This is a genomic window from Acrocarpospora catenulata, from assembly GCF_018476525.1.
Taxonomy (GTDB): domain Bacteria; phylum Actinomycetota; class Actinomycetes; order Streptosporangiales; family Streptosporangiaceae; genus Acrocarpospora; species Acrocarpospora catenulata.
In genome coordinates this window covers 1-55,481 of the sequence record NZ_JAHCST010000014.1, presented here as the reverse complement: position 1 = coordinate 55,481, position 55,481 = coordinate 1, and the positions used below count along the sequence as shown (strand labels likewise).

General features: G+C 70.2%; 59 protein-coding genes (1 of these 59 running past the window's edge). 30 read left to right on the top strand and 29 right to left on the bottom strand.

From position 1 onward, the window contains the following. From KIP79_RS16920 to KIP79_RS16900, 5 genes are all read left to right on the top strand, one after another. Window positions 1-703, top strand: partial view of an SDR family oxidoreductase gene (locus tag KIP79_RS16920; protein ID WP_214105780.1) — the 3' portion only. It extends 20 nt beyond the left edge of the window; the window shows 703 of its 723 coding nt (coding positions 21-723); its start codon lies off the left edge, out of view; it ends in the stop codon at window positions 701-703. Beyond that, complete coding sequence (locus KIP79_RS16915) at window positions 700-1,758, top strand: DUF7405 family protein (protein ID WP_214105779.1); 1,059 nt, start codon at window positions 700-702, stop codon at window positions 1,756-1,758. Before KIP79_RS16920 ends, KIP79_RS16915 begins: the two co-directional genes overlap by 4 nt. Before the next feature lie 4 nt (window positions 1,759-1,762). Next, window positions 1,763-2,446, top strand: coding sequence for a hypothetical protein (locus KIP79_RS16910; protein WP_214105778.1), 684 nt, complete (start codon window positions 1,763-1,765; stop codon window positions 2,444-2,446). Window positions 2,447-2,627: 181 nt separating this feature from the next. Then, entirely contained in the window at window positions 2,628-3,566 is a 939-nt protein-coding gene (locus KIP79_RS16905; RefSeq protein WP_214105777.1) for an aldo/keto reductase, read from the top strand. A gap of 90 nt (window positions 3,567-3,656) precedes the next feature. Further along, window positions 3,657-4,901: an acyl-CoA dehydrogenase family protein gene (locus KIP79_RS16900; RefSeq protein ID WP_214105776.1), complete on the top strand. Its 1,245-nt coding sequence runs from the start codon at window positions 3,657-3,659 to the stop codon at window positions 4,899-4,901. Between the two features lie 165 nt (window positions 4,902-5,066). Here KIP79_RS16900 and KIP79_RS16895 read toward each other — a convergent pair whose 3' ends face one another. After that, window positions 5,067-6,497, bottom strand: a complete 1,431-nt coding sequence (locus KIP79_RS16895; RefSeq protein WP_214105775.1) for a hypothetical protein — start codon at window positions 6,495-6,497, stop codon at window positions 5,067-5,069. Between the two features lie 503 nt (window positions 6,498-7,000). On the opposite strand from KIP79_RS16895, the gene KIP79_RS16890 reads away from it, so the two are divergent. From KIP79_RS16890 to KIP79_RS16880, 3 genes are all read left to right on the top strand, one after another. Next, entirely contained in the window at window positions 7,001-10,003 is a 3,003-nt protein-coding gene (locus KIP79_RS16890; protein WP_214105774.1) for an AfsR/SARP family transcriptional regulator, read from the top strand. Window positions 10,004-10,120: 117 nt separating this feature from the next. After that, the gene (locus KIP79_RS16885; protein WP_214105773.1) at window positions 10,121-11,833 is read left to right on the top strand and encodes an FG-GAP repeat domain-containing protein; all 1,713 of its coding nucleotides are present in this window, start codon (window positions 10,121-10,123) and stop codon (window positions 11,831-11,833) included. A gap of 124 nt (window positions 11,834-11,957) precedes the next feature. Continuing rightward, window positions 11,958-12,599 carry a M15 family metallopeptidase gene (locus KIP79_RS16880; protein WP_214105772.1) on the top strand — a complete coding sequence of 214 codons (642 nt, stop codon included), beginning with the start codon at window positions 11,958-11,960 and terminating at the stop codon, window positions 12,597-12,599. Between the two features lie 59 nt (window positions 12,600-12,658). Here KIP79_RS16880 and KIP79_RS16875 read toward each other — a convergent pair whose 3' ends face one another. Further along, window positions 12,659-13,696: an NADP-dependent oxidoreductase gene (locus tag KIP79_RS16875; protein WP_214105771.1), complete on the bottom strand. Its 1,038-nt coding sequence runs from the start codon at window positions 13,694-13,696 to the stop codon at window positions 12,659-12,661. A 76-nt stretch (window positions 13,697-13,772) separates the two neighbouring features. On the opposite strand from KIP79_RS16875, the gene KIP79_RS16870 reads away from it, so the two are divergent. Next, window positions 13,773-14,450, top strand: coding sequence for a GntR family transcriptional regulator (locus KIP79_RS16870; RefSeq protein WP_214105770.1), 678 nt, complete (start codon window positions 13,773-13,775; stop codon window positions 14,448-14,450). A 3-nt stretch (window positions 14,451-14,453) separates the two neighbouring features. On the opposite strand, the gene KIP79_RS16865 is transcribed toward KIP79_RS16870, so the two are convergent. The 19 genes from KIP79_RS16865 to KIP79_RS16775 form a co-directional block, all read right to left on the bottom strand. After that, complete coding sequence (locus KIP79_RS16865; RefSeq protein ID WP_214105769.1) at window positions 14,454-15,584, bottom strand: MFS transporter; 1,131 nt, start codon at window positions 15,582-15,584, stop codon at window positions 14,454-14,456. 3 nt (window positions 15,585-15,587) lie between these two features. Continuing rightward, entirely contained in the window at window positions 15,588-16,772 is a 1,185-nt protein-coding gene (locus tag KIP79_RS16860) for a flavin reductase (protein ID WP_214105768.1), read from the bottom strand. 103 nt (window positions 16,773-16,875) lie between these two features. After that, a complete protein-coding gene (locus tag KIP79_RS16855; protein WP_214105767.1) occupies window positions 16,876-17,253 on the bottom strand; it encodes a nuclear transport factor 2 family protein in 378 nt (125 codons plus the stop codon). A gap of 33 nt (window positions 17,254-17,286) precedes the next feature. Beyond that, the gene (locus tag KIP79_RS16850) at window positions 17,287-18,369 is read right to left on the bottom strand and encodes an LLM class flavin-dependent oxidoreductase (RefSeq protein ID WP_214105766.1); all 1,083 of its coding nucleotides are present in this window, start codon (window positions 18,367-18,369) and stop codon (window positions 17,287-17,289) included. 26 nt (window positions 18,370-18,395) lie between these two features. Next, window positions 18,396-19,208 carry an SDR family NAD(P)-dependent oxidoreductase gene (locus KIP79_RS16845; protein WP_214105765.1) on the bottom strand — a complete coding sequence of 271 codons (813 nt, stop codon included), beginning with the start codon at window positions 19,206-19,208 and terminating at the stop codon, window positions 18,396-18,398. Window positions 19,209-19,224: 16 nt separating this feature from the next. After that, window positions 19,225-20,430 (bottom strand): ABC transporter substrate-binding protein, encoded by a 1,206-nt coding sequence (locus KIP79_RS16840; protein WP_214105764.1) that lies wholly within the window; start codon window positions 20,428-20,430, stop codon window positions 19,225-19,227. Between the two features lie 76 nt (window positions 20,431-20,506). Continuing rightward, on the bottom strand, window positions 20,507-21,229 hold the full coding sequence (locus KIP79_RS16835) for an ABC transporter ATP-binding protein (protein WP_214105763.1): 723 nt from the start codon (window positions 21,227-21,229) through the stop codon (window positions 20,507-20,509). Then, entirely contained in the window at window positions 21,226-21,972 is a 747-nt protein-coding gene (locus KIP79_RS16830; protein ID WP_214105924.1) for an ABC transporter ATP-binding protein, read from the bottom strand. Before KIP79_RS16830 ends, KIP79_RS16835 begins: the two co-directional genes overlap by 4 nt. Beyond that, on the bottom strand, window positions 21,969-23,918 hold the full coding sequence (locus KIP79_RS16825; RefSeq protein WP_214105762.1) for a branched-chain amino acid ABC transporter permease: 1,950 nt from the start codon (window positions 23,916-23,918) through the stop codon (window positions 21,969-21,971). The genes KIP79_RS16830 and KIP79_RS16825 overlap by 4 nt, the downstream gene beginning before the upstream one ends. 172 nt (window positions 23,919-24,090) lie before the next feature. Next, entirely contained in the window at window positions 24,091-24,963 is an 873-nt protein-coding gene (locus KIP79_RS16820) for a succinate--CoA ligase subunit alpha (protein ID WP_214105761.1), read from the bottom strand. Beyond that, the gene (locus tag KIP79_RS16815) at window positions 24,960-26,159 is read right to left on the bottom strand and encodes an ATP-grasp domain-containing protein (protein WP_214105760.1); all 1,200 of its coding nucleotides are present in this window, start codon (window positions 26,157-26,159) and stop codon (window positions 24,960-24,962) included. The genes KIP79_RS16820 and KIP79_RS16815 overlap by 4 nt, the downstream gene beginning before the upstream one ends. A gap of 2 nt (window positions 26,160-26,161) precedes the next feature. Further along, window positions 26,162-26,932: a citrate/2-methylcitrate synthase gene (locus tag KIP79_RS16810; protein ID WP_214105759.1), complete on the bottom strand. Its 771-nt coding sequence runs from the start codon at window positions 26,930-26,932 to the stop codon at window positions 26,162-26,164. Further along, entirely contained in the window at window positions 26,916-28,391 is a 1,476-nt protein-coding gene (locus KIP79_RS16805; protein ID WP_214105758.1) for a hypothetical protein, read from the bottom strand. The genes KIP79_RS16810 and KIP79_RS16805 overlap by 17 nt, the downstream gene beginning before the upstream one ends. Then, on the bottom strand, window positions 28,384-28,848 hold the full coding sequence (gene glmS, locus KIP79_RS16800; protein WP_214105757.1) for a methylaspartate mutase subunit S: 465 nt from the start codon (window positions 28,846-28,848) through the stop codon (window positions 28,384-28,386). The genes KIP79_RS16805 and glmS overlap by 8 nt, the downstream gene beginning before the upstream one ends. A gap of 62 nt (window positions 28,849-28,910) precedes the next feature. Further along, a complete protein-coding gene (locus KIP79_RS16795; RefSeq protein ID WP_214105756.1) occupies window positions 28,911-30,056 on the bottom strand; it encodes an acyl-CoA dehydrogenase family protein in 1,146 nt (381 codons plus the stop codon). Between the two features lie 2 nt (window positions 30,057-30,058). Then, the gene (locus tag KIP79_RS16790) at window positions 30,059-30,280 is read right to left on the bottom strand and encodes a ferredoxin (protein ID WP_214105755.1); all 222 of its coding nucleotides are present in this window, start codon (window positions 30,278-30,280) and stop codon (window positions 30,059-30,061) included. After that, a complete protein-coding gene (locus tag KIP79_RS16785; protein ID WP_214105754.1) occupies window positions 30,277-31,518 on the bottom strand; it encodes a cytochrome P450 in 1,242 nt (413 codons plus the stop codon). Before KIP79_RS16785 ends, KIP79_RS16790 begins: the two co-directional genes overlap by 4 nt. Window positions 31,519-31,733: 215 nt before the next feature. Beyond that, window positions 31,734-32,150 carry a hypothetical protein gene (locus tag KIP79_RS47020; protein ID WP_250213354.1) on the bottom strand — a complete coding sequence of 139 codons (417 nt, stop codon included), beginning with the start codon at window positions 32,148-32,150 and terminating at the stop codon, window positions 31,734-31,736. Between the two features lie 46 nt (window positions 32,151-32,196). Beyond that, window positions 32,197-32,403: a hypothetical protein gene (locus tag KIP79_RS16775; protein ID WP_214105753.1), complete on the bottom strand. Its 207-nt coding sequence runs from the start codon at window positions 32,401-32,403 to the stop codon at window positions 32,197-32,199. Between the two features lie 172 nt (window positions 32,404-32,575). Here KIP79_RS16775 and KIP79_RS16770 point away from each other — a divergent pair, with 172 nt between their 5' ends. From KIP79_RS16770 to KIP79_RS16760, 3 genes are all read left to right on the top strand, one after another. Further along, a complete protein-coding gene (locus KIP79_RS16770) occupies window positions 32,576-33,127 on the top strand; it encodes an RNA polymerase sigma factor (RefSeq protein WP_308169756.1) in 552 nt (183 codons plus the stop codon). Continuing rightward, on the top strand, window positions 33,124-33,858 hold the full coding sequence (locus KIP79_RS16765) for a hypothetical protein (protein ID WP_214105752.1): 735 nt from the start codon (window positions 33,124-33,126) through the stop codon (window positions 33,856-33,858). Before KIP79_RS16770 ends, KIP79_RS16765 begins: the two co-directional genes overlap by 4 nt. 198 nt (window positions 33,859-34,056) lie before the next feature. Beyond that, window positions 34,057-35,454 (top strand): sensor histidine kinase, encoded by a 1,398-nt coding sequence (locus KIP79_RS16760; protein ID WP_214105751.1) that lies wholly within the window; start codon window positions 34,057-34,059, stop codon window positions 35,452-35,454. Here KIP79_RS16760 and KIP79_RS16755 read toward each other — a convergent pair whose 3' ends face one another. Continuing rightward, entirely contained in the window at window positions 35,455-36,204 is a 750-nt protein-coding gene (locus tag KIP79_RS16755; protein ID WP_214105750.1) for a DUF4118 domain-containing protein, read from the bottom strand. Between the two features lie 588 nt (window positions 36,205-36,792). Here KIP79_RS16755 and KIP79_RS16750 point away from each other — a divergent pair. The 15 genes from KIP79_RS16750 to KIP79_RS16680 all read left to right on the top strand — a co-directional run bounded on the left by KIP79_RS16750 (window position 36,793) and on the right by KIP79_RS16680 (window position 47,673). Further along, window positions 36,793-37,455, top strand: a complete 663-nt coding sequence (locus KIP79_RS16750) for a helix-turn-helix transcriptional regulator (protein ID WP_308169755.1) — start codon at window positions 36,793-36,795, stop codon at window positions 37,453-37,455. Continuing rightward, window positions 37,452-37,877, top strand: a complete 426-nt coding sequence (locus KIP79_RS16745) for a hypothetical protein (RefSeq protein WP_214105749.1) — start codon at window positions 37,452-37,454, stop codon at window positions 37,875-37,877. The genes KIP79_RS16750 and KIP79_RS16745 overlap by 4 nt, the downstream gene beginning before the upstream one ends. 13 nt (window positions 37,878-37,890) lie before the next feature. Then, window positions 37,891-38,238: a cupin domain-containing protein gene (locus KIP79_RS16740; protein ID WP_214105748.1), complete on the top strand. Its 348-nt coding sequence runs from the start codon at window positions 37,891-37,893 to the stop codon at window positions 38,236-38,238. Beyond that, window positions 38,231-38,413, top strand: coding sequence for a hypothetical protein (locus KIP79_RS16735; RefSeq protein ID WP_214105747.1), 183 nt, complete (start codon window positions 38,231-38,233; stop codon window positions 38,411-38,413). The genes KIP79_RS16740 and KIP79_RS16735 overlap by 8 nt, the downstream gene beginning before the upstream one ends. A gap of 211 nt (window positions 38,414-38,624) precedes the next feature. Further along, the gene (locus tag KIP79_RS16730; RefSeq protein ID WP_214105746.1) at window positions 38,625-38,855 is read left to right on the top strand and encodes a hypothetical protein; all 231 of its coding nucleotides are present in this window, start codon (window positions 38,625-38,627) and stop codon (window positions 38,853-38,855) included. Between the two features lie 42 nt (window positions 38,856-38,897). Beyond that, a complete protein-coding gene (locus KIP79_RS16725; protein WP_214105745.1) occupies window positions 38,898-39,131 on the top strand; it encodes a hypothetical protein in 234 nt (77 codons plus the stop codon). Window positions 39,132-39,277: 146 nt separating this feature from the next. Next, window positions 39,278-40,078: an ABC transporter permease subunit gene (locus KIP79_RS16720; RefSeq protein WP_214105744.1), complete on the top strand. Its 801-nt coding sequence runs from the start codon at window positions 39,278-39,280 to the stop codon at window positions 40,076-40,078. A 52-nt stretch (window positions 40,079-40,130) separates the two neighbouring features. Next, window positions 40,131-41,165 (top strand): ABC transporter substrate-binding protein, encoded by a 1,035-nt coding sequence (locus KIP79_RS16715; RefSeq protein WP_214105743.1) that lies wholly within the window; start codon window positions 40,131-40,133, stop codon window positions 41,163-41,165. Window position 41,166: 1 nt separating this feature from the next. Further along, window positions 41,167-41,922 (top strand): ABC transporter ATP-binding protein, encoded by a 756-nt coding sequence (locus KIP79_RS16710; protein WP_308169754.1) that lies wholly within the window; start codon window positions 41,167-41,169, stop codon window positions 41,920-41,922. Window positions 41,923-41,948: 26 nt separating this feature from the next. Beyond that, window positions 41,949-43,322: an NtaA/DmoA family FMN-dependent monooxygenase gene (locus tag KIP79_RS16705; RefSeq protein ID WP_214105741.1), complete on the top strand. Its 1,374-nt coding sequence runs from the start codon at window positions 41,949-41,951 to the stop codon at window positions 43,320-43,322. Beyond that, window positions 43,319-43,756, top strand: a complete 438-nt coding sequence (locus KIP79_RS16700; RefSeq protein WP_214105740.1) for an OsmC family protein — start codon at window positions 43,319-43,321, stop codon at window positions 43,754-43,756. The genes KIP79_RS16705 and KIP79_RS16700 overlap by 4 nt, the downstream gene beginning before the upstream one ends. Before the next feature lie 120 nt (window positions 43,757-43,876). Continuing rightward, a complete protein-coding gene (locus KIP79_RS16695) occupies window positions 43,877-44,656 on the top strand; it encodes an ABC transporter permease (RefSeq protein ID WP_308169753.1) in 780 nt (259 codons plus the stop codon). A gap of 14 nt (window positions 44,657-44,670) precedes the next feature. After that, the gene (locus KIP79_RS16690; protein ID WP_308169752.1) at window positions 44,671-45,693 is read left to right on the top strand and encodes a taurine ABC transporter substrate-binding protein; all 1,023 of its coding nucleotides are present in this window, start codon (window positions 44,671-44,673) and stop codon (window positions 45,691-45,693) included. After that, the gene (locus KIP79_RS16685) at window positions 45,677-46,543 is read left to right on the top strand and encodes an ABC transporter ATP-binding protein (RefSeq protein WP_214105739.1); all 867 of its coding nucleotides are present in this window, start codon (window positions 45,677-45,679) and stop codon (window positions 46,541-46,543) included. The genes KIP79_RS16690 and KIP79_RS16685 overlap by 17 nt, the downstream gene beginning before the upstream one ends. Before the next feature lie 17 nt (window positions 46,544-46,560). Continuing rightward, a complete protein-coding gene (locus KIP79_RS16680; protein ID WP_214105738.1) occupies window positions 46,561-47,673 on the top strand; it encodes an LLM class flavin-dependent oxidoreductase in 1,113 nt (370 codons plus the stop codon). Here KIP79_RS16680 and KIP79_RS16675 read toward each other — a convergent pair. Continuing rightward, complete coding sequence (locus tag KIP79_RS16675) at window positions 47,641-47,844, bottom strand: helix-hairpin-helix domain-containing protein (RefSeq protein WP_214105737.1); 204 nt, start codon at window positions 47,842-47,844, stop codon at window positions 47,641-47,643. The genes KIP79_RS16680 and KIP79_RS16675 overlap by 33 nt on opposite strands. 87 nt (window positions 47,845-47,931) lie before the next feature. Continuing rightward, complete coding sequence (locus tag KIP79_RS16670) at window positions 47,932-48,414, bottom strand: hypothetical protein (protein WP_214105736.1); 483 nt, start codon at window positions 48,412-48,414, stop codon at window positions 47,932-47,934. A gap of 297 nt (window positions 48,415-48,711) precedes the next feature. On the opposite strand from KIP79_RS16670, the gene KIP79_RS16665 reads away from it, so the two are divergent. The 3 genes from KIP79_RS16665 (at window position 48,712) to KIP79_RS16655 (ending at window position 52,040) form a co-directional block, all read left to right on the top strand. Beyond that, window positions 48,712-50,292 (top strand): acyl--CoA ligase family protein, encoded by a 1,581-nt coding sequence (locus KIP79_RS16665; RefSeq protein ID WP_308169751.1) that lies wholly within the window; start codon window positions 48,712-48,714, stop codon window positions 50,290-50,292. A gap of 117 nt (window positions 50,293-50,409) precedes the next feature. After that, window positions 50,410-51,264 carry an IclR family transcriptional regulator gene (locus KIP79_RS16660; protein ID WP_214105735.1) on the top strand — a complete coding sequence of 285 codons (855 nt, stop codon included), beginning with the start codon at window positions 50,410-50,412 and terminating at the stop codon, window positions 51,262-51,264. Continuing rightward, window positions 51,189-52,040 (top strand): fumarylacetoacetate hydrolase family protein, encoded by an 852-nt coding sequence (locus tag KIP79_RS16655; RefSeq protein ID WP_214105734.1) that lies wholly within the window; start codon window positions 51,189-51,191, stop codon window positions 52,038-52,040. The genes KIP79_RS16660 and KIP79_RS16655 overlap by 76 nt, the downstream gene beginning before the upstream one ends. On the opposite strand, the gene KIP79_RS16650 is transcribed toward KIP79_RS16655, so the two are convergent. The 5 genes from KIP79_RS16650 to KIP79_RS16630 all read right to left on the bottom strand — a co-directional run. Then, window positions 52,028-52,195: a hypothetical protein gene (locus tag KIP79_RS16650; RefSeq protein WP_214105733.1), complete on the bottom strand. Its 168-nt coding sequence runs from the start codon at window positions 52,193-52,195 to the stop codon at window positions 52,028-52,030. The genes KIP79_RS16655 and KIP79_RS16650 overlap by 13 nt on opposite strands. Beyond that, window positions 52,192-52,968 carry an MBL fold metallo-hydrolase gene (locus KIP79_RS16645; RefSeq protein ID WP_214105732.1) on the bottom strand — a complete coding sequence of 259 codons (777 nt, stop codon included), beginning with the start codon at window positions 52,966-52,968 and terminating at the stop codon, window positions 52,192-52,194. The genes KIP79_RS16650 and KIP79_RS16645 overlap by 4 nt, the downstream gene beginning before the upstream one ends. Window position 52,969: 1 nt before the next feature. Then, the gene (locus KIP79_RS16640; RefSeq protein ID WP_214105731.1) at window positions 52,970-53,914 is read right to left on the bottom strand and encodes a zinc-dependent alcohol dehydrogenase; all 945 of its coding nucleotides are present in this window, start codon (window positions 53,912-53,914) and stop codon (window positions 52,970-52,972) included. Window positions 53,915-53,918: 4 nt separating this feature from the next. After that, window positions 53,919-54,845, bottom strand: a complete 927-nt coding sequence (locus tag KIP79_RS16635) for an NAD(P)-dependent oxidoreductase (RefSeq protein ID WP_214105730.1) — start codon at window positions 54,843-54,845, stop codon at window positions 53,919-53,921. Continuing rightward, a partial coding sequence (locus KIP79_RS16630) for an SDR family oxidoreductase (RefSeq protein WP_214105729.1) occupies window positions 54,842-55,481 on the bottom strand: 640 nt, incomplete at its 5' end. The genes KIP79_RS16630 and KIP79_RS16635, both read right to left, overlap by 4 nt.

Here is a 55,481-nt window from a genome sequence, read left to right as displayed (position 1 = left end):
GGGCCCGGTGTACGCCGAGGCCACCACCACCGAGTTCCATCTGATCAACCGTGCCGGCGGCTGGGGCGCGCGCGAGATCGCCGAACGGCTGGCGCGCGATCGCGGGCACCGCTACACCCGTCCCGCCGACGGCGGTGTGACCGAGGCCGAACTGGACCGCCTCCTTGCCGGAGCGAACGCGCTGATCCTCTCTCCTTCGCTGAACGGTGGCTCGGGAGTGATGGCGCAGCCCGAGGACGGGCCCACCGCTGGACGCACGATCGGCCACCGGGTGCTGGACCGGCTCAGCACCGACCGGCCCGACGTTCATGTCGTGTTGCTGTCGCACTTCCTCACCGGCCACGGTGTCAACCACCGCAACTACCGGGTCCACGCACTCGCGCTGCGCGCACTGGAGGCGCATCTTCGCGCCGGGCGCAATCCCTGGACCATCCTTCGCGCCACGTGGCTCTCCGCGATCCATGATCCGTCGTACCAGATCCGGCTGACCCAGGATCAGTATGCCGACGGGCTGGTCAGCACCGAGTCGCTGGCCCGTGCCGCGCTGGCCGCCATCGAGAGTCCCGAGGTGTCGATCGGGCGCACCGCGGCGGTCTACAACCTCAGCATCCCCGGCGCCGAGAGCAGCGACATCGCCGGCCAGTTCGCGAAGCTCGTGCCCGACTTCGAGGCGCAGTTCGCCCGGGAGTTGGTGGCGGGATGAGCAACCTGCCCGCAGGCCAGCACGAGTGGGAGGCGACGTTCGGACGCGACGAGCTGGGACGCCCGGTGCCGCCTCGTCATCACCGCCTGATCCTCCTCGACCTGGTCGAGAGCCCCGACGAGGACGCCGCGCGACTGCTGGAGTCGCGGCTGGGTTCGCTTGAGGAGCGCTACGCCTATGGTCCGGACGGTCTGCTGACCACCCTCGGCTGGGGCCCGGCCTGGTGGGACGAGCGCACGGACCACGTCGGCCTGATCGCCGTCCCGTCCAAGATGTCACGTTGGGAGGACCCCGTCCTGGAGACACCCCACGCGATCTTCCACCTCGCCAGTGACCACCAGGACGTGATCGAGTCGGCCACCGAGATCCTCTTCGGGAATGACGGCGTGGGCGAGCACCTGAAGGTCCGCGAGTTCCGCACCGGCTTCGTCGGCGCGGGGCTCGCGAGCGAGGCATTGCCCCATCTCAACGTGCCGAAGACAGCGCCACTCCTGCTCGGTTTCCATTCCGTGCTCCGCGGTAATCAGGCCACCGAAGAGTCGATCACGATCTTGTCTGGTCCGCTGGCCGGAGGCACCACGCAACACGTCAGCCGGATCGAACTCGATGTGGACCGATGGCACGCCAAGGACCGTGACGAGCAGGCGGCGCTCCTCTACGCACCGACAGTGACGGCGGCCGAAGCGGATGGATTCTCCGACGACGCTCCGAGCGACTACGAGTCGTACGAGCGGACGGTCCGCGAGCACGGGATCGTGGGGCACGCGCAAGCGGCCGCCCGGGCGAGGGTCGACAACGTGCCGGTGATCAATCGCCGTGACTTCGCCACGGTCGAGGACGGCAAGCCGGGCACGCACTTCGTCTCGTTGCAGCGCGAACTCCGCGACTTCAACAACACACGCGCGACCATGAACGCCGCGGACGGCACGGGCTATCACCACTCGGTCGGGGCCCGCCGGCGCAACGGCATCAACGCGTTCTTCGATGTCACGCACCGCGCGACGGCCGGGATTCCGCCCCGCGAATCGCGCGCCTACCCGCATCACCGGAATTGAGACCATGACTGGAATCCCGGATGTCGCGTCCACCGCCGCCCTCGACGAGAAGTCGGTCGCGGCACTACGCGAGATTCTCGACGACCCCTCTCTCCCTGTCGGTACTACGGCTGAGGGGCCCGACGGAATACGGATAGCACGGCTTCGTGAGGCACTCGACCACCTGGTGACGCTTCGTGCTGGAGCCGTGGCAGGCGGGTCGCCCGGGGCCGGTAGCCGATTGCTGACGTCCCTGGAGGCCCTTGACTCCGAACTCGCGGCCGTGCTCCGCGAGCACGTCACGGCAGTGGAGTTCCTGCCGACCCTTGAGCCGGGCCGTGCCAGAAACGCTGTGCTCGGGGACATCGGCCGTGGCGATCTGGTGACCTTCGCTTCCGGCGTCCGAGCGTGGAGCTGGGGTGACGGCGCGGCTCCCGGTCCGGAGCAGCCGCTGCGACGTGCCCACGGCGAGATCGAGGTCGGCCACTTTCCCGGCTTCTATACCACTGTCCTCGCCTGGGACCCAGATATTGGCGGGCTGATCGCGATCCCGACCCACCGCCAGGGCGTCAGCTGGCAGCCGGCCGCTGACGATGCGGAGACCAGCCACGCATGGGTGGTCACGCTGGCCGCAGTGACCTTCCACGCCGATGACCTGATCCCGCTCGACCGTGATCCGCGCGGTGGCCGGTCCCAGACCCTTGTTTGAGCGGACAACTCCTCGGCCACGTCCAGGAGCCGCTCACGAACCTTCACATCAGTACGAGAGCCAGGCCCGCGGGCACCGGATTATTCAAACGGCGATCCAACCCCAGTGATCGCCGCCACTCCAACTGGGCGATGGTGGCCCTGACGGCCACGTCGTCGTTGTCGGTGAGACGGAGAAGTTTGTGAACGCATCGAGTGACACGCTGCCGCTGCGCCCTCTTTGGGCGGCAGGACCGTTGGTCACCTTTCTCGGCTATGGCGCGATGGAGTTGCGTGGTGGCGCCGATGTGCACCGGCGCCCCCGCCCGCTTTCCCGGGAGGTCGCGCATGAAGTACTCAACACGGTGCTCGATGAAGGGATCACCTTCATCGACACCTCCATCGACTACGGGCTCTCCGAGGAGATCATCGGCGAGGCGATCTCCGGTCGGCGGGATGAATTTCTGCTGGCCACGAAAGCGGGATGCCCGCTGGAGCACCAGCCCACCGCCCCGCCGGGGCTCCTCCCTCACGACTTCAGCCCGGAGCACATCCGCCGGGGAGTGGAGCAGAGTCTTACCCGGCTGAGGACCGATCATCTGGACCTCCTGCAGCTTCATGCCAGCCCCTCGCCGGAGATCCTGGAGTCGCAGGGGACGTTGGACGCACTGATTCGGTTGCGAGACGAAGGGAAGGTCCGGGCCATTGGCATCTCGTCGGTCCTTCCGCACTTTCCCGCGCATCTCAAGATCAAGGAGTTCCAGGCCTACCAGCTTCCGTATTCTCCGTTCGAGCGGGCGCTCGAGCCGTACCTCGGCATTGCCGGGGAGCGTTCCGCGGGAGTGATTGTTCGTGGGGGAGTAGCTCAGGGGTTGAGCCGGCCCAAGCCGACGGCCGCTGGAGCCGAAGTCGCCCCCTCCTCGGTCCCGCTGGAGGATCTGTCCGACGGGGACACCGTTCCGGGCTTCCTGCTCCGTCTCCTGCTGGGGAACACGCACATCAGCTCGGTGATCGCGGGATCCGCGAATCCCGACCACATCCGTTCGAACGCGCGAGCCGTGCGGCGCGGGCCGCTGCCGCAGGACATCCAGGCGGAGGCTTGGCGGCGGATTGGCGCGGCGGGATTCACGGCCGGGACGTAGCCCGGGAGGCGCGCCGAGGTCAGTGACTGTCGGCGCGCCGCCCCGGCACGGTCGATCGAGAAAATGTTCCAAATCCGCAGAAGGAAGCCGATGACCACCGAGTCCGTAGATCCCCCTGCCGTCAATGGTTCGCGCCCGGCCGAATCGAGACTGACCGGAGTGCCGACCGTCAGCGGCCTCCGCGCCGCCGCCGCTCCCGTGCTGGCCCGGCTCGGTGCGACTGCCCGCGAGCGCGAGGAGAGCCACGACTTCGCGTTCGACGAGGTGCGGCGGCTCATCGACACCGGCATCCTCCTCCTGGCGGTTCCCGCCGCCGACGGCGGAGCCGGCGGGTCGCAACGCGACCTCTTCGACTTCGTCATCGACCTCGCGCGCGCCGACTCCGCCCTGGCGCAGGCGCTCAGGGGCAGCTTCCTGGCCGGCAGCCGGCTGTCGGCCAGGACCGACTTCCCGGGTCGAGCCGAACTGCTGGAGCAGGTTCGCGCCGGCCACCTGTTCTCCGGAACCAACAACGAACGCACCGGAGGACCGACCGGCACGATCAACACCACGCTGCGACGAGACGGGGACAGCTACCTGCTCAACGGTGAGAAGTACTACTCCACCGGTGCGCTGTACGCGACCTGGTTCGGTGGAACCGCCAGGGACGAGCACGGCAATGTCGTGTACTTCCGCGTTCCCGTCGACCGGGAGGGCGTGGAACGGATCGACGACTTCGACGGCATCGGGCAACGGCTCACGGCAAGCGGCACCACCCGGCTCACCAACGTCCGCGTCTTCGAGGAAGAGCTCACCAGTACCGACACGACAGCTCAGGACAACCCCTGGCGGGACGGTTCCGGCGCACAGCTCTACCTGACCGCCGTGGAGGCCGGTATCGCCGCACGTGTGTTCGACGACGCGGTCTGGTACGTTCGCGAGAAGGCTCGTCCGATCAGGCACAGCACCGCGGACAAGAGCATCGACGATCACTACGTCCGCCGCACGGTCGGCGAGATCGGCGCGCGCGCGTTCGCGGCCCGCTCGGTCGTCCTGCTGGCTGCGGAGAACTGGGAGGCGTCGTGGCGCCTTGCCGGAGCAGAGGCCCACACCGCGGGTGCGGAGTCCGCGATTCTCATCGCCCAGGCCGGCGTCATAGCGATCGAGTCCGCGCTCCGAGCCAGTGAGCTGATCTTCGACGTCGCCGGCGGCTCCATCACCAGCCGGACGCTGGGCTTCGACCGGCACTGGCGCAATGCGCGCACTGTCGCGAACCACAACTCCCGCGACTGGAAGGCAGGAGTCGCGGGAGGTTACTTCCTGGCCGACGAGGTGCCACCAACCATCCTCTTCTGAGGCACGCCGCGCCGGCGGCGCCAGGCACGGCAACTGGCGAAGGGAAGCGACGGATCCTCCGTCGCGATTGGAAGCGCGTGTAGGACACGATGGCCACGCCTTCGCCATGCGAGCATTGCCATGATTACTGTCCCCTTGGCGCAGTGGGGAATGCGGTCGGATTGCTCAATCCCTGAGCCGCAACCCGTAGGCGGACGCGATCGGGTTCCATAGCTCCTCGCCGAGCGCCGTCTCGCGACCGGCCATGTTCGCCTGGTCGGCGCCCAGTACTTGGCCGACGGCTTCTGCCTGGGCACGGATCTCCCGCGAATCCGGCGCGTCCGGGGCTCCGCGGAGGCCCAGCCCCGTCACCGCCACCAGGAGGGTACCGGTAACGAGCGCCACCGTCCTGCGGGAGACGGTGATTCTGGGGATGAAGCGCGGACGACGCCGCACGACAGGCTGTTCGCGGGCGACGAGGACCACGGCCGCGCACTCCAACTGGACGTCGTCCTGGACGACCCGGACGCTCTGGACCTGCCTGTTGGCTTCGGTCTCCGCGTGCCTGGCGTGCTGGGGCTCGAAGTCCCTGGCCACCTCCCGGACCTTGTCCTCGATCACTCGCTGGAATCGCGGCCGGCATCTCTCGATCGCCTCCATCAGCGTGGTCTCCGGGCAGGTCCCGGGGGTGTCGCCGTGGTTCTCGTCCTCCGCCTGCGCGTACGTGAGCCAGCCTGCCAGGGATTCGTCGAAGGCCGACCACGTTGATTCCGGGGTGGTCGAATCATCGCGGACGGCGTCGACCTCTTCGACGAGTTTCAGGGCCGCCGAGGTGACGGTGACCATCGGCTTTCCGTCCAGGACCGCGAGGGCCAGCAGGAAACTCCGGCGGTGCAGCGACTCCCTGGCTGCCTTGTCCTCGATCCACGGTTCCTTCCCCTGCCGGTGCGTCCTGTCCCTCCCGTCCGGCTCGTCGCGGCGGGCCAGCAGTTCACGAGCGCGTTCACGCAGCCGTTCCGGCCGCTCGTCGCAGACCTCGGTGACGACCTCGTCCAGCGCCCCGCCCTGCCGGTGACGCCAGAGAATCGACGCGGCCAGCGCGTGTGCTTCCGCGGGGCGGGTGCCATTGGCCAGTTCCTCACGGATCCGCTCATGCTGGGCGAGCCGACCGGCATCCTTGTCGGCTGTCTCGCTTCCTTGATCGCGGAGACCGAATGCCAGGCATCGCTCGGATACCTGGATCGCGGGCGGCGGAACATGGGTGAAGACGTTCGACGTCCGCTGGACCTCGGTGAGGTGGGCCCGTTCGTTCATGAGCACGATGAAGGCGCATCTGGACCGTGCGGCCAGATGACGCAGATACCGGAACACGGGTTCGTTCACCGTGCGCGTCCAGTCGGCGTCCCCGGCGTCGATGAGGTATCCCGAACGGTCGGTGAGGTCCGTCCGCCGCAACCGGCGCGGATCGATTCCTCTGGGGAACACGGCTATCCGCGCTCGCCGCTCATGGTGGAAACGGGCCAGCGCGGCACCAGCCAGCGTGGTCCGGCCGGTGCCGGACGAACCGACCAGGGTCAGGACCCGGCCGGGTGCGAGGGCCTGGACGAGGGCCGGCAAGGTCTCGGTTTCGACGATGTAGCCGGGATCGAGGCGGGCGAGTTCCTCCTCGGTGAACGGGATCGGCTGGGGAGGCTCTTCGTAGCTCGCGGCGTGGATGTTGATATCGCGTGCGGCCTGGTGGATCGTGCCTGCCGAATCCAGTTTGAACTGGGTGGATGGCGGTCCCGTGGTCGCCGTACGCGGCCGCGCCGATCGATTCCGGGTAGAGCCGGGACAGACCTTCCCGGCGGCGCACGCTCCTGATCCAACGCGGCCGGCATGTCAGGCGTGTCCGTTATATCCGTTTCTTCGTCGTCGGCGGGCGCCGAATCGGGGCGGAGCAGCTCTATTGACCAGCTGTGAGCGACAGCGGACACCGCAGCCGCAAAGGGGCTTCTTCCAGGGCATATACCGCGCCTATAGCGGGGTGCGGGATGATCAGCTGTACCAACTGCACCACTGACCCGACGGCGGCCGGATCTGGCTGGGCCGTCGTCCAGCTGATGTGACAGGGAGTGGCGGTGGAGTTTCGGCTGCTCGGGCCGGTTGAGGTGATGGCCGGAGGGGTGGCGGTCCCGTTGGGCGGGACCAAGCCTCAGACGTTGCTGGCGGCGCTGCTGCTGGAGCACGGGCACATCGTGCCGATCGCCCGGCTGATCGACATCATCTGGCCGGACGATCCTCCGGAAACCGCCAAGGCGGCGATCCAGACGTACGTCAAGACGTTGCGGCAGACGCTGGCCCGGCACGGCGTCGCGGATGTGATCCAGACCCGCGCGCCCGGATATCTGGCGCAGCTCCCTGCCGGGTCGCTGGATGTGGACCTCTTCGACCAACTGCTGACCATGGCCCGCCGGGCGGCCACGCCCCAGGAGACCTCCGAGTTACTCAGCGGCGCGCTGGCGCTGTGGCGGGGGCCGGCCCTGGGAGGACTGCACGGCTCCCTGCTGGCCGGGGAGGCCGCCAGGCTGGAGCAGCTGCGGCTGACCGCCACCGAGGAGCGCGTGGCCGCCGACCTGGCGCTGGGCAGGCACGGCCAGCTGGTGGCCGAACTGGCCGCGCTGGTCGGCCACCATCCCGCCAACGAGCGGCTGCGCGGCCAGTACATGACCGCGCTCTACCGGCTCGGCCGCCAGTCCGACGCCCTGGCCAGCTTCCGGGAAGGACGCCAGGTGCTGGTCGAGGAGCTCGGGGTGGACCCGGGACCCGAGCTGACCTCGCTCTATCAGGCGATCCTCCGGGGTGACCAGACCCTGCTGGCGCAGTCGTCGGACCGGACGCCCCAGGTCGCCGTACCGGCCCAGCTTCCGCTGGTGCCCGCGGACTTCACCGGCCGCGCTCTCCAGACCTCCGCCCTGGTCACGGCGCTGACGGCGGGACCCGCCTCGACCATCCAGGTCATCGCGGGGCGCGGCGGCAGCGGCAAGTCCGCGCTGGCCGCGCACGTCGCCCACCAGGCCGCGGCGGCCTTTCCCGACGGGCAGCTGTACGCGGAGCTGCGTGGGATGAGCGAGACCCCCGCCGACGCCGGTGAGGTGCTGGGACGGTTCCTCCAGGCGCTCGGCGTTGAGGCGTCCGCCATCCCGGCCGCCACCGCGGAGCGGGCCGAGCTCTACCGCCGTCTGCTGGCCGGGCGCCGGGTGCTGGTGTTGCTGGACGACGCCGCCGACGAGCGACAGGTGCGCCCGCTGCTGCTGGGCGGTGGCGGCTGCGCCGTGCTGATCACCTCGCGCAACCGGCTCGGCGGGCTGGCCGGCGTCCGCCGTACCGACCTGGACGTGCTGGAGCCCGACGAGGCGGTCGAGCTGCTGGTACGGATCGTCGGGGCCGACCGGGTGGCCGCGGAGGAACCCGTGGCCCGGGAGATCGTCGAACTGTGCGGCCGGCTGCCGCTGGCGATCCGGATCGCCGGGGCCCGGCTGGCCACCCGCCAGCGCTGGCCGCTGCGGCTGCTGGCCGACCGGCTGACCGACGAACGCCGCCGGCTGGACGAGCTGGCCATCGCCGACCTGGAGGTGCGGGCCGGTTTCGAGCTCAGCTACCGAGGGCTGGACGCCGACGCGAGCCAGGCGCTGCGGCGGCTGGGCCATCTGGGGGTTCCGGAATTCGCCCCGTGGATCGTCGCCTGGCTGACCGGCATGCCCGAGTCGCAGGCGGAAGACACGGTGGAGCGGCTGGTCGACGCACAGGTGGTGGACTTCAGCCGGGTCGACGAACTGGGCACTCCCCGCTACCGCGTCCACGACCTGGTACGCATCTACGGGCGGGAGCGGGCCGAGGCGGAGGAACCGGCCGAGGCGCTGGCGGCGGGCGTGGGCCGGGTGCTCGGCGGCTGGCTGACCCTGGCGGACCAGATGACCGCCGACGCTCCGTCCGACGAGATCGGCTGGCCGCGCCCCGCCACGGCGGCGTCCCCGGTCTCGGGCGAGCTGATCGCGCGGGTGCTGGCGGCCCCGCACGACTGGTTCGACATCGAGCAGCCCGCGCTGGTGGTCGGCCTGGAGCGGGCCGCCGCGCTGGGCCTGCACGAGCTGGTCTGCCAGTTCGCCTCGGCCCGGCTGGGGCCGTCGTTCCTGGGCGTCAACAGGTTCGAGTCCCGGGAGCGGATCACCCAGGCCGCGCTGGCCGCGGCCCGCCGCGCCGGTGACCGGCACGGCGAGGCGACCATGCTGGCCGAACTGGGGCAGCTCCGCTACGACCAGGACCGCTTCCCCGAGGCGCGCCGGGTCCTGGACGAGGCGCTCGGCGCCTTCCGCGGACTCGGCGACCCGCATGGCCAGGCGGTGGTGCTGTCCGGACTGGGCGTGATCTGCCGCGAGGCGGGCCGCCTGGTCGAGGCGCTGCACTTCCTGGACCAGGCCAGTGCGCTGCTCAGGGAGCTCGGCGCGGACGTCGGATACCCGCAGCGGCTGGCCGCCTCGGTACGGCTGGAGCGCGGCGACTACCCGGCCGCCTGGTCCGCCCTGGAGGAGTGCCTGGCCGGCTACCGCCGCACCGGCAGCCGCCGCGGCGAGGCGGTGACCCTGCGCACCATGAGCCTGTTCCACCGCGCCAACGGCCAGTACGGCCCCGCCATCGAAACCGCGGAAGCCGCAAGGGCCGTCTTCGCCCAGCTCGGCGACAAGCTGCTGGAGGCCTATTCGGTCCGTGCCTGGGCCAAGGCCCACCTGCGCCAGGGCCGGACCGACGTGGCCCTCGGCCCGCTGGAGGGGGTGGTGGCGATCTGCCAGGCCATGGGTGACCGCTGGGGGCTGGGGGTCACCCTGCGCACCCTCGGCGAACTTCATCTGGCCGACGGCCACCTGAGGGACGCGGCCGCCTGCCTGACCGCGGCGATGGAGGTGTGGGAGGGCATGGACGCCCCGCTCTGGCGGGCCCGCACCGAACGCGACCTGGCGCTGCTGCACGAGGCGCGGGGCGACGCCGAGACGGCGGCGGTGCTCAGGGAGCGGGCGGTCAAGGTCTTCCACCTGTACGGCGCCCGCGAATACGGCGAGCTCACCAGGGGTGCGGCCACGCTCTGAAAGCCCTTGGCCATCCGCTGAAAGCCGCCCTCCACGGATTTTCAACGAAGTTTCAGCACCCCGTTCGAACCTTCCGGTGTCAGCACGAAGCAACACTCTCCACACCGGAAGGTACGGATGAAACTGAACCGCCTGATCTCCGGCGCCCTCGGCTCCATGCTCGCCGCCACCCTCGGCTTCGCGGGCGTCACGGTGACCACGGTCGCGCTCGCCATACCGGCGCACGCCGCCTCCTCGCCCGACGGCACGATCACCCGCTCCGAGGTGCTCGCCCGGGCCCAGAACTGGGTCGACCGCGGGGTACGATACAACCTCACGCGGGCCTCGAACACGCTTTACACCGACGTCGAAGGCGACAACAAATACGGTCCCGACTGTTCCGGGCTGGTCTCCATGGCCTGGCACATCACCGCCAACGCCGGCAAGGGCGGCAACAGCACCACCGACTTCGAGGGCTGGTCCGGGAAGACGTACCTGGCCAGTCTGCACGATCTGCTGCCCGGGGACGCGATCCTCAAGTCCGGCCACATCGAGCTGTTCGCCGGGTGGAAGAACTCCAGCGACCACACCCAGGGCGCGTGGACCTACTCCCTCAACGGCGGGCCCGACCCCGACGGCGACGGCTGGCAGGACGACTGGGCCAAGGGTCCCAACGCGAACTCTCATGGCCAAAAGGGCGACGAGTCATGGTCGAGCATGCAGAACTACCGGCCGATCCGCTACAAGAACATCGTCGACGACACGGTCGCACCGTCGTCTCCGCCTACGGACGGCACGGGGATACCAGCCGACTACAACGGCGACGGCTTTGACGATGTGGCCGCGTTCTACGACTACGGCGGGGGCCGTACCGCCCTGTTCGTCTGGTCGGCCAAGGCCGGTGGCGGGTTCAACTGGCCGAGCATGCTCTGGGACTCCGGACCCGGCACCTGGGAGCATTCACGCACCAAGCCGGTCAGTGGCGATTTCAACGGTGACGGCCTGACCGACATCGGCGCCTTCTACGACTATCCCGGCGCCCGCACCGCACTGTTCACCTGGACCGCCAAGACGGGCGGCGGGTTCAACGCCCCGACCATGGTCTGGGACTCCGGCCCCGGCGCCTGGGAACAGGCCCGCCTCAAGGCCGTCAGCGGCGACTTCAACGGCGACGGCTACGGCGACGTCGGCGCCTTCTACGACTACTCCAACGGCCGCACCGGCCTGTTCATCTGGTCCGGCAAGTCGGGTGGCGGCTTCAACGCCCCCGGCATGGTCTGGGACTCCGGCACCGGCACCTGGGAACAGCCCCGCACCAAGATGGCCACCGGCGACTTCAACCGCGACGGCCTGACCGACATCGCCGCCTTCTACGACTACCCGGGCGCCCGCACCGGACTGTTCACCTGGACCGCCAAGACCAGCGGCGGGTTCAATGCCCCGACCATGGTCTGGGACTCCGGACCGGGTGCCTGGGAACAGGCCCGTCTCAAGGCCGTCAGCGGCGACTTCAACGGCGACGGCTACGGCGACGTCGGCGCCTTCTACGACTACTCCAACGGCCGCACCGGCCTGTTCATCTGGTCCGGCAAGTCGGGTGGCGGCTTCAACGCCCCCGGCATGGTCTGGGACTCCGGCACCGGCACCTGGGAACAGCCCCGCACCAAACTCGCCACCGGCGACTTCAACCGCGACGGCCTGACCGACATCGCCGCCTTCTACGACTACCCCGGCGCCCGCACCGGACTGTTCACCTGGACCGCCAAAACCAGCGGCGGCTTCAACACCCCCGGCATGGTCTGGGACTCCGGACCCGGCACCTGGGAGCACATCCGCACCAAGACCATCTAGCCGGCGCATCTCCTCCCACTCGTGGAGTGAATGATCTTCACCCCCCAACCAGCTCGGTAGGCCGTCCGATCTTTGACCGGGCGGCCTACCGGGCTATCCAGGCGCGACCACCGAAAGGACAAGCATGATCCTGCTCTCCGATCCCGCGATCAGTCGGATGCCGATCGAGGAGTCCGGCGAAGTACTGATTGATCTCCGCACCGTTCAGGCGCTACGCGTGGATTCGCGAATGGCCGACACCGGAACCGCCTACGCCCACCTCCGCGTCAGCGTCGTGGATCGTCTGGTCACCGCGCAGTCCCTGCTGCCGCCGGGACTGCATTTCCTGATCGTCGAAGGCTTCCGGCCGATCGAACTGCAGGCGCGGTACTTCGACGCCCACGTCGACCGGCTCCGCGTCACTCACCCGGGCCAGGACCACGACTGGTACCACCGACGCGCCAGCCGCTACATCTCGCCGCCCGAGGTCGCCCCGCACGTCGCCGGAGCCGCCGTCGACCTGACCCTGTGCGATGCGGACGGGACCGAGCTGTGGCTGGGCACCGAGGTCAACGACACCGACACCGAGGCCTGCCACACCGCCAGCACCGAGATCTCCGCCGAGGCCGCCGCGCGACGCCGCATCCTCAGCGCGGCCCTGATCGCGGTGGACCTGGTCAACTACCCCACCGAGTGGTGGCACTGGTCGTACGGCGACCGCTACTGGGCCTGCGTCACCGGCGCATCGGCCGCCCGTTACGGCCCGGCGACGCTGCCCGGCTCCTGAGGTGAACGGGCTGTCGCGAGCAACCGGTCGCGACAGCCCGCACCGGGGTAAGGACTGGTTCAGACTTGGATCAACAGCTTCCCGATGTGTTCCCCCCGGAACAGGCTCACGAAGGCGCGAGGCACACTGTCGATGCCCATCAGGATGGTGACCCGATCCCGCAGGCGTCCGTCGCGGACCAGTTTGGCCATCTCCGCCTGGACGGTGGGCAGGAGTTCGGCGTAGGACCTGGTCAGGTAACCCTGCACGGACAGTTCCTTGGCGACGATGTCGAACAGGTTGCGCGGGGCCGAAGCCGACTGGGTGTCGTAGTTCGACACCGTTCCGCACATGACGATGCGGGCGCGGGGCCGGGCGTTGTCGATCGCCGCTTCGAGTTCCGGTCCTCCCACGCAGTCGAAGTATCCGTGGATGCCGTCGGGAGCCGCGGCCTTGAGCGCCGCGGACAGGTCGGGAGCGCGTCTGTCGAGTGCCACGTCCGCCCCCAGCCCCAGGACGAAGTCCCGCTTCTCGGCGCTGCCCGCGCTGGCCACCACCCGCGCGCCCGCGAACTTCGCGAGTTGCACCGCGAGGCTGCCGATACCGCCTCCGGCGGCGGAGACGTAGACGACCTCGCCGGGGCGCGGATCCAGGAGTTTGACCATCCCGACGTACGCCGTCAGCCCGGCGGGACCCAGAGCGGTGAGGTAGGCGGCCTCGGGCAGGCCCGGCTCCTCGGCGATCCGGTGCGGGCCCCGCCAGCCGGTCTCGTCGGCCCGGATCACCGCGTGCGTGCGCCATCCGGAGCTGTGCAGCACCAGATCGCCCTCGGCGAAGCCCGGGCGGCGCGACGACAGGACGCGCCCCAGGGCGAAACCACTGATCGGCGCGCCCAGTGTGATCCTCGGCATGTACGGCGAGTCCGACTCGCGCATGCGAAGGCGAGCCGACGCGTCGAGGGACAGCCATGAGTTGGCCAGCAGGAGTTCCCCGGCTTCCAGGGAGCGAGGCACCGGCGCACGATGGAACTCGAAGTCTTCCTCATGGAGAGTGTCCCTCGGGTAGGCACGCAGCCGTAGCTCGGTCGCTTCGCTCTGGCCATCGGGAATTCGATCCATCGTCCCGCCACTATCTTGAACTCAGTATACAATAATCAAAGCATATACGCGTCGATGTTCGACAGGAGAGCGACCCATGGGAGCGAACGCGCTCAACGTTCCGCTGCTGCACGCCGCCGTGATGGACCGGCTGGTCGAAATGATCGTGCGAGGCGAGCTGCGGCCCGGGCAACGCCTGTACGAGATCGAACTCTGCGAACGGCTGGGCGTCAGCCGGTCCCCGCTCCGTGAGGCGATCCGGAAACTCGCGGCCGACGGGCTGCTGCACATCGAGCCCCGCCGAGGGGCCGCGGTCGCCCCGCCCAGCAAAACGGACGCGGCCGCCCTGTACGCCTGCCGGGAACTCGTCCAGATCGAGTGCGTCAGGCTGGCCATGCCGCAGATCACCGAGGCCGACACCCTCCGGCTGGCGGAGGTCCTCCGGCAGATGCGGGCCGCGGCCGCCGAGGCGGACACCTACGCCTACCTGCAACTGGTGGGCGAGTTCCGCGGCGTCATCGACCGGGCCTGCCCCAACAAGGTGCTGGTCGAACTCGTGGAAGGCCTCTGGCGGCGCACCCTTCGCTTCAGGTACATCGCCGTACAGAACGCCGCGCATCTCACCAACTCCCTCGCCAACCACGAACAGTTGCTCGCCGCCATCCGGGACCGCGACACCGAGCATGTCCTGAAACTGACCCGAAAAATGATCAACGCGTCCCTCGACTCCATCCTCAGGGGAATCGACCTGCTTGAGGACACCAAGGCGTCCTGACCGTCACCGGGCACGCAGGCTCCAGCAGAGCACGCCTCCGGCGGCGACGGCCAGGCCGCCGACCAGCAGCCACCCGAGCCGCGGCTCGTCGACACTGCCGGCGGCGGCCATCACCAGCGGCCCGGCGGCGGAGCCGAGCATCCCGCCGGACTGGACGACCGCGCCCGCCCGGGCCGGACGCCCGAGTCCTCTGCGGATCGCGCCGGCGAACATCAGCCCCGACCATCCCCAGCCGAAGGTGAAGGCGACCAGGATCCCCAGCGCCGAGGTGGCCGCCTGCCCCACGGCCAGGAGCAAGGCGCCCCCTCCCCCGGTCAGGATCATGCCGGCCATCACCAGGTCCGTACGCTCCGGGCGCGTCTGCGCCAAGAGCCCGGAGACGATCCGCGAGGCGATGCCGAGAAGGTTGGCCGCGATGAGCAGGTGTGCCGCGTGCTGGGCCGCGAAGCCGGCGGCCACGAGCGCGGCGAAGGCGTACCCGGTCAGCGCTCCGGGCAGGAACGACGCCAGCAGCGTCAGCCAGCCGAGCGTGGCCAGGCCGGGTCGCAAGGGCCCGGCCGGCGGCCCGGCCCCGGCCGTGTGGGAATGTGGCACCGGTCGCCGGAGCGCGGCGCGGAAGCCTGCGACGGCGGCCAGTGCCCCCGCCGCGGCGACGGCGAAAGGGACCCGCCAGCTGATTCCGCTCGCGGCGGTGCCCAGATAGGCCGAGGTCATGAGCCCGATCGGGATGGCGGCCTGCTTGACGCAGAGCACCACCACCAGCCGCCGGGGGGCGACCACCCCGTCCAGGACCGCGTTGGTCGAGGGGAGCGTGAGCCCGAAGGCGGCTCCCGAAAAGCCGCTGGCCAGCAGCAGGACGGGCGGCCACTGGCCGGCCAGCGCGACGGCGAGCAGTGCCACCGCGCTGCCGGTGGCGGCCGCCGACGCGACCCGGCGCGGCCCGAGGGCCTCCAGCCGCCTGCCCAGCACGGCCGCGGCGAGACTCCCGCCCAGGAAGTACACGGCCACGGCCACGCCGACCAGCCAGCCCAGCTCATGCCCGACGACCCCCAGCAGCGCGACCAGCAGGACCGTCGCGATGTCGACGGCGATCGCGGCGACGACGAGGACGGCGACCCCGCAGGCGCGCCGCATCGGTCAGGCCGAGACGGCGTCGCGCGCACGGCAGGCATCCGGATCGACGCCCAGCAGCCGCGTGACACGATCGGCGCCCGCCACCAGCTGCGCGGCCAGGTCCCGCATGTGCGCCCAGGACATCTCGGGCGGCAGACCCAGGAGCCGGAGGGCGAGCTGGACCCTGCCGTCGGTCCCGAAGACCGGGGCGCCGAGGAAGCGCACCGCGCACCGTTCCCCGGGGTCGAGGTCGGCCGGTTCGACGGACGCCGCGAGCTTGTCGATCGCCTGGGACACCCGCTCCACCAGATCGGTCGTGATCTCGCCGCCGGAGGCCGCGTCGAACAGCCGGTCGAGCTCGGCCGAGTCGTCGGCCAGCCAGATCGACCAGCCGCGCTCCCTGATGCGGTGGAGCATGCGGGACCAGCCTGCCGGTGTCTCGCCCACGTGCCGGAACCTGCGACTCCACCGCACGTGCTCCGGAGGTTGCCAGGCGGCGAACAGACCTCCTCGCGGCGGGATCAGCGGGATGCGCAACCCCACCCGGGTGGGCGCGTGGCCGTGCGGGCTGACGCCCGCGCTGGCGATGAAGACAAGCTCGTCGCCCAGCAGCGCCTGCGCGACACACTCCAGGCCCGTGCGCTGCGCGATCTGTTCCATCTCCGCCCTGGCCAGGTCGGCGAGCCGAATCTGGGGCAGCAGGTCGATCTCGGGGGCGAGCACGAGGGAGGCCGGGGTGAACTGCCCGTAGCCGCCGCGGAAGAACACCAGGGGCGGAGCGTCGATGCCCTCGCCCAGCGCCGTGACCCGGCCGATCACGATGTAGTGGTCCCCCGCCTCGTGGATCGCGTGCGGCTCGCACTCGACCCAGAGCAGCGCGTCGGGAAGCGACGGGGCGCCGCCCGGCGTGGGCCGCCAGGCGATGCGATCCCAGCGGTCCGGGTGCCGGGCCGCGAAGGAGCGGCACACCTCGGCCTGCTCGGAGCTCAGCACGTTGACCGCGAAACGCGCCGCCTCCCTGATCTTCGGGAAGCTGGTGGACGAGCGGTCGGGCATGAAGCTCACCAGCGGCGGATCCAGGGAGACCGACGAGAACGTCCCGACGATCATGCCGACCGGGTCTCCGGCGGCGTCCAGGGCCGTCACCAGGGCCACTCCGGTCGGGTGCCGCCCCAGCGCCCGCCGGTATGCGGGACCATCGATGGTCATCGTTGCACCTCTCCTCACTGACCACGCTTTCGCGCACGTGACGTCACCGCAACGGAGAGTGACGTCACGTGCTCATCGGGAGTCACCGGGGACCTCGTGGTGCTCACCCGTAGTCGTCGTACTTGACGATCTTGCCGTCCCGGATGGTCATGACGGTGCAGAGTTCGAGCTCGATCGACTCGCCCGCCTTGGCGAAGCCGGGCATGTCAGCCTTGGCGGTGGCCGCCCAGGTGTGTTCGATGAGGACCACGTCGTCGAAGGCGACGATGCGCCGGCGATCGCGGAAGTGCTTGTCGGGGATGACGGCCGCGGCGCCCGCCTTGCCGGCGAAGACGATGTCCCTGCCGATCCGGTGCACCCCCCGGTTGTGGTGGGTGACCTCGACGTCCTCGCTCATCAGCGTCTTCATCGTGACGAGGTCGTCGGAGTTGTAGCACTCCACGTACGCGTCGGCCACGGCCAACAGTTCCTCTTGGGTCATATGAACTCCTCTGACGGTGGTGGGAACGGACGATCAGTCGGCGGCCGGGGCGAGCTTCTTCAGCCTCGGGGCCACCTCCGCGGCCATCAGCCGGAGCGACTCGTTCCAGGGCTCCGGGTTGGCGGCGTAGTTGTGCCCGGGGACGAGGGTGGTGCCCCACCCGCCGCTCTCCTCCAGGCAGGCGGCCAGCTTCTCGGCCACGGTGTCGGGGGATCCGACGATCCAGACGTGGTCGGCGAGGTAGTCCAGGTCCACGCTGAGGGGGTCGGCCACGCCCGGCACCAGGCCCTCCAGCAGCCCCAGCCGCTTGAAGTGCGGAAGGAGGATCTGGCTCCACGCGTAGCCCAGGCCGCCCTCGATGGCCCACTTGCGCGCCTCCTTGTCCGTCTCGGCCACGAAGACGTCGCGCTGCACCCGCAGCATGGACCGGTCGACCGGGTGACCGGCCGCCTCGGCGGCCTCGGAGAAGGTGGCCCAGTGCTGCGCGACCCGCTCGTTGCCGGAGAAGACCGACAGCGGGATGTAGCCGCGCGAGCCCGCGAACGCCAGGGACTTGGACGGCGAGCTCGTGCCGGCCATCGCGATCTCGACCTTGCCGCCGTACGGCCGGACGTCGCGGAGCGGGAGCTGTCCCTCCTTGGTCTCCGGATAGCCCGCCTTCCAGAACCTGCCCTCGTGGTGGAACGGCTCGGACGCCCACACCTTTTCCATGATCTCCAGAGCCTCCACCACCATCTCGTGGTTGCCCCGCATGTCGGTGATGCCGCGCAGCGCGGCGTCCGACGGGTAGGCGCCGGCGCCGACCCCGAGGATGTAGCGGCCCTCGGCCAGGTGCGTCAGCCACGCCACCTGCACGGCCAGGGACGCGGGGTGGTGGTAGGGCAGCAGGTGGGCTCCCGGGCAGAGCTTGATGCGCTCGGTCTGCGCCGCGGCGGCGGCCAGGACGATCTCCGGGTTCGGCACCGGCTCCCAGGCCACCGTCGCGTGTTCACCCACCCAGTACTCGGTGAGGCCGGCCTGGTCGGCCACGATGGCCTGGCCGACGACCCAGTCGTACACCTCGCGGGGCGTGCGCTCGGGCGGCGTGTGCGGCGATTGGAACAATGCGAACTTCATCTCGAAGCCTTTCTTCGTCAAGGGGCTCAATTCGTGTCGACCGCGCCGGTGAACATCGCCGGTGAGGTCGTCAGGAATCCGCCGTCCACCGGGATGACCGCGCCCGAGACCCAGCGGGCCCACGGGCTGGCGAGGAAGACCACGGCCCTGGCCACGTCCCAGGCGTCGCCGCCCGGCCCCAGCGGGGCGGTGCGCTGGCGATCGGCGATCTGCTCCGGGGTGAGGGTCAGCTGCAGCAGCGGAGTGTTGAGCGTACCCGGCACCACGGTGTTGACCCGGATGCCCTGGGGCCCGAGCTCGGCGGCCAGGACGGTGGCCACCGCCTCGATGGCGCCCTTGGAGGCGGTGTAGGCGACGGTGCCCGAACTCGAGACCCCGCGATGGGCGGCGATCGAGCTGATGTTCACCACCGAGCCGCCGCCCGCGGCGGCCATGGCCGGCACCGCGGCCCGGGTCAGGAAGAGCATCCCCTTGAGGTTGACGCCCAGCTGAAGCTCCAGGTCCTCGTCGGTCATGGCCGCGAGCGTGCCGGAACGGAAGACGCCGACGTTGTTGACCAGGGTCGTGAGCTTCCCGAACGTGTCCACCGCGGCGTCGACGGCACGCTGGGCGAGGGCCGGGTCGCGGACATCGCCCACACAGCCGACCGCGCGACCGCCCTCAGACTCGATGAGCTCGACCGTCTCCCTGGCCCGCTCCGCCACACTGTCCAGCACGACCACACCGCACCCGGACCTGGCCAGCAGCACCGCGCTGGCCTTGCCGGTGCCGAAGCCCGGTCCGCTGGACCCCGCGCCGGTCACGATCGCGACGCCGTCCACCTTGGGCTCGAACCTCATCTCCGCTCCTGCCGATTCATTGTCCGGGCGTGACCAGCTTGCAGGTCCCGTTGCCGGCGCGGAGTTCGCAGACCGCGATGGGCGCCTGCAGGACCCCGTTCTGGGCGAAGGAGACCTCGCCGTTTCCGGCGTTGACGCTGACCGTCTTGAGCGCCTTGGCCACCGCGTCGGGGTCGTCGACGGTCCCCGCCTGCTCGATGGCCTTGGCCAGCGCGTTGATCGAGGAGGTGAACTCCGTCGCGTACAGCTGCGCGTCCAGGGCCGGCTGCTTGCCGTTGACCTGCTCGTACTGCTGGAACAGCTGGGCGACGTCCGGGTTGCCGGTGTACGGGTCCAGGCCGCGGTTCATGATGTACATGTACGGGAAGGGCAGCGGTTTGCCGTTGTCGCCGGTCAGCCCGGTCCCGGCGGTCGCCCCCAGGACGATCATGCTCCCGAACGGGCTGCCGAGCTGCACGGCCTGGGAGGCGAAGGCCTGGACGGCCCCGCTGGTGGTGCCGGTGAACACGATGTCCGGCTTGGACGACTTGAGCTTGGTGAGGATGCCGGAGAAGTCGGTGCTGGCGATGTCGAACCGCAGCTTCTCCACCACCTGCACCCCCTTGGCGGTGAAGGCCTTCTCGATCAGCTCGACGTAGGGGTCGGAGGCGGCCCCGGACGGCCACACGATCGCGGCCGTCTTGGTGTCGGGCTGGTACTGCATCGCCCCGTTCACGGCCGCCGGGAACACCGTGGCCGCGCTCGGGTTCGTACCGAAGACCTTGGCGAAGGCCGGGTCCCCGGCCTTCTCCTCCAGCCGGCCGGAGATGAAGGTGGACCCGGCCAGCCACAGCACGTTCTGCTTGGTGACCACGGACTCCGCCGCGACCACCGACGGGGTGTCGGCCGGGCCGATCAGGAACTTGACGCCCTCGTCGCGGATCATGCCCAGGACGCCCGCGGTCGCCTTGGCGGGGTCGCTGGCCGAGTCCTTGGCCGTCACGGTGAAGGTGTACTTCTGGCCGTTGACGGTGATGCCACCGGCCTTGGTCACCTGGTCGATCCCCAGCTTGATGCTGCCCAGGTGGGCCTCGCCCTGGGCGGCGAAGGGGCCGGTCAGGGACAGCACCGCCCCGATTTCGATCACATGATCGTCGCCGGCGCTCGTTCCCCCGTCCGAGCCACAGGCGGCGGCCGTCGACACTGAGAGGACGGCGGCCACAACCGCGAACTTCCTACGCATGACTCTCCTTTGGTTCTCCCGGACGTGGGCGTCCGAGCCCGTGCCTTTCCCCGAAAGATCGATTCGAGCGCCGCGGTCAGGGGTCGACACCGAAGTAGGCGGTATTGATGGCGTCGCCCTCCGCCAGTTCCGCACTGGGCGCGGAGGCGACGAGCCGCCCGTTGCGCAGCACGTAACCCCAGGTCGAGACCTGCAGGGCCAGCGCGCTGTACTGTTCCACGATCAGGACCGCGGCCCCGAACGTGGTCTGCGCCCAGCGGATCAGCTCCACGATCGTCGGGAGCATCACCGGCGCCAGGCCCAGCGACGGCTCGTCGAGCAGCAGCATCCGCGGGCGCGACATGAGCGCGCGCGAGATGGCGAGCATCTGCTGCTGTCCGCCGGACAGCTGGCCCGCCGGCTGCCTGGCCTTCTCCGCGAGCACCGGGAAGTGGTCCAGCAGCAGCGCGATGGTCTCCTCGTGGGTGTCGCGCCCGCGCCGGACGGAACCAAGACGGAGGTTCTCCACCACCGTCATCTGCGCGAACACCTGCCGGCCTTCGAGCACGTGGGCCACCCCGCGGGCGAGGGTCTGGTCGGGGCGCAGCCCCACCAGCGACTCCCCGTTGAGCCGGATGTCGCCGGAGCGCGGTTTCACCTGGCCGGAGACGCTGCGCAGGATGGTGCTCTTGCCCGCGCCGTTGGCTCCGAGCAGGGCGACGGTCGTGCCCGCGGGTACCGACAGGCTGACGTCCTTGACGGCGACGACGCCGCCGTACCCCGCGGTGAGTCCCGAGATCTCCAGTTCGGCGGTGCTCACGACCTGTCCTCCATCGCGATCTCCATCGGGGTGCCGAGGTAGGCCTCGATGACCCGCGGATCCTTCATGACCTCCTGCGGAGGGCCCTCGACCAGCTTCTTTCCTGCGTCCAGGACCACCACCCGGTCGCACATGGACACCATCAGGGTCATGTCGTGGTCGACGATGCCGACGGTGACGCCCAGGTCCCGCAGCGTCAGCAGCAGGGACTTGAGCTCGCGGGTCTCGAAGTCGTTGAGCCCGGCCCCCGGCTCGTCGAGCAGCAGCAGTTCCGGCTGCGCCGCCAGCGCGATGCCGATCCCGAGCCGGCGCAGGTAGCCCAGGGGAAGATCGGAGGCGAGCGCGTCCAGGACCGCCTCCAGGCCCACGAGCGCGACGAGTCTGTCCCCGGCGAGCGCCTCGTCGATCCGCTTGCCCTTCGGGCGGCAGCTGTGCGCGATGGCGAGCGCCTCCCGCACGGTGACCCCGCCGAAGACCATCTGGTTCTGCGAGGCCATGACCAGCCCGTGCCGGGCCAGCTTGTCGACCTTCCAGCCGGTGACCTCCCGGCCGTGCCAGAAGACGCTGCCCTGGGTGGGCGGGTGGACCGAGGAGAGCGCGCGCAGCAGGGTGCTCTTCCCCGAGCCGTTGGGGCCGATGATGCCGAGGATCTCCCCGGCCACGATGTCGATGTCCACCGCGTCGCAGGCGACCAGCGCCCCGAACCGGACGGTCACCCCGGCGCCGCGCAGCAGGGTCGTCATGAGATCTCCTCTCGCACCAGCTCGGACGGGGACCGGACAGCGTCGCCGCCGGTTTCGGGCCGGCCGGTGGCCGTGGCCGGGTGGCGGGCGGGAAGCAGCCGGGACCGGAGCGCCGAGTAGCCGGTGATCAGCGCCGGGACCAGGCCGCGCGGCAGCAGCAGAATGATCATGATGAGCAGCACCCCGAACAGGAACTGCTGGTCCACCGGATCGAGCTGGAGGAGCTCGGGCAGCAGCACGAAGACCATCGAGGCGACCAGCGGGCCGGCCAGTGCGACCCCGCCCAGGACCAGGATGATGACGATCTTGATGCTGAAGACGGCGTCGAACGAGGTGGGGACGATCACGGTCTGCGTGTAGAGGTAGAGCACGCCCCCCACGGCCGACACGGCTCCGCTCAGCGCGAAGGCGCCGACCTTGGCCCTGCCCACCCGCAGGCCGATGGAGCGGGCCAGGCTCTCGTTCTCCCGGACGCCCGACAGCTGCAGGCCGAACCGGGTCGACTTGAACCGGCGCAGGCCGAAGGCGGCCAGCAGCGCCACCAGGAACACCAGGTAGAACTGCGACCGGAGGTCGGTGAAGGTGAGGGGGCCGATCTCGGGCAGTTTCTCCGGCAGGATCAGCCCGTTGTCGCCGTTGGTCAGGTCGATGGCGGTCAGCGTCAGCTGGGTGACGAGCGCGGAGAAGGCCAGCGTGACCAGCAGCAGATAGTGGCCGGTACATCGGGAGACGACCAGCCCGAGGAGCGCGCCGGCCGCCACCGTCAGCGGCACCGCGACCAGCAGCGCCCACCAGAAGCCGAGCCCCAGGTGGACGGCGATGACCCCGGCCGAGTAGGCCCCCACGGCCATCAGGCCGCCCTGCGCGATCGACAGCACGCCGGTGGTCTCGTACACGTACGCCAGCGCGTAGACCTGGATGGCGTACAGGACGCTGAGCAGGACGAGTGACTGGAGCCTGGAGGTGCCCACCGCCTCGAAGACCACGATCGGCAGCAGCACGAAGGCCGCGCCGCCCAGCAGCCGCTCCACCCGGCTGTGCCGCTCGGCCCTGGCCACGCCCCGGGAGGAGCGGGCGAAGGTGGAGTCGCTGGGCGGGTGCTTCTCGAAGAGACCACCGGGCCGCACGAGCAGCACGATGATGATCACTCCGTAGGTGAAGAACGGGACGTATTCGGCGCGGCCGTAACCCGCGACCAGCGTCTCGCCGATGCCGTAGAGCACGCTGGCCTTGGCCAGCCCCGACACGTTCCCCAGCCCGCCCAGCAGGGCGACCGCGAATCCCTTGAGGATCAGGTGCGCGCCGTCGAAGGCGCCCACGGGCTGGAGCGTCCCGTAGAACACCCCGCCCAGCCCGGCCAGCGCGGAGCCGGCCACGAAGGCGACGGTGACCATGCGCCCGACGTTCACGCCGACGTGTGCGGCCGCGACCGGGTTCTCGTGCGCGGCCCGCAGCTGCGCGCCGAGCCTGGTCCTGGCCAGCAGCAGGAACAGGCCTGCCGTGACCAGGCCCGCCACGACGAGCACCAGCACCCGGTTCCAGGCGAAGTAGGTGTCGCCGAGGCCGGCGCCGCCGGTGACCGCGGCGGGGACGCCGACCTGGAAGCCGCCCCAGATCTTGAAGGCCGCCGACTCCAGCACCAGCAGCAGCCCCAGGCCGATGATCAGTCCGTTGTAGGGGTTGTCCATCGTGAAGCGGAACAGCAGCCGTTCACTGAGCCAGCCGATCACACCGGCGGCCACCACGGCGGCCGCGGCGGCGAAGACGAACGGCACTCCGGCGGTGATCAGGTCGAGTGCCACGAAGACGGCGATGACGAGGAACTGACCGTGCGCGAAGTTGATCAGCCGCGTCAGCCCGAACACCAGCGTGATGCCGACCGCGATGAGCATGTATACGGAGCTGGCGACCACGCCGTTGAACAGGTGTTGCATGAGGAGATCCATGCCCACCCCTTTCCTCGTCCTGCCCGGGATGTGGAGTGACCGTAGTCAGCCAATCAGGAATATACGGATTCAGTATCTTGAATACAATAGTCACGGACCGAGGGTTTCACTTGCCCGTTCGGAGACCCGTGAGGCCGATGCGGCCGATGGGCGGGACCTCACCGCCCGTGCGTCACTTCAACAATTCCCTGGTCAGCTGCCCCATGCTGACGTACCGCTCGACCACGTGGGCCCCCGCCTCGGCGAGCGTCGCCATCTTGGCCACGGCGGTTCCCGCCTGTCCGTCGGCCTGCGCGCCGGCATGGCTGTAGCGGATGCCCGCCGGGGCCGCCGCGCCCGCGATGTAGGCGACGACCGGCTTGCCGACCTGGCCCTTGCGGATCAGCTCGGCGAGCCGTTCCTCCTGGGTGGTCCCGATCTCGCCGAAGATCACGATCGCCCGGGTGTCCGGGTCCTTCTCCGCCAGGGTGACCGCCGTGGGCATGTCGATGCCGATCACGCTGTCGCCGCCGATGCCGATGCAGGTGGAGGTGCCGATGCCGGAACGCGCCAGGTTGTCGGCGATCGTCGACATCATCCCGCCGCTGCGCGAGATGACGGCGACCTCACCCGGGGCGAACCTGCTGGGATCAAGGGCCCCGAGCAGACACTGGCCCGGGCTGATGATTCCCGGGCTGTTGGGTCCGATCAGCGTCACCGCGCTCTCGCGCGCCCGGCTCAGCAGTTCGATCGACAGGTTGAGCGGGACCCCGTCGACCATGAGCACGATGGGGTCCATCCGCTCGTGGATCGCCTCAAGCGCCGCGTCCCGCAGCCCGGCCGGGGGAACCAGCACCAGGGACGCGGTGCACCCCGTCTGGTCGGCCGCCTCGGCGACGGTGTCGAACACCGGGACCCCGCCGACCGAGGTGCCACCTCGGCCGGGCGTGACCCCGGCCACCGCCCGGTAGCCGGCCCGCGCCATCAACTCCAGGACGTAGCCGCCGAGCTGGCCGGTTACCCCCTGGATGAGAACACGCGTGCCCCGGTCCACCAAGAAACTCATCGGCCCTGCTCCTCGCTTTCGATCAGGTCACGCAGCATCCGCGCCGCCGTCCATTCGTCGGTTTCCTCACCGACGACGCGGAGCCGGTCCACGCGGCCCTCGCCCCACCGCGCGACGATCTCCCGCGCCTGTTCCGACTGGTTGCCCGCGAAGCGCACCACGCTGGGCCCTCGCCAACCGGCGCGTTCCCAGCCGTCGACCAGCCCGTGCGCCGTCGTCGCCAGCGGCTGGTTGGCGATGCAGGTCGAGAACAGCACGCCCTCGATGTGCGGCTGGCCCGCCACCAGCTCGGCCGCCGCCGCGACCTTCTCGGCGGACGGGGATCCCGAGGTGTCGCAGTAGTTGGTGGGCGCGAGCTCCACCGCGGCCAGGGCGTCCAGAACGACCATCGACTCGCCCCCGCCGACCGAATGCGAGCCGACCCGGGGCCGACCCGCGGCCGTCGCCCCTTCGGGTAGCAACTGTACGTAGCGGAAGCTGCCCCGGTGGTCACGGGACTGGAACTCCCGGGCCAGGCGCTCGCGCGGGTCGGTCTCCACCGCCTCCAGGTAGGCCGCGTCCGGGATCAGCGCCTTGGAGTAGTCGTCGATGTCGGCCTTGCCGTCCAGCGCCACCAGGCCCTGCGCGGTCAGCGCGATCGGGTTCAGCTCCAGGACATAGGCCGACCAGCGCGCCACGCACCGGACCATCGCCGACAGCGTCCGCGTCACCTCCAGCAGCTCCTGCGAGGCCAGGCCGGTACGCCGCAGCTCCCGCCGGATCACATGAGGTTCGAGATGCGCGTCGAACTCCAGCTGGAAGGCCGCCCGCGCCGGGTCGAACCCGGTCCCGCCCGAGCGGGAGAAGCGCAGCACCCGGCGCGCAGGGCCCTCCACGATCGAGACGCTCGCGTACCCCTCCCACTCGGCCTGGATGCCGGCCTCCACCAGCACGGCCTCGACCGGCATCCCCTGGATGGTGGCCGCCAGCAGCTCGGCGGCGATCGCCTCGGCCTGCGCCGGGTCCGCGCCCGACCGCACCCCGCCCGCCGCCGCCCGGTCCCCGGCCGCGACCTGCGCCTTCACGAACACCCGGCCGCCCAGCTGCGCCGCCGCCTCCCGGGCCTCGGCCGCCGAACGGCACAACAGCCCGGGTGGCGTCGCGATCCCTTCCTCGCGGAGGATCTCCTTCACCTGGTATTCGAGCAACTTCGTCATCGCTACGCTTCCTCTTGCTTGGCGGGTGACACGAAACGGACCGTGTCCAGGGACGGGGCGCGGAAGGGCTTCTCCCCCATCAGCTCCTCCCGGGCGTGCGCGGCCAGCCCGAAGGCCCGGCCCAGCCCGGTGACCAGGGTGATGTCGGCGGTGCCGAGCCCGGCGTCCAGCAGCAGCGCGGCCACCGCCGCGTCGGCGTTCATCCGCAGGTCACGCCCCGACTGCTCGCGCAGCGCCGTCTCGCAGAGCCGGGCGATCCGCCGGTGGGTCCGGTCCTCGGTCACGCCGCCCAGCAGGCCGGGAACCCGCGGGTCCCGCGAGTGGTAGGGGTGCCCGTACCCGGGAAAGCGCTCCCCGCGCTCCAGCAGCCGCCGCACCACACCGCGGGCGCCGGCCTCGTGGTCGTCCAAGGCCGCGATCTCGGCGAACAGGTTGGCCGCCCCTTCGGCCGCGCCGCCGTGCGCAGGACCGCCGAAGGCCATCAGGCCGCCGGCCACCGCGAAAGGCACCGCCGACCTGGTCGAGGCGGTCACCCGCGCGACCAGCGTGGACGGGGCCGAGACCCCGTGGTCCAGGGCCGCGATGAGGGCGCGGCGGAGCGCGTCGGCGGAGCCGGTGTCGGGCGTTCCCCCGAACAGCACCAGCCACAGTGTGGCCGCCAGGTCACCGTCGTCGATCAGTTCCTCGATGGGGACACCGCGGTAGCGAATCGAACTGTTCTCGACGTCGGTGATCGAGGTCGACCAGGAACTCAGGTCAGGAATGGGGGTCACCGCCTTCTGGCAGGGTCGGCTCCTCGAATTCGAGGAAGGACAGGTCGTCGATCACGTCTTGGTAGGACAGCTCGCCGGAGCCGCTGCGCGCGCGGCGGGAGGCGAGCCGCTCGGCTTCCAGCCGCAGCGCGGCGGCGGGCAGCGGGAGCGCGCCGCGATCGAGGAAACGCACCGCGCCGTCGGCGTCGCGGACGGGCAGGACGTTCCCGCGCACGTGCACGTTCGGCGAGAACGGAATGTCCAGCACGCCGGCCGCCAGGGCGGAGATCGACCCGCGGACCGGGTCGCCGTCCCCCATGTCCAGGACCGCGTCCAGGATCGCGCGCGCCTCCATCAGATTCAGTTCGAGCTCGAACTCGACCTCAGGGGAGATCAGCGAGGCGGCCTGCCGGGAGATCAGGTGGGACAGGTAACGGGTGAACCGGATGCTGGCGGCGTTGGCCGCCGCGGTCGGCACGCCGATGCCCTCCTCGATCGTCTTCACGTAGTTGACGGGCGTGCGGGCGATCGCGCAGGCGAACACGTTGGCCGCGAGCAGGCCGTAGGCGTCGGGCTCGCGGGCGGGGAAGGCACCGTTCCAGTCGCTGCTGGCCACGTAGGTCCGCACGTCCCCGAAGCCCAGCTTCGCCAGGTACTCGTCGGTCAGCGTGCCCACCGCGATGCAGCCGGCCACGTCCTGGGCCACATGGCCCTGGAGCATCTGGTACGGGACGATGTGCTTCACGCCCTGCCCGGCCATGATCAGCGCGTCCAGGACGACTCCGACGTGCATCAGGGCGGGCACCGAGCAGGTCCCGCTCTGCGCGAAACCGATCGCGTCCTCGACGATGGGGACGCCGTGGGCGGCGTACTCGCCCATCAGCCGGAAGATGAACTGCCAGTTCGGGATGGACTCCGCGAGGGAGCCCAGCTTGGAGTACTCCAGGGTCGCGTACATCGGGCCGGACACGAATCCCGTCGCCCCCGAGGCGAACGCGGTCTCGGCCACGATCCGCAGGTCGATGGCGTTGGCGCGTACGATGACCGGCCGATCGACGGCGGAGATCAGCTCCCGCGTCCGTTCGACTCCGTGGGCCACGAGCGGATATCCGTTGAGGACGGAGCGGTCGGGCGTGCTCTGGGCCAGGGCCTTGGCCGCGTCCTCGAACCTCAGGGAGCGGGTCAGGCTGTCGACCGTGATCGGGACGACGCCCGCGCCCGCCGCCGACAGCGTGCGCATCAGCTCAAGCTGGGCGTCCCAGTGGGCGACACCCGCGCGGGGGATGACCACCGTCTCCCCCGCGGACTTGGCCCGGGCGAGGGTCGCGGCCATGCCGCGGCGCTCGGCGTTGGGCCGCGCGAACTCCCAGGCCTCCGCCAGGTCGTACGGCTCGCGGCCGAGCTGGCGGCGGAACAGGGACGCGCGCTGCGCCTGGAACTCCTCCAGGTCGAGCATGTCGTTGGAGGGCTGGTCAGGCATCCTGGCTCCCCGGCTCCGGCAGGCCGGCGTTCCCGCGTGCCCGCAGGTCGGCCGCCAGATCCTGGACGGCCTGGTCGGGGAGCGTGCGTGGCGGATAGACCCGGTCGAAGCCCATCTCCTCGAAGCGTTGGCGCACCTCGTGCCAGGGCGTGGCGGCGCTGACCGACAGGTTGCCGCCGACGTACAGGATCGGGTCGGCCTGCGCCTGGCGGAGTCCTGCCACCAGTTCGGGGCAGAAGATTCCCGCGTGCCCGTTGCTGGAGGAGACGAACACGGCGTCGGCGTCCTCGGTCACGGCGGCCGCGACGAACTCCTCGGGAGAGGTCTGGATCCCCATCTGGATCACCTCGGCGCCCGCGTTGCGCAGGGCGTGCCCCAGCAGCGTGATGCCCACGACGTGGATGTCGTCGCCGATCGAGCCGACGACCACGCGGACGCCCCTCAGGACGCTTGTCACCACTTCAACTCCCTCCGAAGCCTTGTATCTTGAATACAGACCATGTGTGTGAAGGACGGCGCTCAGAGACCCAGGTCTCGCCCGATGATTTCCTTCATGATCTCGTTCGAGCCCGCCCAGATCTTGGTCACCCGCGCGTCGCGCCAGGCGCGTCCCACGCGGTACTCGTTCATGAACCCGTACCCGCCGTGCAGCTGGAGGCAATGGTCGAGTACCTCGTTCTGCACCTGGGCCGACCACCATTTGACCTTCGCCGCGGCCACCGCCGTCAGCTCGCCGTGGACGTGGGCCATGATCGCCTGGTCCACGAACGCCTGGGTGGCCTCGACCCGGGTGACCAGGTCGGCGATCAGGAACTTGTTGTGCTGGAAGGACCCGACGCTCTGGCCGAAGGCCCGGCGGTTCTTGACATAGGCGATCGTCTCCTCCAACAGCTGCGCGGCATGGGCGACGTTGGCGACCGCCGCCGACAACCGCTCCTGCGGCAGCCAGGCCATCATGCTCTGGAAGCCGGAGTCGACGGCGCCGATCACGTTGCCGTCCGGCACCCAGGCGTCCTGAAGGTAGAGCTCGGCCGTGTCCGCCTCGGACTGCCCGACCTTGTCCAGCTTCCGGCCCCGGGTGAAGCCGGGAGTGGCGGCCTCGACCCCGAAGAGCGTGATGCCCCGGCTGCGCTCGGCCGGGTTGGTCCTGGCCGCGATCACGACCAGGTCGGCGGTCGTCCCGTTCGTGATGAACGTCTTCGAGCCGTTGAGCCGCCAGCCGTCCCCGTCCCGGACCGCACGCGTGCGCAGGGCCGCGAGGTCGGAGCCGCCGGACGGCTCGGTCATCCCGATGGCGGTCAGGATCTCGCCCGAGCAGAAACCCGGCAGCCATCGCTCCCGCTGCTCCTGCGTGGTCAGGTGCAGCAGGTAGGGGGCCACGATGTCGGCGTGGATCGAGTACGCCGAACCCAGGGCCACCGTCACGCGGGACAGTTCTTCCAGGACCACGGCCATGAACCGGTAGTCCGGCGCGTCGGACCCGCCGTACCGCTCGGGAACGTGCAGGCCGAGCAGCCCGAGCTCACCCGCCCGCAGCCACACCTCGCGGGCGATGGCACCGGCCTGGACGAACTCGTCGACCCGGGGGGCGACGGACGTGGCGACGAAGGAGCGGACCATGTCGCGGAAGTCGTCGTGGTCGGTGCCGAAGATCGTACGTCTCATCGTCAGGACGCCAGGAACCGCAGGGCCTGGGACGGGCAACCGTCCGCTGCCTTGATCACGTCGTCGGCGGTCGCGGGATCGATCACGGAGACGGCCACCTCCACCAGGCCGTCATCGTCGTCCTGGCCGAAGACGTCGCCGGCGGTGAGGACGCACAGGCCGCTGCCGATGCACAGGGACCGGTCGACGGTCAGCTCCCCGGCGGTGCCGAGCTGGAACCTCACTTCGGATCACCCCAGGTCACCGGCAGCTCGTACAGGCCGAAGATCGTGTGGTCGGTCTTGTAGCGCAGTTGGTCGCGCGGGACGGCCACGCGCAGGTCAGGCAGCCGGCTGAACAGGGTGGTGAGGACGATCTGCAGCTCGATCTCCGCCAGGGTCTCCCCGATGCACCGGTGGGTGCCGTGGCCGAAGCCGGCGTGATCCCTGGCATTGGGCCGGTCAAGGCGGAGTTCGGCCGGTCGCTCGAAGACCCGGGGGTCCCAGTTGGCGGCCTCGCTGGAGACCACGATGCCCTCCCCCGCCCGGATCGTCGTGCCGCCGACCTCGATGTCGTCGAGGGCGACCCGGCACCGGCCGGCCTGGGCGATCGTCGCGAAGCGGAGCAGCTCGTCGACGGCCAGCGCGACCTGCCTGGGGTCCTGCGCGTCGCGGAACGCCGCGAGCTGGGCGGGGTGGTCGATGAGCGCCAGGACCGACATCGCGATCGAGTTCGCCGTCGTCTCGTGACCCGCCAGGAACAGCAGGCGGGTGCCCTCCGCCAGCTGCTCCATGGTGCACAGACCGGTCGTGACGTGCTCGGAGATGGCCAGCGACAGCACGTCGTCGGCCCGCGGGTTCTCCGCGCGTTCCCGGATGAGGCCGTAGCAGTAGTCGAGAAGACGCTGCGAGGCGGCCCGTGACTCCTCGGCCGAGGAGCGCCACGACAACATCGTGTGCGTCTCGTGCTCGACGATCTCGTGGTCCCGGTACGGCGCGTTGAGCAGCTCGAAGATCACCTGAGAGGGGATGGGCAGCGCGAAGTGCTCGACGAGGTCCACCGGTGAGCCCATGGCCACCAACCGGTCGACCGCCTGGTCCACCAGGTCCTGGATGCGCGGGCGCAGCCGTTCCATCCGCTTCACCGTGAACCACTTGGTGAACATGCGTCGCTCGACGTTGTGCTCTGGGTTGTCCTTGTTGTTGAACGTCTGCAGGCCGCTCTTGCGGTACCCGGCCAGAGCCGGGCTGACGTGCGGATACCCAGGCAGGTCGGGCCGCGCGCTCACCCGGGGATCCCCGAGCAGCATGCGCCCCTCCTCGTATCCGGCCACCACCCACGCCTCGTCGCCGTTCCACAGCCGCATTTTCCGTACGGGCTGCTGTTCGGGCCCGCCGGTGTAAGCCTTCGGCGGCTCATAGGGACAACGGGCGTCCCTTGGGCTGGGGTAGGTCCCGGCGGCCGGCACGGTCTCAGTAGACATAGTGTTCCTTTCCCGGCGTGCGCTTTGAATTCTGTATACTTGAGACAAGAACGTCAAGGGCTCACGGGAGCTTTCTCCCTTTGACGGGGTCCCCGCAGCAATCGCGGAAAACCCAACGAACCTACCTCTGAACTGCTGTTATTTGAGTTCCGGGACGGCTGACGATTGCGGGCCTGCCCGGCTGTTTGGGCCGCGCGAAGGAGGCCGGTCGCTCTTCAGAAGGCGGGCGCGGCTGGCAGAGCGGCGAGGATGTCCGTCACCGGGCCAAGGCTGATCAGGCCGCTCGCCGCGCCCGCCAGCTCGTCGCCGGCCGGGAGCAGAGCCGCCCGTGCCCGCTCCAGCGTGGGGCGGTCCGACAGCACCAGCGCGGCCTGGGCCAGGAGCGCCCACAAGGCCTCGGCGAGCAGGTCATGCGGAGGGTCGGGCGCCAGCCACAGGGCTTGAGCGGCCGCCACCACCCGGCCAGCCTGCTCCGGGTCGTCGGAGCGGGTCCAGTTCGCCGGGACGTCGTAGGCGCCGATCACCCGCGCGGTGAGGTCGGGGTCGCCGAGCTCCTCGGCGGCCTCGACAGCGGCGGCGCGGTGCTCGCGGGCTGTGATGAGGCCGCCGCCTCCGGTCACCGCGGGGCGCACACCACCCCCGCCGAGACATCCTCACGCGATCGTTGGGGAGCGGCGCTCATCCGCCCACAACAAGGAGAAGCCCTGATATGACCAGGCCCACCTCGATCAGAACGACGAACACACCGACCGGCAGCCGGTCGACGATCTTCTTCCCTGCCCAGGCTCCCATGGCTGAGGCCGGGGCGAGCGCCACGCCGGTCAACGCACTGGTGGCGGTCAAGACTGCGGCCGCGCCGAAAACCACAAGCTTGACCAGATGCATGACCACCGCGGCGGCGGCAAGTAATAGCAGGTCAGAGGTAGGCTCCTTGGATTTTCCGCGATTGCTACGGGGGCCCCTTGACACCCGGCTCACCTGATCAAGGGAGGAAACACCTCCTGAGGTGCCGGACATCTACTGAGGTGTTCTGGCACCTTCTTGGTTAGGAGACAACGTGCAGGATCCACGCGTGCCCCCCGGCGCGCGCGACCGTTTCGAGGCGCTCTACCTCGCCTGCTATCCGGCCGTCCATCGCTACGCGTTACGCCGTACCGACTCGGTCGACGACGTCGCAGACGTGATCGCCGAAACCTTCCTCACCGCCTGGCGGCGACTGGACGACGTCCCCGACGGGGACGCCACCGTGCTCTGGCTCTACGGCACGGCACGCCGCGTCCTGGCCAACCACCGGCGCGGGCAAACACGCCGCACCGCACTGGCCTCACGGCTCCGCGACGAACTGGCCGCCGGCCAGGAGACGGCGCCCGCCGATCCCCGGACCGACGCCGTCCGCGCCGCCTTCGCCACCCTGCCCCCCGCCGACCGGGAGGTCCTCGCCCTGGCCTGCTGGGAGGAACTGACCGGACCGCAGATCGCCACGGTGCTCGGCTGCAGCAGTACCGCCGCCCGGCTACGCCTGCATCGGGCCAGGAAGCGCCTGGCCCGGCTGCTCGACACGACAGACGAACTCCCCGTGATGACCGTACTGAGCGGAGAGCACCGATGAGCAAGATCGACCGCATGGTGTCCGCCATCGATCCGGCCGCCGGATCCGCCGAGCCCGCGGTGAGCCGGGGAGTCCACGACCTGCTTGAGGAGATCGTGGCGACGCAGCCGCAGCGCGGTCGTTCCCCGCTGCGGCGACGCCTGCTGGCGGGCGCCGCGGTCACCGGGACCGCCGCGGCGGCGCTGATCATCATCCCGCTGGCCACCGGGGCGGAGAACCCGGCCTACGCCGTGACCAGGCAACCGGACGGGTCCATCCACGTCAAGATCAACGAGTTCCGCGATCCGGAATCACTGGAGCGGGACCTGGCCGAACTCGGAGTCAAGGCCCAGATCTGGTTCACCCCTCCCGGCAAAATGTGCTCAAGAAACTTCACCAGCGCCGATCCGGACGTCGCCTTGGAAGAGCTCAACAGCCCAGACCCGGAGGTCCTGGCCGCGGCACGACAGAAGCTTGCCAACTCCCCCTCCAGGCAGGCGTTCACTATGGAGCCGAAAGGAGGCGTCCGCATCTTCCCCGACCGCATCAAGCAGGGACAGACGGCGGTCATGGAGTTCATAGAGGCCTCCGGCCAGACCTCGGGCCCCGCGAAACCGCAGGTCCTCTGGTCGTTCTCCTTCCAGCTCGCGAACGGGCCGGTCGGCGAGTGCGTACTCACCGACAACCCCGGGTGGGGCGACATCGGCGACCCCGAGAAGAACCCCGAAGCGTTCCCGCCCCCGGGCAGCTGACCCGCGCGTGGAGCCGCGGCCAGGATCGCCGGTACGGCCCTGGCCGCGGCAACACCCTCCTCCCTCGGCCGGCAGGCCCTGCCCCTGCTATAGGTGCTGACGTTTGCCGACATTTGGCGGTGAGTCTCCCCCCGACTGGTAAGGGATTCGGTAAGCCGGTTCTCGAGGCTGAGTCTGATCACGAGGGGGGTGGTCAGCGTGAGCGCGTGGCATCGCTTGTCGATCCGGACCCGTCTGACCGCGGTGGCCACCGCCGTCATGGCACTGATCTGCACCGTCGCCGCGGTATTCATCCTGATGGCGGGACGCCAGGCCGCCATCGACTACCGCACTGGAGACCTCGTCGCCGAAGCGGTGAACGCGGCCAGGCAGATGCGCGGCGGGATGTCCCCCCTGTTGGTGGAGATCCCGACACACGGGTCATTCCAGGTGTTCAACTCGACCGGCGCCGTAGTCGCCACTTCGCCGGACATAGCGGGCAAACCACCGATGACCACCCTGCGGTCGGACGTCGACGCGTACGCCACCACCAGGTCATGCCACGTGCCCGCGATCCCCGGCAAATGCAAGATCATAGTCGTCAACCCCTTCCACCGCCCCGACGGCGTGTGGCAGGTCGACATGGCCGTACCCGACGTCCCCTGGTACGTGGGCCCGCAACTGCTGATCCCACTGGCCGCCGGCTGGCTGCTGCTGGTCGGCACAACCGCGGCGGGCGTCTTCCGGACCGTAGGCCAGACCCTCGCCCCGGTGAGCGCCATCAGCGGCAAGCTCGCCCAGATCACCTCAAGCGACCTCAGCCATCGAGTGCCGGTGCCGAAATACCAGGACGAACTGCGGGAGCTGGCCGAGACCGCCAACCGCACCCTGGACCGGGCAGAGTCGGCCGTCGTGCGGCAACTCCGCTTCGCCTCCGACGCCTCCCACGACCTGCGCAACCCCCTGACCGCGATGCGCACCCAGATCGAAGAGGCTCTCATGGACCCCCGGGAGGCCGACTGGGCGCTGACGGCGGAGAAGCTGCTGGACAGCGTGGAACGCCTGCAAGCCCTCGTCACCGACCTGCTGCAGATCGCCCGGCTGGACGCCGGCGCCACCGGCCACCGCGAGACGATCGACCTGACCGGCCTGGTGGCGGGTGAACTGGGCCGGCGCCCACGCAGGGTCCCGATCTTCCCCCGCCTCACCCCCGGCGTGCTGGTCGACGGCGACCGGATCGGGCTGACCCGGCTGCTGAACAACCTGCTGGACAACGCCGAACGCCACGCCGAGTCCGCCATCGACGTCACCCTGGCCCTCGATTCCGGCACAGCCGTGCTGGCGGTGTGCGACGACGGTGAAGGCGTCCCTCCCGACAAGCGAGAGGTCATCTTCCAGCGGTTCACCCGCCTGGAGGCCTCCCGGAGAAAGGACGCGGGCGGCACCGGACTCGGCCTGCCGATCGCCCGGCAGCTCGCCGAAGGCCACGGCGGCACCCTCACCCTCGAAGACAGCCCCCGCGGCGCACGCTTCGTCCTGCGCATTCCCGGCCGGGCCGTACCCACCGCGGAACACGATCTCCGCCCGCGCTCGGAGGGGACAGCCCCGGCGACCTGATCACCCCGTCTGGTGGGCGGACGCGGCGGCGAGGACCTGACCGGCCTGGCCGGCCAGGGTCACCGCGGTCAGGCGGGCCTGACGGGACGGGCTGGTGCCAGGGGTGGGGGCGAGAAGGAAGCGGCCCTGGCAGCTGCCGTCCCCGAAAACACGCAACTCGATCTCACGCTCGGGGAAGCCGTATCGCTCCACATCCCAGTGCCAGTGGCTCATCATGATGGTCCCGTCCTGTTCCAGGCGGGGAAGATTGCCGGACGCGGGTCCGCTCTCGAAACGGCAGCCGTGCAGGAACAGGATCTCGGTGATGTGATTCTGGACCTGGTCGATCACCACAGTCGGCGGGGCGGCGGACTGGACCAGCGCGGTGACGTCGTGGACGCGGGTGAGATAGTCGGCGTCGGTGACGGCCAGCACCTTGACCCGGCGGGCTTTGATCGCCAGCTGGGAGGTCACCAGCCCAACAATGATCAGCAGGACCGTGGTCTCAAGGTCGACACCTTTGAAGATGGTGAACTGCTCGTACGGCTGGGTGTAGAGAAAGGCGAACCAGACGGCGGACGAGAGCGCCGCGACCGCTCCGGCGAAGCGGTTTCCCATGGCGGCGACGGCCACCACGACGACGACCAGGACGAGTGCCAGGTTCGTGTTCGTGATCGCTCCCCGGAACGGCACTATCACCGCCGCGACGATGAGCGGACCCAACACCGCGGCGCCGACCGCGATCACGTCCCTGATGGAGAAGAGAGGCATCCTCATCACCCCTTTGGTGCTGTCGAGCACGGCAGGAAGCTCAGCGCGACGCCCTGTTGTACGTCAGGCCGAACGAGGCTGAAGAAATATCACCTTTTTTGCCAACTTAACATGTTTGTCACCATTTATCCCGCTTCGTCCTCCCAGGCTATGGATCCTTCCCGCCTCCACGCCCACTCGAACCCGACGCCCCACCTGGTCGCCCACCTTTACACCAACGCTGTACGACCGACCCAGCCCATCTCCCAGCCGAACGCCGATCCACCCGCCTCCTCCCTCGTGACCACTCCAGCGCCGGAGCCGCCCCCTTTACAGCGTAGATTTCCACGTCCGGCCAGTGGGTGGCATGCCTGTCGACTTCTTGAGTGACAGCCCTCGAACCAAGGGCGGACCGTCACTGGGGGTCGGCGTAGGGGTGCCCTCGGGGTAGGCGTCGTCGGCCTCGGTGAGGTCGAACCCCTCCTCTCTCGAACACACCTCGACGCGGCCCGGAGCCCGCGGTCGGCCCAGCAGTGACACGGGGTATGGCCCCCGCTGCGGCCAAAGCGCTCGCGTTTTTACAAGTGACTCTTGTATAAACTCGGGGATGTGACGAATTCGATCAGTCAGCAGCCGGTGGACGTGCCCGCCACCGGCCGTCGGCTCGACGTGCTGCGAACCCTCAAGGCCGCGGCCGAACCCCTGAGCATCGCCGCCATCGCCGATCGGCTCGGCGTGCACCCGAACACCGTCCGATTCCACCTGGACACCCTCGTCCACCGCGGCCAGGCCGAACAGGTCCGCCCCGGCCGGTCCCGGCCCGGCCGCCCGCCGCTTCTCTTCCAGGCGGTTGGCGGGATGGATCCAGCCGGTCCCCGCCACTACCAGGTGCTTGCCGAAATCCTCACGGCAAGCCTCGCCACCAGCTCCGATCCGGTCACTCAGGCGATCGAGACCGGCCGCGCCTGGGGCCACCGGAACGCCGCCCGTGACGCGCGCGCCGGCCAGCCGGTCGAGCGGTTGATGGCGCTCCTCGATGATCTGGACTTCGCCCCCGAATACCGGGACACCGACGGGCAGATCGGCCTGCGTCACTGCCCGTTCCTCGAACTTGCCGCAACCCGGGAGCAGGTCGTCTGCCCGATTCATCTGGGGCTCATGCGGGGCGCCATGGAGGCGTGGGAGGCCCCGCTGACAGTTGAGCGGCTCGAAGCCTTCGCCGAGCCGGATCTCTGCCTGGTCAGCCTCGCCCCTGCTGGAGGCGCGTCATGAGCGCGGGTTCTTCGGTCGCGGTCGCGGCGACCTTCGTCTGGCTGGGCCTGGTGCTGGCGATCTCGTTCCTGGAGGCCCCGCTGAAGTTCCGGGCCCCCGGCGTCACCCTGCGGGTCGGGCTGGGGATCGGCCGTCTGGTGTTCCGCGCTCTCAACACCGCGGAAGCCGTCCTGGCGGTCGTGGTCCTGATCGCCCTGCTGGTGGCCACGCCACCGATCGGCGTCATCGCCGCTCCCGCGGTCGCCATCGTGACACTCGCCGCCCAGTTCCTGTTCGTACGCCCCGGACTGACCCGCCGCTCCAACGCGGTCCTGGCGGGTGAGGACGTCCCCCGCTCCCGCGCCCACCACGCCTACGTCGCCCTCGAAGTGATCAAGGTAACAGCCCTGCTCACCGGCGGCATCCTGCTGCTGACCACCTAACCGGGAGGCACCAATGGAAGTCACTTCCCTGACCGCGGTCGCCGACGAACAGCTCGCCCTCGCCCGCCGGTCCCGCAGCGGCCGGGCGGCACTCACCATCCACGGCGGCCACGACCACACTCTCCGCCAGACCGTCCTCGCCCTCCTCGCCGGTCACCACCTGGCCGAACACGACAGCCCCGGCGAGGCCACCCTCCACGTCCTGCACGGCCACGTCCGCCTGACCACCAGCACCGAAGCCTGGGAGGCGACCCGCGGCGACCACCTCACAATCCCGCCAGAACGCCACGCCCTGGCCGCCCTGGAAGACGCCGCCGTCCTCCTGACCGTCGCGACCCCGCCCGGGCCCACCCATGGCTGACGACCTGGCCATGCTCCAACGCTGGGAGAACGCGGGCGCCACCTGGCGCGTCATCGCCCACCACGACGGCTCCGCCACCATCGCCCTCTGCCGCTGCGACGGCGGCGAGGAAATCGAACGCTTCACCTCCACGGACCGGCGACTCCTGGACTACCTGCGCGGGGATCCTTCCTGAGGCCCTGGGCGGAGGAGGCTGTCCTTGAATGTTTCACGGTCGCCCCTCCCCTGGCGATCTCCGCCCAGGTCGCATGGCAGCAGTGGTCGCGGCGGCAAAGGTGAGCTGTCCTCGCCCGGCCGCCGATGTCATGCTTCCGATGTCGCCCGCCCCGAATCGAACCATCCATGTGTTTTGTACGGAAATATGCCGTTCACCTACAGGAGGATCGATGCGCAAAGCCCGAGCCCTGGCCATCTCGACCGCCCTGGCCGCCACCCTGACGCTGTCCGTCACCACGGCCCCCGCCGCCCAGGCCGAAAGCATCCGTTACGTCTACTGGTACCAGTCCGACTGCTACTACGGAGGCAACTTCGGCATCCAGGCCGGCTGGTGGACCACCTTCAGGTGCGCCTACCAGTACTTCGGCCCCAACTCCCCGACCTGGGTCCTCTGGGCCTGACCACCCGCCACCTCCACCCCTAGCGCGCTACTTGGACACGGCTTGATCGGGCTCGTATCAGGACTCGTGGCCGCGCTGGTGTTCGGAGAACATCACGCCTGGCTCGTCTTCGTGATCGCGACCGCCCGGCTGGCATCTGCCGGGCGGCTGCCCTGGCGGCTCATGGCCTTGGACGACGCCCACCGGCTGGGTCTGCTGCGCACCGTGGGCCCGATCTACCAGTTCCGCCACGCCGAACTCCACGACCACCTGGCCCGATCACCAGCGAGCCGGTGACGGCCGTCCAACCGCTGACTTTGCCCGGGGCTACCGCCGGTAGCGATGGCGGGTGAATCAGGAGACCCCGGGGTTTCGGTCAAGGGAGGCGTGTGGGTAATATCCCCTTATATCCGGTATGGATTGCATGAAATTGAGGGATTGTGATGAGTTCCGTCGCCGCTCGCCCAGGGTTCGCGTGGCCGCGGCTGGGGGTGCGTCTCGCGCCTTGGCTGAGTGTGTTCGCGATCGTCGTGATCTGGGCCGTCACCACGGCGACCGGTTCTGTGCCGGCCCAGTTCCTGCCGTCCCCGGCCCAGGTCGTCGGCTCCGCGGCGGAGCTCGCCGAGGCGGGCACGCTGTGGTCGTCCCTCGGAGTGACGGTCGCCCGTGGGCTGATCGGGGCGGCGATCGGCATCGCGGCGGGGATCCTGCTCGGCGTGCTCGCGGGATTCTCGCGCTGGGCCGAGTTCGTGTTCGACAAGCCGGTCCAGATACTCCGCGCGGTCCCGTTCACGGCCAAGCTTCCCCTGCTCATTCTCTGGGTGGGCATCGGCGAGGAGACCAAGGTGCTCCTGGTGATCCTGGCCACGGCGATCCCCGTCTACTTCAACACCTTCGGCGGCATCCGCAACGTGGACCGGCGACTGGTCGAAGCGGGCAAGGTGTACGGCCTCACCGCGTACCAGCTCGCCACCCGGGTGCTCCTGCGCGGCGCGCTGCCTTCGGTGTTCATCGGCATCCGGTACGCCCTCGGCATCACCTGGGCGGTGCTCGTACTCGCCGAAAGCCTCAACGCGACAACCGGCATCGGGTTCCTCCTCACCAACGCCCGCCAGTACGGCCAGAGCGAGATCGTCATCCTCTGCGTCGTCCTGTACGCGGTGCTGGGCCTCGTGACCGACGCGCTGGTCGCCCTGCTGGAGCGCAGGATCTTCCGCTGGCGGCAGGCCCACAGCGGCAGTTAGCCCCCACCGGACGGCTCGAGTCCGGTTGTTCAAAAAGTAAGGAAAGTCCCAGATGAACACCTCGCCCCAACTCCGCAATCGCAGTCGGATATTCAGCGGCCTCACCCTCGCAGCGGCACTGGTCTTAAGCGCCTGCGGCGGCGACCCGGCCCCCTCGGCCGCTCCAGCGAAAACGGCGGAAACAGCGGAAACGGCGAAGAGTGACCCGGTCGTCGCCCGGATCGGATACTTCGGCGGCACCAGCCTGTGGACGCTCGCGGAGGACAGCAACGCGATCGCGAACACCCTCAAGACCGGCGGAGGATCCGTCGAGTGGAGCGGACCGCTCGCGCCGGTGGAGGCCTCCGAAGCGGCCAAGGCAGGCCGGATCGACTTCACCTCGAACTCGGTGGCCACCTTCTTCAACGAGGCCGACACCGCGTCACCGCTGGTGGCCTTCGCCCTCAGCCTCAACAACGGCAACAACCAGGGCATCGTCGTCCGCAAGGACGCCGGCATCGCCACCGTCGCCGATCTCGCGGGCAAGCGGGTGGCCGTGAGCACGCCCGGTTCGACCGGCGAGTACGTGCTGCTCTCCGCGCTGGAGTCGGCCGGCCTGAAGGCGGGCGATGTCGAGATCGTCTACATCGCAAACCCGGCCGACGGCGTCTCCGCGCTGGCCAGCGGCGACGTCAAGGCCCTGGCGACCTGGGACAACTTCTTCGCCTCCGCGCAGTTGATCAAGGACACCGCGGTGCTGACCACCAACGCCGAGACGAAGGCGCGCAACTGGAGCCTGTTCGTGGTCACCCGGAGCTTCCTCGACGCGCACCCCGCCGCCGTCAAGGCCGTGTTCGACGGGCTGGCCGCCCAGGCGAAGGAGATCCAGGCCGACCGGGAGATCGAGCGGAAGGCGCGACTGGCCGACGGGCAGCCGGCCAACCTGGTCGACCTCGTCCTCGGCTTCGACCCCGTCCAGGTGGTTCCGATCAACGGCGAGATCCTGTCGCAGATCAAGGAGGTCGGCGAGCAGACCGTGCGCTTCGGCTTCCGCGACCGCGTTCCCGACCTCACCAAGAACTTCGTGGACGTGACCACCCTTGGCTAGGGTGCTCGAACTGGCCGGCCGGGTCTCCCGCCGGTTCGGCGAGCAACTGGTGCTCGACGACCTTGACCTGACGGTCGGCGAGGGCGAGGTCGTCGCCCTGCTCGGCCGGTCCGGTTCGGGGAAGTCCACGCTCCTGCGCCTGCTCGCCGGGCTGGACGAGCCTGACGCGGGCCGCGTCGAGGTGCCGGACGGGGTCGCGGTCGTCTTCCAGGAGGCGCGGCTGTTCCCCTGGCTCAGCGTGCTCGACAACGTGACCATCGGGCTGCCGCGCACGTCGGCCCCGGCCGCGCTCGACGCGCTCGCCGAGGTCGGGCTCGCGGACAAGAGGCGCGCCTGGCCGCTGACCCTGTCGGGCGGCGAGGCACAGCGGGTCGCCCTCGCCCGGGCCCTCGTCCGGGAACCCCGGCTCATGCTGTTCGACGAGCCGTTCGGCGCGCTCGACGCCCTCACCCGGATCTCCATGCACCAACTCGTCGTCAGGATCTGGGAGCGGCACGCGACGACCGTGGTGCTGGTGACCCACGACGTCGACGAGGCGGTGGTGCTGGCGGACCGGGTTCTGGTGCTCCGTGACGGACGGATCGCGCACGAACTCCAGGTGGAGCGAGCCGACGACGGCTCGGTTCCCGGCGCGGAGCTGCTCGCCTACCGGGCCGAACTCCTGTCGTACCTGGGGGTCGAGCAGCAGGGCGCCCTGCGCAGGAAGCCGCGCCCGGAGGCGACAGCCGGGCGATCCATCCCGAACCCCCGGCGCTGACCCGCCGAGAACTCGAAGGAAACGAAATGGTCCATCAGCATGTGAAACTCGGGCTCATCTACAGCGGGGTCGGACGCCATTCGAGCGCCTGGCGGCTGCCGGAGGCCCAGGCGGACGGATACACGGATCCGGTCCTGGTCTCCGAAGGGGTCAGGATCGCCGAGCGCGGAAAGCTGGACTTCTTCTTCGTCGGCAACTCGCTGACCAGTTCCGCGCACCGCGGGAACTTCTCCTACACCGGCAAGAACGTCCAGGTCTCCCACGATCACCTCTTCGCGATCGAGGGCTTCACGACCATGGCGTACGCCGCGGCCTTCAGCGAGAAGGTCGGCCTGGTGGTGACCTTCAACACGACGTACAACGATCCCTTCCACATCGCGCGCATCACCGCCAGCCTCGACCACCTCTCCCGCGGCCGGCTCGGCCTGAACATCGTCACGGGTTCCGACACCTCCGCCGCCCTCAACTTCGGCAAGGAACAACACCTGGAGAACGAGGACAAGTACCACCGCGCCGAGGAGTTCACCGAGGTGCTCTGGGACCTGTGGGACAGCTGGGAGGACGGCTGGCTGGTCGCGGACAAGGAGACGGGGATCTACCACGACGTCGGCAAGGCCCGGCGAGTCGACCACACCGGCAAGTTCTTCTCGATCCGCGGGCCCCTGAACTTCCCCCGGCCGCCGCAGGGGCACATCCCCTTCCTGCACCCCGGATACTCCGACCGCTCGCTCGAGTACGGCGCCAAGTACGCCGACATGCGGTTCATCCACTGGCGGAACGCCGAGTGGAACAAGGCGTACTACGCCGACATCAAGTCCCGGGTCCTGCGCCACGGGCGGGACGAGGACGACCACCTGCTCATCTCGGGAATCACGCCCTACGTCGCCGAGAACGCCCGCGACGCGCACGCGAAGTTCCGTGAGGTGCAGGATCTGAACACCAACGTCTTCGTGCCGGAGGTGCTCTCCGGTCAGCTCGGGCTCGACCTGGCCGGGCGTACCGGCGCGGACCGGGTGCTGGCGGCGATCGACCGCACGCTCATCCCGGAGAAGGCCTGGATCATCGACAACGCGATCGCGAGCTTCGACGACGAGGACATCACCCTCGAAGACCTGACCCACTACATGGGCAACAACCCCATCTCGCAGCCCGCGATCGTGGGGGACGCCAAACAGCTCGCCGACTTCGTCGAGACCAACTTCCACGAGCGCGCGTTCGACGGCGTCGCGGTCTGCCAGCCCTACTGGCCAGGACCGGCGGCGGCGTTCGTCGACCTGGTGGTCCCGGAGCTCCAGCGGCGCGGCGTCTTCCGTACCGAGTACACGACCTCGACGCTGCGCGAGCACCTCGGCCTCAAGAGCGCGCCGAACCGGCTGGCGGCAGGCGGTGGCGAAGCATGAGCGGTTCCGCCACGGACAGGAAGCCCTACGCGCTGACGCTGCGGACCACCGAGGTGGCCGGGCGCTTCGTCGCGGACGGCGACCCGGTGACATTCACGGTCGACAACGCCAAGCTCCTGGCGACGGCCGAACACCCGGGCACGGCGGAGTACTTTCTGGCGAGCCTCGCCGGATGCGCGCTGAACATCATCGCGACCCGTTCGGTGGAGTGGGAGTTGCCGTACCCGCGGCTGGAGGTGACCGGGTCGTACCTCGTCGACGAGAACGACAGCACCCGCTTCGAGCGGATCGAACTCGTCTTCCGGTTCGCCGACGTCACCGAGGAGCAGTCCTGGCGCTACGTCGACGACTTCACCGCCCGCTGCCCGATCTACAACACGCTCGTCCGCGGCGGCGCACCCATCACCATCGAGGTCGGCGCCGGGGAGAGCTGAGGGAACGCGCTCCTCGCCCGCGAAGACCGTGCGCGGGCGAGGAGCTCGGTTGCGCCGGAGGTCGCCAGGCTCTACATTTCCTACTAAACAAGTCTGGTTAGCAGGAATTGGAACAACCAGGTGATACGTGCTGTCGGGCTTCGAGCGGGGGCGGTGCTCCTGCTGCTGGCGATCTGGTGGGCGGTCGCCGCGGCGCACATCTGGCCGGAGGTGTTCGTGCCCGCGCCCGGCGCGGTGTGGGAGCAGTTGTGGCTCACCTCCTCGGTCCATGAGGGCAGGCGCGGGTACAGCGGCTACCTGCTCCACGAGCACCTGCTGGTCAGCCTGGGGCGCATCGGTCTCGGCAGCCTCTACGGCGTGATCGGCGGCATCGCCGCGGGACTGCTGATCGGGCTGGTGCCGACGGTACGGACGCTGCTCGGACCGCTGGTCACCTTCGTACGGACGCTCCCGCCGCTGGCGTACTTCAGCCTCCTGATCATCTGGTTCGGCATCGACGAGCCGCCGAAGATCTGGCTGCTGTTCATCGCCGCGATGCCCCCGGTCGCAGTGGCGACCGCGGAGGCGGTGCGCGGCGTGCACGAGGACTACCTGAACGCGGCCCGCTCGCTCGGGGCCAGGCGGTGGCAGCTGCCGTACCGGATCGTGCTGCCCTCCGCCCTGCCCGAGGTGATCACCGGCATCCGGGTGGCCGTCGGGGTGGCCTACACGACCGTGGTGGCCGCCGAGACCGTCAACGGCGTGCCGGGCATCGGCGGCATGATCCGCGACGCCCAGCGCTACAACCAGACCGACGTGGTGATCCTCGGGCTGCTCGTCATCGGGGCCTCCGGGCTGCTCATCGACACCTTCCTCCAGTTCATCGAGCGCCTGCTCGTGCCCTGGCGCGGCAGAGCCTGACGAAAGGCAGCACAGTGAAATACCGTCTCATCCCCGCGCTGGCGCTCGCCCTGAGCCTCACCGCCTGCGGCTCGGACACCGGTCCCGCCCAGGAGGCCGGCGGCGCGCCCAAGGAGATCCGGATCGGGTACCAGCTCATCCCCAACGGCGACCTCATCGTCAAGGACCAGAAGTGGCTGGAGACCGCGCTGCCGAACACCACGATCACCTGGACCAAGTTCGACTCCGGCGGCGACGTCAACACCGCGATGGTGGCGGGCAGCATCGACATCGGGCTGGCCGGCAGCTCCCCCGTCACCAGGGGCCTGTCCGCGCCGTTGAACATCCCCTACAAGGTCGCCTGGATCTTCGACGTGATCGGGGAGAACGAGGCGCTGGTGGCCAGGCAGGCCACCTCGATCGCCGACCTGAAGGGGAAGAAGATCGCCACGCCCTTCTCCTCGACCTCCCACTACAGCCTGCTCGCCGCCCTTCAGGGGGCCGGTCTCGCGGAGTCCGACGTGACCGTCGTCGACCTGGAGCCGCCGGACATCCAGGCCGCCTGGACGCGCGGCGACATCGACGCCGCCTACGTGTGGACCCCCGTGCTCGGCGAGCTCCGCAAGACCGGCACCGTGCTGATCACCAGCAAGGAGCTGGCCGCACAGGGCAAGCTCACCGCCGACCTGGCGGTCGTCAGGACCGAGTTCGCCACCGCCTACCCCGAGGCCCTGCGCACCTGGCTGGTCCAGCAGGACCGCGCGGTCAAGCTCGTACGCTCCGACAAGCAGGCGGCCGCCGCCGCGGTGGGCCGCCAGCTCAACCTCGACCCGGCCGAGGCGGGGCGCCAGATCGACGAGCTCGTGCTGCTGGACGGCAAGGAGCAGCTCGGCGCCGACTACCTGGGCACGCCGGAGCAGCCGGGCGCGCTGGCCGAGAACCTGCGCAGCGCGGCCGAGTTCCTGAACGCGCAGAACAAGCTGCCCGCCGTCCCCGAGCTGTCGGTGTTCCAGCAGGGGCTGGCCGCCAAGGACCTGCACGATGCCTTCCCCGGATGAGGTGCTCGCGGTGCGGACCGCCGCGGTCCGGCTCACCGGCGTCTCCCTGACGTACGGCGCCCGCGGCGGTCTGCTCCGGCCACGGGGCACGCGGGTCGCGGCGCTGCGCGACATCGACCTGGAGATCGGCGCCGGGGCGTTCCTGGTGATCGTGGGGCCGTCCGGGTGCGGCAAGAGCACCCTGCTCCGGCTGATCGCCGGTTTCGCTCCCCCGACCACCGGGGAGATCGCCGTCTCGGGGGCGCCGGTGACCGGGCCGGGGCCGGACCGGGGCGTGGTGTTCCAGCAGCCCCGGCTGTTCCCCTGGCTCAGTGTCCGGCGCAACGTCGAGTTCGGGCTGCGCATGGCCGGTCTGCCGGCCGCGCGGCGCCGCGAGCGGGCCATGGAACTGCTCGGCCTGGTCGGGCTCGCCGACGTCGCCGGGCAGCGGCCGTACGAGCTGTCCGGCGGCATGCAGCAGCGCGCCGCCATCGCCCGCGCGCTGGCGCCCGACCCCGCGATCCTGCTGATGGACGAGCCCTTCGCGGCGCTGGACGCGCTCACCAGGGAACGGCTCCAGGAGGAGCTCCGCCGGATCTGGCAGGCCACCGGCAAGACGGTCCTGTTCGTCACGCACAGCGTGGACGAGGCCGTCTACCTGGGCACCCGGGTGATCGTGCTCAGCCGCCGGCCCGGCCGGATCGTCCTGGACCAGCCCTCCGAACTGCCGTTCGCCCCCGACCCGCACACCCATCCCGGGTACCCCGCGCTGCGCGAGACCATCGCGACGGCCGTGCGCCGGTCCGCATCCGACGACCCCGGACAAGACGACTCCGGACAAGACGCCTCCGGATCAGACGACTCCGGATAAGACGACGAGGTGACCTGATGCGTTTCCACTGGTTCCTGCCGACCACCGGCGACGGCCACGAGGTCCGTTCCGCCATCACCACCACCGACAGTTTCCGCCCGGCCGGTCGTCCGGCCACGCTGGCGTACCTGACCCAGGTGGCGAGGGCCGCCGAGCAGGCCGGCTTCGAGGCCGCCCTCACCCCCGTCGGCGCGGGCTGCCCCGACCCGTGGATCGTGTGCGCCGCGCTGACCCAGCACACCGAGCGCCTGCGCACCCTGGTCGCCTTCCGCACCGGTTACACCCTGCCCACCCTGCTGGCCCAGCAGGCCCAGGCCTTCCAGGAGGTCTCCGGCGGGCGGCTGCTGCTGAACGTCGTCACCGGCGGCGACCCGGTCGAGCAGCGCGCGTACGGCGACTTCCTCGACCACGACGCCCGCTACGCCAGAACCGACGAGTTCCTTCAGGTGCTCCGCCGCGCCTGGGCGGGCGGGCCCTTCGACCACCACGGCGCGCACTACCGCATCGAGGCGGGCGGGCTGGCCGAGCCGCTCGGCCACATCCCCGACGTCTACTTCGGCGGCGCCTCCCCCGCCGCCGAGCAGGTCGCCGCCCGGCACGCCGACGTGGCGCTGATGTGGGGCGAGCCCCCGGCGGCCATCGCGGCGCGGATCGCCCGGCTCCGCACGTCGGCCGCCGCGGCCGGCCGCGAACTCCGGTACGGCCTGCGCGTGCACGTCATCGCCCGCGACACCGCCGAGGCGGCCTGGGCCGAGGCCGAGCGGCTGCTCGCGGGCATGAGCCAGGACCGCATCGCCGAAGCCCAGCGACGCTTCGCCCGCTACGACTCCGTCGGCCAGCGGCGCATGGTCGACCTCCACCGGGGACAAGCCCGTGACCTGGAGATCCACCCGGGCCTCTGGGCCGGTGTCGGCCTGGTCAGGGAGGGCGCCGGAACCGCCCTGGTCGGCTCTTACGACGAGGTCGCCACCCTGCTGCGCGAGTACGCCGCCCTGGGCGTGGACGAGTTCATCCTCTCCGGCTGGCCCCACCTGGAGGAGGCCTACCGGGTCGGCGAGTACGTCATCCCTCGGCTGGCCGCGCACAGCGCCTCGGCGTCAGCGCAGCGACATGCCCTTCTGGGTCAGTGACTCGGACAGGATCCGCACGGCCCGCGGGCCAACTCCGTGCAGGGCGAGCAGTTCCTTCTCCGTGCGGGTGGCGACCTGCGCGAGAGTGGTCAGGCCGGCCCCGAGTAGTGCACGGGTCGCCGGTTTGCCGATGGCGGGCGGCAGGTCGCAGTCTGCTGGCTGAGTGGTCATGGGCTCGATGCTAGAGACTTCCACCGACAGTCTCACCGGCAGGAGAGAAGCACGGCGCCGGGACAGGCCGGCGCCGTGCCGGAGTGGTCAGCTGTACGAGACCGACTGCAGGCTGCAGTTGGTGACGTACGGTCCGGGGTAGACCTGCGCGGTGGCGCAGGCCCAGCTGGCGGTGACGGTCGTGTAGCCGGCGGGGATGCCGGCGCTGCCGTTCGACACGCCGTAGAGGTCGTACTGGTGGCCGCTGCTGCACTTGGCGTTGATCGTCACGGAGGTGGCTCCGCTCGGCAGCGCCTGGGAGAACTGGTAGGAGTGGTTGGCCGGGTTCGCGACCAGGCTGCCGCCGGGGACCGGCGTGGACGTGGTGGGCGGTGAGGTGACGACCGCCAAGGTGTTGGGGTACCAGTCGCTGGTGTTCCCGGAGTAGTTGGATGCGGTGCAGTCAACCGTGGCCTGCAGGGTGACGTTGACGGCGGCGGCCGGCTGCTGGATGGCGGCGATCGCCGCGCCGGTTGTGACCAGCACCGAAGCGAGCGCCAGGGCCCGCCGCACTAGTTTCCCAGCGAACATGGATGTCCCTTCCGACGGATGCGACATTCGTCCACCGCGAATCCAGCCACCTTCCTGGATGACGGTCAATTCCAGAAACTTTCGGTCATTCCGAAACCGTCATCGGGGAATTCCGCCGAAATGACAAGGGAAGACATCCACCGTCCGGCACGCAGTACATCGAGCTGAGACGTTCGCCAGGCTCATGATCGCCGAAAGTTTCGGGACACTCGCTCCCCCTGCAACATTCAGAGCAGGGTGGTTCACATATGTGAACCGATTGACAGTATACGGAACAGTGACGAGAATGAGGCTCCGGTGAGGAGAGGTGGAGTTGTGGTCGACCAGGCGTCCGGGGCGGACCTCGCCGGGCTGAGCTTCGAGGCGCTCACTCCGACGGGATTCCTCGATCGGGCGGCGGCGGTGCATGCCGATCGCACGGCGGTGATCGATGGGCCGCTCCGGCTGACCTACCGCGAGCTGCACGACAGGTGCCTGCGCCAGGCGGGGGCGCTGGCCGGGCTGGGGGTGGCGCAGGGCGACCGGGTCGCCGTGCTCGCCGCCAACAGCCCGCTGCTGCTGGAGTCGCATTTCGGGGTGCTCTACGCGGGAGCGGTGCTGGTCACCCTCAACATCCGGCTGTCGGCCGAGGAGCTGCGGCACATCGTCGAGCACTCGGGAGCCCGGCTGCTGCTGTTCGACCCCGAGTTCGCCGAGCTGGCAGAAGCCGCCACCGAAGCGCTGGACGGCGTGCGGATCGTGGGCCCGGAAGAATACGAGCGGCTGCGCGCCGAGGCGGCGCCGTACCGGGTGCCGGTGGCGGACGAGCGGGCGTTGATGGCGCTGAACTACACCAGCGGCACCACCGGCCACCCCAAAGGGGTCATGTACCACCATCGAGGCGCCTACCTCCAGGCGCTGGCCATGGTCGGCCACTTCCGCCTCACCCCGGAGGTCGTCTACCTCTGGACGCTGCCGATGTTCCACTGCAACGGCTGGGCCTTCCCCTGGGCGGTCACGGCCGTCGGCGGCACGCACGTCTGCCTGCGCAGGGTCGAGCCGGCCCAGGTGTGGCCGCTGATCGTCGCCGAGCGGGTCACCATGCTCTGCGCCGCGCCCACGGTGCTGATCTCCCTGGTCGCCGCCGCGCCCGCCGCGCTCGACGGCGGCAGGGTGACCGTCGCGGTCGGCGGCGCGCCGCCCTCCCCCACCCTGCTGCGGGACTGCGCGCGGATCGGCTTCGACGTCACCCACCTGTACGGCCTGACCGAGACGTTCGGCCCGGCGGCCATCTGCGACTGGCGGCCGGAGTGGTCGGCGCTGCCGGAGGAGGAGCAGTCGCGGCTGCGGGCCAGGCAGGGCGTCTCCAACCTGGTGTCCTGCGCGATGCGGGTGCTGGACGCCAAGGGCAGGGACGTGCCGCGGGACGGACAGACGATCGGCGAGGTGGCGCTGCGCGGCAACACGGTGATGCTCGGCTACTACCGGGACCCGGCGGCCACCAGGGCCGCCGCGCCCGACGGCTGGCTGCGCACCGGCGACCTGGGCGTGCTGCATCCGGACGGCTACCTGGAGCTGCGCGACCGGGCCAAGGACATCATCATCTCCGGCGGGGAGAACATCTCCTCGATCGAGGTCGAGGCGGCCCTGGCCAGCCATCCGGCGGTGCTGGAGGCCGCGGTGGTGGGCGTCGCCGACGAGCGCTGGGGAGAGCGGCCGATGGCCTTCGTCACGCTGCGCCCCGGCGCGCAGGCCACCACGGAGGAACTGCGGGCGCACGTGCGCGCCCGGCTCGCCGCGTTCAAAGCGCCGGACCGGATCGAGCTGGGCGAGCTGCCCAAGACGTCGTCCGGCAAGATTCGCAAAGTGACATTGAAGGCCCGGGCCAATGGCGGATGAACCCGCCGGTCAGGGGCGTGGTCCCCCTTTGCGGGAGGGATCCTCGCGCGTCAGCGAACCGGGTAAGGTACCACTAGCCGAATGCCGGTTTACCTACATGAACGGCCATCCATCGTCATGAACTCACTTGTCAAGTCGGCCGACCGCACCCTCGCCATTCTGGACCTGCTGACCGAGCATCGCGACGGCCTGACCCTGACCGAGATCCAGCGCCGGTTGGAGATCCCGAAGAGCAGCACGTACACGCTGCTGGTCACCATGACCACCCGGGGGTTCCTGGAGCAGGACACCGAGAGCCGGCGCTTCCGGGTCGGCATCCGGCTGTGGCAGGCGGGGCAGAGTTACGTCGCGGTCTCCGACCTGGAGAAGGCGGCGATGCCGTACATGGAGGCGCTGCGCGACACCCTGAACGAGACCGTGCAGCTGGCCACGCTGGACGGCACCGACAACGTCTACATCGCCAAGGTCGACCCCGACCACCAGCTCCGGCTGGCGTCCAGGGTCGGCGTCCGGCTGCCGGCGTACGCCACCGGGATCGGCAAGGCGCTGCTCAGCCAGCTCAGCGACGAGGAGATCAGGGAACGGTTCGCCGAGGTGCCCTTCGTGCCGTTCACGCCGCAGACCATCACCTCGCTGCCGCAGCTGCTGGCCGTCGTGCGCGAGGTGCGGGAGAGCGGTTACGCGACCGACAACTCCGAGTACACCCCGGGCGTGTTCTGCATCGCCGCGCCCGTCAGCGGCCACCGGGGCGGCAGCCGTGCCGCGCTCAGCGTCTCCATCCCGGAGATGCGCAAGACCCCGGCGCTCATCGCCACCACCATCGACAACGTCCGCTCGACCGCCCACCAGCTCTCGCTGCGCATGGGTTACCAGGACGCACCCGCACAAGGACTCACATGGAACTCTTCCGGTACGGCCCCCCAGGGGCGGAACGCCCCGCCGTACGGCACGACGGTCGCGAACACGACCTGACCCCGCTCACCCCCGACCTGGACGGCGCCTTCTTCGCGGCCGACGGCATCGAGCGGGTGGCCGCCGCGCTGGCCGCGGGTGAGCTGCCCGAGGCCGACACGGCCGGGCAGCGCATCGGCTCGCCGATCGCGCGCCCCGCGGCCGTGGTGTGCATCGGCATGAACTACGCGGCCCACGCGGCCGAGTCCGGCGCGGCGCCGCCCGAGTACCCCGTGGTCTTCCTGAAGCACCCGGGCTGTGTGGTCGGCCCGGACGACGAGGTGATCCTGCCGCCCGGCTCGGTCAAGACCGACTGGGAGGTCGAGCTGGCCGTGGTGATGAAGCGCACGCCGCGCTACCTCAGCGACCCCGCCGAGGCCCTCGACTACGTGGCGGGTTACGCGCTCTCCAACGACGTCTCGGAGCGGCGCTTCCAGCTCGAGGTGTCCGGCGGGCAGTGGTCGAAGGGCAAGTGCGCCGAGACCTTCAACCCGCTCGGCCCGGTGCTGCGGCCCGCCGCCGAGATCCGGCCCGACCGGCTGCGGCTGCGCTCCTGGGTCAACGGCGAGCCGCGGCAGGACTCCAGCACCGCCGACATGGTCTTCTCGGTGCCGGAGCTCATCGTGCACCTCAGCCACCACATGCTGCTGCTGCCGGGCGACGTCATCAACACCGGCACCCCCGAGGGGGTGGCGCTCTCCGGCCGTTTCCCCTACCTGAAGGCCGGTGACGTGGTCAGCATGGAGATCGACGGGCTCGGCCGGCAGGAGCAGAAGGTGGTGGACTACCAGCCTTGATCGTCCAGCGACCGCAGCTCCGCTTCGGTCAGGACGAGCCGGGCGCCCCGGACGGCGGCTTCGACGCCGGCGGGGCGCCCGGCCCCGACGATGGAAATGATCACATCCGAGGCCGGGGCGTAGGCCAGGCCTGTTGGGCCGACCGGCCGTGTCACGGGAGCGCCGCGACGACGCCGTCCGGGTAGCGGGTGAGCTGGTCGGGGTCGTAGATGGTGAGCGGCACGTCGGCCACCCCGCGTACCCGCTCGTGGGCGGCCAGCGCCTCGTAGATGTTCTCGCAGATGCCGATGGGCTGGTCGGTGTCGAGGTTGCGGCGGGTGAAGTAGGCGTCGGTCACGGTGACCACGCCCGCCGTGCTGTCGATCTCGACGGCCATCGAGGCCCGGTGGTGCGAGCCGGTCCACCAGGTGCGGATGCCGGGCGCCACCTCGTCCTCGTCGGCGAGCAGGTCGACCCGGTCCCAGGCGTCGTGGGTGAGGTAGCTCAGCACCTCCGGCGGCAGGGAGGTCCAGCGGTCGTCGTGCGGATGCTTCTTGGTGCGGTGGAAGTGGGTCCAGCCGCGCTCGGTCAGGCAGAACCTCGCGTTCGGGAAGTGCGGGACGTTGGAGGTGGTGTAGAGCTGCAACGGCGTGAGCAGCACGTGCGTCACCTCCTCCGGCGCGATGCCGAGCGTGGCCAGCTGGTCGGGCAGCCACTGGCCGGGCTCACGCCGCATCGCCGCGCGCTCGCCTAGGAATCCGGCCCACCGCTCGTTCATCGGCCCGAGATCCTCGGCCGGTCCGGTGCCGATGAGCGCGGTGACGCCGGGGCCCTGGATCAGCACGGCCTGGAAGGCCAGCCGGTACCACTGGTCCCAGTCCGACATCCAGTACACCTCGGGCCCCGGCACGTCTCCGTCGCCCAGATGCAGCAGGCGTACGCCGTACATGTCACTCCTCTCCCCAGGGGCGCAGCAGCGCCTTGACGACATCCTGGCGGCCGGCCATCAGCTCGCCGAAAATGGTCGCGCCGTCGGCCAGGTCGAAGGTGGTCGACCAGTCCAGCGCCACCTCCCCGGCCAGGGTCACAGCCTGCGCGAACTCGGCCGCCGTGTAGCAGTACGAGCCGACGACGTGCTTCTCCTCGCGGACGATCTGCTGCCCGTCGAAGGCGGCGTCGGTGCTGAGCAGCCCCACCCAGACGGCCGTGCCGCCGGGGCGCAGGTGCTGCACCGACATGCGGTGGGTGGCCGCCGCGCCGACCGCGTCCACCACGACGTCGAACTCGCCGTGCAGTTCGGTGGTGACGGCGGTGGCGCCCAGGCGTTCGGCCACCGCCAGCCGCTCCGCCGACAGGTCGCAGACCACGACCTGGTCGGTGAGCTGCCGGGCCACCAGCAGGCAGACCAGGCCGATGGTGCCGGCGCCCAGCACGGCGATCCGGGCGCCGGGCGCCGGACGGGCCAGATTCAGCGCGTGTACGCCGTTGGCCAGCGGCTCGATCAGCGCCGCCGTCTCGAACGACATGGCCGGCGGCAGCGGGTGCAGGGCACGTTCCGGCACCGCGACGTACTCGGCGAACGCGCCGGGGCGGTGGATGCCCAGGATGGCGCGCTCCCGGCAGAGATGGTCGCGGCCGATCCGGCACTGGTCGCACACCCCGCAGCTGAGCAGCGGATTGGCGGTGACGCGGCGGCCGTCGGGGGTGGTCCCGGCGAACTCGTGGCCCATCACCAGGGGCGGGCGGCGGAAGCCGCTGTCGCGGATGCCGTGCAGTTCGCTGCCGCAGATGCCGACCGCGCGGACCTTGACCAGGACCTCGCCGTCGGCGGGCCGGGGGTCGGCGACCTCGAGCAGTTCGACGGTGCTCGGCCGGGTGAAGACGAGAGCGCGCATCGGCTCAGCCCGCCGTCAGCAGGTCGCGCATGATCTCGGCGGCCCGCCGCTGGAGCATCGGCAGCGACCGCGTCGACAGGTAGGCGATGTGCGGGGTGACCAGCACCCGCTCGTGCGCGGCCAGCTCCGCCGAGATCCCGGACGGTGGCTCGGCCGCCAGCACGTCCAGCGAGGCGAAGCCCAGGGTGCCCGCGGTCAGCGCGGCGAGCAGTTCCTCCTCCGCCACCAGGGCGCCCCTGGCGGTGTTGACCAGGTGCCCGGCCGGGCCGAGTGCGTCCAGCACCGTACGGTCGACGATGCCCCGGGTCGCCTCGGTCGAGGGGATGTGCAGGGTGAGGTGGTTGACGGCCTCGGCCAGCCCGGCCAGGGTCGGGTGGCCGGTGACGCCGGGGGGCAGGTCGGTGACGTACGGATCCCACACGTGCACCGGGAAGCCGAGCGCGGCGGCGCGGCGGGCGACCTCGCGCCCGATCCGCCCGAACCCGGCGACGCCGACCGGATCCTCGCCGGGGGGCAGCGGCGCGGCGATGCCCTCGGTGGTCCAGCCCCGGGTGTCGTAGGACCGGCTCGCCGCGGTGAGCCTGCGGTTGTGGGAGTACACCGACGCGACGGCGTGGTCGGCCACCTCGGCCAGGCAGTAGTCGTCCACGTTGCGGACCTCGACGCCGAGCCGGGCGGCGGCGGCCAGGTCGATGTTGTCCAGGCCGATGCCGTACCGGACGACGGCCCGCAGCCGGGGCAGGCCGGACAGGACCCGCTCGGTCAGCGGGGCCCACTGCACGAGCAGGCCGTCGGCGTCGGCGCCGACCCTGAGCACCTCCTCCTCGGTTCTGGCGTCGTGATGGCTCACCTCGAAGGCGGGAACCAGGACGCCGCGCTCGATGGAGCCGTCCCCGAGGTTGGTGTCGGTGATGACGATGTGCGTGTTCAACGCTGGTTCCTCGAATCGCTGTCGGTGGCCGGGGCGGACCCGGCGAAGCTGGAGTCCTCGCCCAGGCCCTCGGGGCCCATGGCCAGGTAGCCGCCGTCCACGGGCAGCTCGACTCCGGTGATGAAGCTGGCGTCGCTGGAGCAGAGGAAGGCGATGGCGCTCGCCACCTCGTCCGGCTCGCCGAGGCGGCGCAGCAGGTGGAAGCGGCCCCAGACCGGTTCCCAGGCGGCGCGGTCGCCGCCGGCGGCCCGGCTGACCTCCGGGGTCCAGATCCAGCCCGGGCTGACCGCGTTCACCCGGATGCCGTCCGGGGCGAGGTCCATCGCCATGCACTTGGTCAGCGTCAGGATGGCGCCCTTGGTGGCGTTGTAGGTCCACCGCGCGGGCTGGGCGACGTGCGCGGAGATGCTCGCGGTGTTGACCACCGCGGCCCCCTGGGTGCGGGCCAGCAGCGGGTGCGCGGCCTGCACCACGTTGCCGATGCCCTGCACGTTGACCCGGAGCACCCGGTCCCAGTCGGCCTGGGTCACCGTCAGGCCGCGGGCCAGGAAGTTCACGGCGCAGTTGACCACCGCGTCCAGGCGGCCGTGCGCGTCCCCGAGGGCGGCGACGGCGCGGCGCACCGCCTCGCCGTCG

What these genes read in the sequence shown, in the direction of transcription:
- KIP79_RS16915 (WP_214105779.1), top strand. Translation starts at nt 700, where the DNA reads ATGAGCAACCTGCCCGCAGGCCAGCACGAGTGGGAGGCGACGTTCGGA.
- KIP79_RS16910 (WP_214105778.1), top strand. Translation starts at nt 1,763, where the DNA reads ATGACTGGAATCCCGGATGTCGCGTCCACCGCCGCCCTCGACGAGAAG.
- KIP79_RS16900 (WP_214105776.1), top strand. Translation starts at nt 3,657, where the DNA reads ATGACCACCGAGTCCGTAGATCCCCCTGCCGTCAATGGTTCGCGCCCG.
- KIP79_RS16885 (WP_214105773.1), top strand. Translation starts at nt 10,121, where the DNA reads ATGAAACTGAACCGCCTGATCTCCGGCGCCCTCGGCTCCATGCTCGCC.
- KIP79_RS16880 (WP_214105772.1), top strand. Translation starts at nt 11,958, where the DNA reads ATGATCCTGCTCTCCGATCCCGCGATCAGTCGGATGCCGATCGAGGAG.
- KIP79_RS16875 (WP_214105771.1), bottom strand. Translation starts at nt 13,696, where the DNA reads ATGGATCGAATTCCCGATGGCCAGAGCGAAGCGACCGAGCTACGGCTG.
- KIP79_RS16870 (WP_214105770.1), top strand. Translation starts at nt 13,773, where the DNA reads ATGGGAGCGAACGCGCTCAACGTTCCGCTGCTGCACGCCGCCGTGATG.
- KIP79_RS16865 (WP_214105769.1), bottom strand. Translation starts at nt 15,584, where the DNA reads ATGCGGCGCGCCTGCGGGGTCGCCGTCCTCGTCGTCGCCGCGATCGCC.
- KIP79_RS16860 (WP_214105768.1), bottom strand. Translation starts at nt 16,772, where the DNA reads ATGACCATCGATGGTCCCGCATACCGGCGGGCGCTGGGGCGGCACCCG.
- KIP79_RS16855 (WP_214105767.1), bottom strand. Translation starts at nt 17,253, where the DNA reads ATGACCCAAGAGGAACTGTTGGCCGTGGCCGACGCGTACGTGGAGTGC.
- KIP79_RS16850 (WP_214105766.1), bottom strand. Translation starts at nt 18,369, where the DNA reads ATGAAGTTCGCATTGTTCCAATCGCCGCACACGCCGCCCGAGCGCACG.
- KIP79_RS16845 (WP_214105765.1), bottom strand. Translation starts at nt 19,208, where the DNA reads ATGAGGTTCGAGCCCAAGGTGGACGGCGTCGCGATCGTGACCGGCGCG.
- KIP79_RS16840 (WP_214105764.1), bottom strand. Translation starts at nt 20,430, where the DNA reads ATGCGTAGGAAGTTCGCGGTTGTGGCCGCCGTCCTCTCAGTGTCGACG.
- KIP79_RS16830 (WP_214105924.1), bottom strand. Translation starts at nt 21,972, where the DNA reads ATGACGACCCTGCTGCGCGGCGCCGGGGTGACCGTCCGGTTCGGGGCG.
- KIP79_RS16825 (WP_214105762.1), bottom strand. Translation starts at nt 23,918, where the DNA reads ATGGATCTCCTCATGCAACACCTGTTCAACGGCGTGGTCGCCAGCTCC.
- KIP79_RS16820 (WP_214105761.1), bottom strand. Translation starts at nt 24,963, where the DNA reads ATGAGTTTCTTGGTGGACCGGGGCACGCGTGTTCTCATCCAGGGGGTA.
- KIP79_RS16815 (WP_214105760.1), bottom strand. Translation starts at nt 26,159, where the DNA reads ATGACGAAGTTGCTCGAATACCAGGTGAAGGAGATCCTCCGCGAGGAA.
- KIP79_RS16805 (WP_214105758.1), bottom strand. Translation starts at nt 28,391, where the DNA reads ATGCCTGACCAGCCCTCCAACGACATGCTCGACCTGGAGGAGTTCCAG.
- KIP79_RS16795 (WP_214105756.1), bottom strand. Translation starts at nt 30,056, where the DNA reads ATGAGACGTACGATCTTCGGCACCGACCACGACGACTTCCGCGACATG.
- KIP79_RS16785 (WP_214105754.1), bottom strand. Translation starts at nt 31,518, where the DNA reads ATGTCTACTGAGACCGTGCCGGCCGCCGGGACCTACCCCAGCCCAAGG.
- KIP79_RS16775 (WP_214105753.1), bottom strand. Translation starts at nt 32,403, where the DNA reads ATGCATCTGGTCAAGCTTGTGGTTTTCGGCGCGGCCGCAGTCTTGACC.
- KIP79_RS16765 (WP_214105752.1), top strand. Translation starts at nt 33,124, where the DNA reads ATGAGCAAGATCGACCGCATGGTGTCCGCCATCGATCCGGCCGCCGGA.
- KIP79_RS16755 (WP_214105750.1), bottom strand. Translation starts at nt 36,204, where the DNA reads ATGCCTCTCTTCTCCATCAGGGACGTGATCGCGGTCGGCGCCGCGGTG.
- KIP79_RS16745 (WP_214105749.1), top strand. Translation starts at nt 37,452, where the DNA reads ATGAGCGCGGGTTCTTCGGTCGCGGTCGCGGCGACCTTCGTCTGGCTG.
- KIP79_RS16740 (WP_214105748.1), top strand. Translation starts at nt 37,891, where the DNA reads ATGGAAGTCACTTCCCTGACCGCGGTCGCCGACGAACAGCTCGCCCTC.
- KIP79_RS16735 (WP_214105747.1), top strand. Translation starts at nt 38,231, where the DNA reads ATGGCTGACGACCTGGCCATGCTCCAACGCTGGGAGAACGCGGGCGCC.
- KIP79_RS16730 (WP_214105746.1), top strand. Translation starts at nt 38,625, where the DNA reads ATGCGCAAAGCCCGAGCCCTGGCCATCTCGACCGCCCTGGCCGCCACC.
- KIP79_RS16720 (WP_214105744.1), top strand. Translation starts at nt 39,278, where the DNA reads ATGAGTTCCGTCGCCGCTCGCCCAGGGTTCGCGTGGCCGCGGCTGGGG.
- KIP79_RS16715 (WP_214105743.1), top strand. Translation starts at nt 40,131, where the DNA reads ATGAACACCTCGCCCCAACTCCGCAATCGCAGTCGGATATTCAGCGGC.
- KIP79_RS16705 (WP_214105741.1), top strand. Translation starts at nt 41,949, where the DNA reads ATGGTCCATCAGCATGTGAAACTCGGGCTCATCTACAGCGGGGTCGGA.
- KIP79_RS16700 (WP_214105740.1), top strand. Translation starts at nt 43,319, where the DNA reads ATGAGCGGTTCCGCCACGGACAGGAAGCCCTACGCGCTGACGCTGCGG.
- KIP79_RS16685 (WP_214105739.1), top strand. Translation starts at nt 45,677, where the DNA reads ATGCCTTCCCCGGATGAGGTGCTCGCGGTGCGGACCGCCGCGGTCCGG.
- KIP79_RS16680 (WP_214105738.1), top strand. Translation starts at nt 46,561, where the DNA reads ATGCGTTTCCACTGGTTCCTGCCGACCACCGGCGACGGCCACGAGGTC.
- KIP79_RS16675 (WP_214105737.1), bottom strand. Translation starts at nt 47,844, where the DNA reads ATGACCACTCAGCCAGCAGACTGCGACCTGCCGCCCGCCATCGGCAAA.
- KIP79_RS16670 (WP_214105736.1), bottom strand. Translation starts at nt 48,414, where the DNA reads ATGTTCGCTGGGAAACTAGTGCGGCGGGCCCTGGCGCTCGCTTCGGTG.
- KIP79_RS16660 (WP_214105735.1), top strand. Translation starts at nt 50,410, where the DNA reads ATGAACTCACTTGTCAAGTCGGCCGACCGCACCCTCGCCATTCTGGAC.
- KIP79_RS16655 (WP_214105734.1), top strand. Translation starts at nt 51,189, where the DNA reads ATGGAACTCTTCCGGTACGGCCCCCCAGGGGCGGAACGCCCCGCCGTA.
- KIP79_RS16645 (WP_214105732.1), bottom strand. Translation starts at nt 52,968, where the DNA reads ATGTACGGCGTACGCCTGCTGCATCTGGGCGACGGAGACGTGCCGGGG.
- KIP79_RS16640 (WP_214105731.1), bottom strand. Translation starts at nt 53,914, where the DNA reads ATGCGCGCTCTCGTCTTCACCCGGCCGAGCACCGTCGAACTGCTCGAG.